Source organism: Pseudomonas sp. AM14(2022) (genome assembly GCF_036346455.1).
GTDB classification, from domain to species: Bacteria; Pseudomonadota; Gammaproteobacteria; order Pseudomonadales; family Pseudomonadaceae; genus Aquipseudomonas; species Aquipseudomonas putida_A.
Map to the genome: position 1 here is coordinate 633,815 of NZ_JAOTNY010000002.1, position 56,224 is coordinate 690,038.

Here is a 56,224-nt window from a genome sequence, read left to right on the forward strand (position 1 = left end):
TCGATTGCGCCGGGGAAGCGTTGCGTGCCGTCGGCAAGCAGATCATCGAACCGGGCTGGAAGCGCGCCTTGCCCGAAGCCCTCGCCCCGGCCAAGGGCCGTGAAGCGCCAGCCCCGCAAACCCTGCCGGCGCTGAGCCAGGGTATCGATTGCGCCGTGGCCGGCGTGAATCTCAAGGATCTGTGGACCCAGCCGCCGAAGCCCTACACCGAGGGCGACCTGATCAAGGCGATGAAGAACGTCGCCAAACTGGTGGAAGATCCGCTGCTCAAACAGAAACTCAAGGACACCACCGGCATCGGCACCGAAGCGACACGCGCCTCAATCATTCAGGGTCTGCTGGATCGAGGTTATCTGGTGAAGAACGGCAAGGCACTGGCCGCGACGCCGGCGGCCTTCAGCCTGATCGACGCCGTGCCCCGGGCGATTGCCGATCCCGGCACCACCGCCATCTGGGAACAGGCGCTGGACATGGTGCAGAGCGGCGAGATGAGCCTGGAAGAGTTCGTCACCAAACAGGCGGCGTGGATGAGCAAGCAGGTCAGCCGCTGTTCGGCGCTGAGCCTGACCATCAGCGGCCCGCCACCGGCCGGCAAGGCCGCGGCGCCGTGGAAGAAAAAGCGTAAATCGACCCGAAGCAAAACTGCCAGCGCAGCCAAACGCACAGCGAAGTAATGATCAGTCCTGTGGTGGGGGATTCTGTGGTGAGGGGATTTATCCCCGATGGGCTGCGAAGCGGCCCCAGCTTTTACTTAAACTAGAGGACTGCTGCGCAGTCCATCGGGGATAAATCCCCTCGCCACAAGGTGTGAGTTCACATTATCGGCTTCATCACCGCAGGGAGTTAACCCAATGCCCAGCATCGAACTGCACCCCGCCCACCGCGACGAACTGCAAACCATCGAAAACCTCATGCAGTTCTACATGTACGACTTCAGCCAATGGCTACCACTGAAACTCGGCGAACATGGCTTCTTCAGCATTCAGCAGAAAGACGATTACTGGCGCAATCCCGCTACCCAACCGTTCCTGATCCGCGTCGACGGTGAACTGGCCGGCTTCGTGACCGTGGATAACGACACCCACATCGACGGCGCCGAACACAACATCGGCTACTTCTTCCTCACCCGGCGTTTTCGTGGCCAAGGCGTCGGGCAGTTTGTCGTCTCTGCCCTCTTGAGCCGTCTGCCCGGTCAATGGCAGATTTTCCACATCGACGCCAACCTGCCTGCGCAGCGCTTCTGGGCCAGGTTGATCCCCGAATTGACTGGCGGCGCATTCACCCGCCAACAGCGCGCCGTGGACGGTTACCCCTGCACCTTCTACGTCCTGCGCGCCCCCGCATCCGTTGCCTGAACGGAACTTTTCTCATTCCAAAACCGCTTTGTCCGACAATATGTAGTGAACAAAAATAATCACTACAAAACCGTTGACGGCACCGTTTTGCTTTTGCATGATGAAGACGTTCCCCGATCGGGAACATCGGTAACACGCTTGAGCAAACTCGTCTGACCGCCGAGTTGTTTTTTCCGGATACACGCTGCCCACAAGGCAGATTGAAGAAGCTGACCTGGCCTGAACGTCCAGTACAAGGACGAGAAGCGCTGGCGAAAATTCTCAAGACGCTTGTGGTCGACCCTGAAAACGTCGTCAAGGAGCCTCCCGGTTTTCGCTGCTTCTCCTCGTTGTGACGCTATTGCGTAGCAGTTATTCAACACGACTACATGCAACAGACGCATGACCCCGTACTTCACACGGGCGACCGCTGACGTCCTGGTTTCGGTGCCAGGGATCAACTAACCGATGGGCTACCTGTATTAGCGAATCAACTTTGAAAGATCACCAGACTGGTCAAGGGGCAAACATCATGAATCTGAACAATCAACCTACTATCGAAGAACTGGCTCGTATGTTCGCTGCGCAAAAAGACAGCCACGACAGCCACATTCTCTGGATCAGCAAGTCGGGTCAGGTGCATATCGACTGCCTGTCACCCCACGCTGGTGAAGAAGAATTCGACCGCAGCAACCAGAACCTGCTGGCCCGCCTGAAGATGTACCGCCGCGGCCACGGTTATGTCGGCAAGAAAGCTGCGGCCGACAAGGACTTCATCAGTAATGTGCTGCAGACGCTGAAACAGGCGTGGGATTCGATGCAGAACAAGAATGAAGTTCGGGTGATTGACCGGTTCTACTGATTTACAACTTCAATAAATAAAAGGGGCCTGCTTCCAACAGAAGCAGGCCCTTTTTATATCCGCAATTCACCACACAATCCTGTGGGAGCGGGCTTGCTCGCGAATGGGCCGGGTCAGTCACCATCACTTCAACTGAGACACCGCATTCGCGAGCAAGCCCGCTCCTACAGGGGGGCTGTGTTGTTGGTCAGATTTTCGTTTGCAGGACCAGATTCACAAACGCCAGAGCCGCCGCACTGTGGTAATTATTCTGCCGCCGCAACAACGCCGCCCCACGCTGCGGCGCTTCGTTCTCGACGCTCAAGCGACGCAACGCCCGGTCTTCGCTGGCAATCGCTTCGGGCAACATCGTCGCCATCGGCGAATGCCGCACCACCTCCAGCAACGTACTTACCGAGTTCACCTCGATCCGCACCTGTGGCGTGATTCCGTGCTGACGAAAGTATTCATCGATCGATAAGCGCGTGATGAAATCCGGCGCCAGCAAGGCGAAATCCAGTTGCGCAAGGTCACTCGACGTCAGCACCGCACTGCTGTCGTACAGCGGATGCTCGCGCCCGACCATGATTCCCAGGGTTTCGGTAAACGCCGGGATGCACTCGATGTCCGGGTGGCGCACCGGGGTAAAGGCAATCGCGATATCCAGCGAATCGTCCGCCAGCCCCGCCTCGATGTCGTCCATCGACAGCTCGAAAATCTGCAGATGGATCCCCGGGTAGCGCGCCGCAAAATCACGCACCAACGGCCCGACCAGATAGGCCATGAAGGTCGGCGTCATGGCCAGCCGCAGGCTGCCACGGGACAGATCCTTCACGTCATGCAACGCCCGCTTGCCCGCCTCCAGTTCCACCAGCACGCGCCGCGCACACTCAATGTAAGCCTCACCGGCATCGGTGGGTTTAACGGTGCGTGAAGTGCGGTCGAACAGATTCACCCCGAGGCTTTCTTCCAGTTGGCGGATCTGTTGCGACAAGGTCGGCTGCGACACATGCAACGCCTCCGCCGCCCGGGTGAAGCCGCCGTGATCGGCCACGGCCAGCAGATATCGCAAATGTCGCAGCAGCATGGGATCACCATCTATAGGCAGGACTTATGCGAAGTATTGTATATCGGTCTTGGACGCTATGGATCAATCGGCAGAAGATGGCTCCCACACAGCAAGCCAACCTTGAAAGGAGTGACACCATGCAACAGTCCCACGCCTATAACGATGCCAGCCTGGCCCTGACCACGCGCATTCTCGACATCAAGGCCCGCAAGAATTTGTCATGGCAGGATCTTGCCGATGGCACCGGCCTGAGCCTGGCCTACGTCACCGCTGCCCTCCTCGGCCAGCACCCGCTGCCACAAAACGCCGCGCAAGTGGTTGGCGACAAACTCGAGCTGGACGCCGACGCCGTTGCCGCCCTGCAGATCATCCCGCTGCGTGGCAGCCTCAGCGGTGTGCCGACCGACCCGACCATCTACCGCTTCCACGAGATGATCCAGATCTACGGCACCACCCTCAAAGCCCTGGTCCACGAGCAGTTCGGCGACGGCATCATCAGCGCCATCAACTTCAAGCTCGACATCAAGAAAGTCGAAGACCCGGAAGGCGGCTCCCGCGCCGTGGTCACCCTCGACGGCAAGTTCCTGCCACTGCGTCCGTTCTGATCCACCCCGGCCCGCACCCCGTGTGCGGGCCCATCCAAACCTCAATTGCCAAGTCGTCATCACATCTGCCTGGAGGCTGCCCCATGCACAAAATTCTGTTGACCCTGACCCTGCTCGCCGGCCTTGCCGCCCAGGCCCAGGCTGATGAAGAGGCGATTGCCTACCGATACGGCATGACTCTGGATATTGCTGAAATCGTGAGCATCACCCCGGTCACCGACGTCTGCGGCGCTGTACCGGTCGAGATGACCTACCTCGACAGCCACGGCGCAAAACACATTCTTCAATACAGCGAATTCGGCACCGGCTGTTCGAACTGAGAGGACAACACCATGAAAAACCTGATCGAAGGCTTCCTGAAGTTCCAGAACGAGGCGTTTCCGCAACGCACCGAGCTGTTCAAGCACTTGGCGACCACTCAAACCCCGGGCACCTTGTTCATCACCTGTTCCGACAGCCGCGTGGTGCCGGAACTGCTGACCCAGCAAGAACCCGGCGAGCTGTTCGTGATCCGCAACGCTGGCAATATCGTGCCGTCCTACAGCCCGCATCCGGGCGGGGTTTCGGCGACGGTGGAATATGCGGTGGCGGTGCTTGGGGTGACGGACATCGTGATCTGCGGCCACTCCGATTGTGGCGCGATGACCGCGATTGCCCAATGCAAATGCATGGATCACCTGCCCGCCGTCAGCGGCTGGCTGCAACATGCCGAGTCGGCGAAAGTGGTGAACGAGGCGCGGCCGCACGCCAATGACGCGGCGAAATTGAGTTCGATGGTGCGGGAAAATGTGATCGCGCAACTGGCGAATATTCAGACCCACCCGAGCGTACGTCTGGCCCAGGAGAAGGGCCTGCTGAACCTGCATGGCTGGGTGTATGACATCGAGACCGGCTCGATCGATGCGCTGGCGGCGGATCGCCGCACGTTTGTGCCGCTGGCTGAGCAGCCGGCGACGTGCGCCGTTCAGGCAAACGCCAGCGCAGCCGCCTGATACAAGTCCGCTGAGGTGAAGAGGAACTTGTGGCGAGGGGATTTATCCCCGATGGACTGCGCAGCAGGCCCGATCTCTTGGGGCCGCTTCGCGCCCCATCGGGGATAAATCCCCTCGCCACAGGGCCGGTGTGCATCAATCGGGATAAGGCGTTTTCAGCGTTTTACGCTGAGGTCGATCTGAGTCATGCGACTACGGACCGTGAACACGCCATCGCCCGAAAGAATCGCACTGCGCGCAAACAGGCGCCCGCTCTCCCAGTTCGAAAGCCCCAGTTCCGGCTTGTTCAGCGCGTACTGGCCATCGACCCAACGGGTAATCCCGTTACCCACAAACGGTGCGTTCACCGCGTTGTAAAAACGCTCTTGCGCAGCAGCATCCTCGCTGATCAGCGACACCGTGAACTGCGGGCTGTAGCGGTTGAACAGCGCGATCGCCTGATCCAGATCGTCGACAATCATCAGGCTGACTTCCGGGGTTTCTTCCCATTCCCACTCACGGCCCAGTTCGGATTCCGCCAGCGTTTCGGCCAGGGCTTCGGTCTGATAACCTTCGGCGCGATAGACCTCGACCGTCGCGTTGTGCCACTCAGCCGGCAGGTAACTTTCGCTGCCTGTGACGATGTGCAATTTGCAGCCCTGACCGCGTGCGGTACCGGCCTGCTGCAGCGCATCGAGGAACAGCGGGATCAGCTCGACGGCACGATCACGTTGAATCAGGCAGACGTTCAGCGTGTTGCAGACTTTGCGATCCAGCGAATTACGCACCACGGCGGCGAAGCGCGTGGCGTCGGCGTCACGATCGGCAATCAGCCACGCGCCACCAGTGCCGTGCAGGCTGACCGCCGTGCCCGCCTGCTGGGCGATGCTGCCCAACTGGCTGACCGCGCGGCCCGAACCCCGGGCCACCGCCAGCGACAAACGCCGGTCGGCGAACATCGCCCACCCGGCCGCGTGATTGACACTTTCCACCAGCGACACCGCACCCGCCGGCAGACCGGCATCGGCCAGCGCCGGATTCAGCGCGTGAGTGACGATTGCTTGCGCGGTGCCCAATGCATCGCTGCCGATGCGCAGCACCGCGGTGTTGCCGGTGCGCAGTACACCGGCGGCATCGGCGAACACGTTCGGCCGTCCTTCGAACACGAAAGCCACGATGCCCAGCGGCGACACCACTTGCTCGACCTTCCAGCCGTCGTGTTCGACGCTGCTGATGACCTTGCCGCGCGTGGCCGGCGCATCCCGCCAGGCGCGCAAACCGGCGATCATGTCGCGGCGCATGCGCTCGTCGGCGAGCAGTCGGGTGGTCGAGCGACCACGGGCCTTGGCGCGTTCGATGTCGGCCAGGTTGGCGGCTTCGATCAGGTTCCAGCACTCCGCGGTTTCCAGGCGTTGCGCGAACAGATCGAAGAAGTGGCTGATGGCCTCGTCGGAGACTGCCGACAATGCAGTGAATGCCGCTTCAGCACGCTCGATTGCCACCGCAGCCGCTTGTTGATCGACCACCGGAATCAGCAACAGCTCGCCACTCACCTGCTCGACCAGCAGGTGGTCACCGGGCTGAAACCGCGCCGCCAGTTCGGGGCTGACCACGGTCACGCGGTTACCAGCGAAAGGGATCGGCGTGCCAGCGACTAGACGTTCGAGCGCAAGAGACATGAAGCGGATTCACCATATGAGGGGCGGCCGGAAAATGTATAGGAACTGCGCTCTCCGAGGCAACACAAAACCCTTGTGGGAGCGAGCCTGCTCGCGAATGCGGTGGGTCAGCGAGAGATGCATCGACAGGCACGACGCTTTCGCGAGCAGGCTCGCTCCCACAGGGTTTTGCAGTGTTTGGAAGATCAGGTCAGAACACCGACCAGCCAATCCGCGAACTGAGCATCTCCAGCGCCGCCATCCCCGCCAGCGAGTTACCGGCAGCGTTGAGTTCCGGCGACCACACGCACACCGTGAACTGCCCCGGCACCACCGCGACGATCCCGCCGCCTACCCCGCTCTTGCCCGGCAGGCCGACGCGATAAGCGAAGTTGCCGGCCTCGTCGTACAGGCCGCTGGTGGCCATGATCGAGTTGACTTGTTGGGTCTGGCGCCGGGTCAGGACCTGTTCGCCGCTGTGCTTGCAGAAACCGTCGTTGGCGAGGAAGCAGAATGCGCGGGCCAGATCGATGCAGTTCATGCGCAGTGCGCAGTGGCTGAAGTAGCTGCGCAGCACCGCTTCGACGTCGTTGTGGAAGTTGCCGAACGATTGCATCAGGTACGCCATGGCCGCGTTGCGGGCGCGATGCTGGTATTCGGACTCGGCGACCTTGCCGTCGACGATCACCTGTGGATTGCCCGACAGGCGCCGCACGAAGTCGCGCATCGACAGGGCTGGCGCGGCGAAACGCGACTGGTTGATGTCGCAGATCACCAGCGCCCCGGCGTTGATGAACGGATTGCGCGGGCGCCCGCGTTCGAACTCCAGTTGCACCAGCGAGTTGAACGGCTGGCCGGACGGCTCGTGCCCCAGGCGCTCCCAGATCGCCTCACCGGAATGCTCGATCGCCTGCACCAGGCTGAACACCTTGGAAATACTCTGCACCGAGAACGGCGTCTCGGCGTCGCCGGCGCAATACATTTCGCCGTCGTTGCCATACACGGCGATGCCCAGCTGATTGGCCGGCACGGTGCCGAGGGCGGGAATGTAATCAGCCACTTTGCCCTGCCCGATCAAGGGCCGGACAGCGTCAAGAATCTCGTTCAACAGCGCTTGCATGCCGGGTTCCGAAGTCTCGCCCCATGGGATTGCGGGGACACTGGGGCTAGACGCTGCGCAACTGCCACGAATCACACTGGCTATCACAGGGGACTGTGGTAGATGAAAGATTCAGGGCTGGCCACGATCAAGGGTGGGAGTGGGCTTGCTCACGAAGGGGTCGGCACAGTCAGCATTGATGTTGGCTGACCTGACGCTTTCGCGAGCAAGCCCGCTCCCACAGGGGCTGTGGTGGATGAAGGATTCAGGGCTGGCCGCGATCAGGGGTGGGAGTGGGCTTGCTCACGAAGGGGCCGGTACAGTCAGCATTGATGTTGACTGAACTGACGCTTTCGCGAGCAAGCCCGCTCCCACAGGGGGCTGTGGTGGATGAAGGATGGGGGCCCGGCCGCGATCAGGGGTGGGAGTGGGCTTGCTCACGAAGGGGTCGGTACAGTCAGCATTAATGGCGGCTGACCTGACGCTTTCGCGAGCAGGCTCGCTCCCACTGGGGGGATTGCTGCAAATCCGGGATTCAGTGTGCCCCGTCGAGGCCGGCGAGCAGTGCGCTGTCGCGGCTGTAGATATCCGGCGCATAACGCACCTGCCCATCCTTGCCGACCTGTGCCGTCCAGTAGGTCATGAGGATCGGCACCGGTGCCGACAGGCGGAATTCGTGGGTGCTGCCGGTAGCGAGCAAGGTGTCGGTGCGGGTGCGTTCCGCCGGGGTCAGCAACAGGTCGCGCAGTTGCATCGGGTGCTCGACCCGCACACAGCCCGAGCTGAAGGCGCGCGGGCCTTTGTCGAACAGGGCCTTGCTCGGCGTATCGTGCAGGTACACCGCGAACGGGTTGGGGAAGCGGATCACCAGTTGCCCCAGCGGATTACGCGGCCCGGCCTCCTGGCGCAGCATGATGTTGCCGGGGTTGTCCCAGTCGATATCCGCTGCGGCCAATGGCTGGCCTTGGGCGTCGAGCACTTGCAGGTTCTGCCGGCTGAGGAAGGTCTGATCCTTGCGGATCGCCGGCAGCTTGTCTTCTTTCCAGATGGTCGGCGGCACAGTCCAGGTCGGGTTCAGCGTCAGACGCGTGACCCGGGATTTGAGCAACGGGGTCTGCCGTTCGGCGCGACCGACCTGGGTACGGGTCTGCCAGACCGGCACGCCGGCCTGATACAGGGTCAGCTCGGCGGCAGCGACGTTGACCAGCAAACCGTCGGGTTCCATGTCCTGCGCCAGCCAGCGGAAACGTTCAAGGTTGACGCGCAATTGTTCGCGGCGCGTCAGCGGGCTGATGTTGAGCTCGGCAATCGTCCCCGGCCCGACTACCCCGTCGGCCTGCAACGAATGGTTGGCCTGGAAGCTCTTCACCGCTTCCACCAGCACGCCCTCATAGGCATTGCCGGGCGTGCCGATGGCGTGGGTCAGATAGCCTTCGTTGAACAAGCGTTGGGCCAGTTCCGGCACGCGTTTGTCTTCCATCGCCGGGCGTAGCAACGGGCCGTTGCCCACCGACTGCCAGTGCGGCAAGGCTTGCAGCCGCTGGCTGGCGTAGAGGTGGCGCAGGCTCTGGTATTGCGCCAGACGCGGACGCGCCAGATCGAACGCGGTCTTGATGTCCTGCAGACCGGGCACGGCGATCGCCAGCAATTCCGCCTGACGATCACGCGGGGTGTCATCGGAATGCCACAGCGGCTCGAAATGCGATTGCAGCAGACGACCGTAATGCAGGTCCTGCAGCGCTTGCAGATACGAGCGGCTGATATCGATATCGGCACACAACTCGCCGTCCTGCGGCGGATTGGCCGCCACCGGGTAGCGCTTGGGATTGAGGCCATCATCGGCCAACAGCTGCAACTGCGCGCGCAAGGCCGGCAATCGCCCGGACTCGCTGGCCCACACCCGCAGCCAGTCCTGCTGCTGATAAAACGCCTGCAATTGCGTCAGCGCCGCGCCGCTCAGGTGCGCGGCAATCGCCGGGCACGCCTGGGGCAAACCGATCAGCACCGCTTGCAGCGGACTTTGTGGCTCGACCGGCATTTCCGCCGGCAGCGTCGGCAGGGTCTGCAACGGTGGCAGCGGCTCATCGGCGCAAGCGACAAACGGCGCAGCGAGCAAACAAATGCTCAAGTAGCATGCGTACTTTTTGAACAACTGCTTTACTCCAATCCGTGGCCGTCTGAATGACGGTCAACCTTACATCAGGTGCGCTGAACAGTCAGGCTCGAAACAGGGGTCTGTCGGGTATGACTGGGAGTCAGGAGCCAAAGTGCCAAATAAGTAGCAAGTGAGGACACTTTATAAATGTTGACGTATTTGCGCCGACTTCTGCTGACCACCGCGACCCTCGTCGTCGTGAGCAGCCCAGCTTTCGCCGCCGGCAAACCATCGCCGGTTCTCTTCACCAGCCTCGCCCACGCCGCGCCGGAACTCAATCCCCAAGCGCTGAAAGGTGCCTTGAGCGCCATGCAATGCGCAGTGAACAATGGCGCGAGACCCTCACGCCACCTGGCGATCATCGATTATTCGCAGCCCTCCACCGCCCGCCGGCTGTGGATCTTCGATCTGAACAGAAAGAAACTGGTGCTGCGCGATCTGGTCGCCCACGGTTCAAATTCCGGGGAAAATTTCGCTACCCAGTTCTCCAACCGCGAAGGCAGTTACCAATCCAGCCTCGGTCTGTTCCGCACCCAGGAAAGTTACGAGGGGACCCACGGTTATTCGCTGCGCATGGACGGTCTGGAACCGGGCTTCAATGACCTGGCCCGCGACCGGGCCATCGTGATCCACGCCGCCGACTACGTGAATCCGTTGTGGAGCAAGCGTCAGGGCCGTATCGGTCGCAGCCAGGGTTGCCCGGCGGTGCGCCCGCAAGTGGCGAAGCAGGTGATCGATAAACTCAAGGACGGCCAGTTCATGTTCTCCTGGTACCCGGACCAGCGCTGGCTGAAGTCCTCGCCGTACCTCAACTGCCAGCCGCAGCAAGTGGCGAGCATCTTGAGTACCCACGCCAGCTGACGATCAGGGCGACGACCATCAGCGCCGCCGCAACCCCGAACGTGCTGTGCAAGCCACTGCCGATGACCTCGGCCGGGGCTTGCGTCGGGTCACCCGTAGCGAAGGCAAACACCGCACCCATGACCGCCGCGCCGGTGATCAGTCCGAGATTGCGTGACAGCCCGAGCAGGGCCGACACCACACCGCGCTGAGCCTGACTGACCGTCGCCATCAACCCGGTATTGTTCGCCGCCTGGAACAACGCGTAACTGCTGGCAACCACAGCCATCGGCAGCAGATACGCCGGCAGACCGAGACTCATCGGCAACAACGCCAACAAACTGCAACCACCGGCCAACCCGAACAACGCCCCCGGCACCACCCGCCGCGCACCGAAGCGATCCACCAGACGCCCCGCCGGCACCCCGCCGCACGCCGCCAGCAGCGGCCCGACCGACAATGCCAGGCCGACCACGCTGCTGCCCAATCCCAGGCCCCGACTCAGGTAAAACGGCCCGACCACCAGCGTGGTCATCATCACCGTCGTCACCAGCAACGTCAGCGCCAGGCTGCTGCTCAGACGCGCGTCGGCAAACAATGACAGGCGAATCAGTGGCGCCGTGGCTTTCATCTCGACCGCGACAAACACCCCTGCCCCGCACAGGCTGACCAGCAGCAACATCAGCGTGTAACCATCGAGCGTCATCGCCAGCGCATAAGCGGCCAGCGTCAACACCAGCACCACGGTGCCGAGGTAATCAAACGCGACTGCCGATTTCGCCGGGCGATCGGTCGGCAGATAACGATAAACCAGCCACGCATTGAGCAGGCCCAACGGCACGTTGAGGACAAAAATCGACGGCCAGCCGACATGCGCGATCAGCAGACCACCCAGCGATGGCCCGAGGCTGGTGCCGGTAGCCGACATCGTCGCCAGCAAGCCCATCGCGCTGCCCGCCCGCGCCTTGGGCACCGCATCCGCCACCAGCGCCACCGTCAAGGCGAACATGATCGCCGCGCCAAGGCCTTGCACTGCGCGTGCGCCGATCAACCAGCCCAACCCCGGAGCCAGCGCACAGCACGACGAAGCACTGGTGAAAATGCCGATGCCGATCAGCAGCAGGCGCCGCCGCCCGAACACATCGCCCAGACGCCCGACGCTGACAATCAACGTGGTGACCGCCAGCAGGTACGCCAGCACGATCCACTGCACCTGTTGAAACGTCGCATCGAACGCTGCAGCCAAGGTCGGTAATCCGGCATTGGCGATGCTGGTGTCCAGCGACGGCATCAACATCGACAGCGCCAGACTGGTCAGCGCCCAGCGGGCTTGAGGGGGCAAGGGGGATCCGGGCATCGGGCGCTCCTGGTGCAAAGGTCAGACGGCATAGCCTGCGTCTCGACAAGGCAAGGCGCAAGACGCATGCTTTGCACTTGATACCTGCATGGAACGCCATGTCATGAGCACACCGGATCTGAACCTGCTGATAACCCTCGACGTGTTGTTGCGCGAAGGCAGCGTCGCCCGCGCCGCACAAATTCTGCGCCTGAGCCCGTCGGCCATGAGCCGTGCCCTGGCGCGTCTGCGCGAAACCACCGGCGATCCGTTGCTGGTGCGCGCCGGGCGTGGCCTGGTGCCGACCCCGCGTGCGCTGGAGTTGCGCGAGCGGGTCAGTGGTCTGGTGCAGGCAGCCGAAGCCGCCTTGCGTCCCGCCGAGATCCTCGACCCCGGTCAATTGCAGCGCACCTTCACCCTGCGCAACACCGACGGCTTTGTTGAAACCTTCGCCGCCGCACTGCTCGCGCGCATCGCAGAAGAAGCGCCCGGCGTGCGCCTGCGTTTTGTGCAGAAAGCCGACAAGGACAGCACGCCGTTGCGCGAAGGCCGGGTCGATCTGGAGACCGGCGTGGTCGACGACAGCACCGACCCGACGCTGCACAGCCGCATTCTGTTTGAGGATCACTGGATCGGCGTGGTGCGCGAAGGCCATCCGTTGAGCTCGGGCAAGATCAGCAGCAAACGCTTTGCCGGCGGCCAGCACATTCTGATCTCACGGCGCGGGCGCAGCAGCGGCCCGGTCGACGAAGCGTTGCTCGCCGCAGGTCTGACGCGGGATATCGTCACCTCGTTCGGCGGCTTTTCGGCGGCGCTGACGCTGGTCCGCGAATCGGACCTGATCGCCACGGTTCCGGAGCGTCACACCAGCAAGCTGCGCATGGGCCTGCACAGCTTCGCCCTGCCCTTCAGGATGCCGCCGATCAGCGTGTCGATGCTCTGGCACCCGCGTATGGACGCCGACCCGGCGCACCGCTGGCTGCGCAACTGTGTACGGGAAGTCTGCGTCTAACGCGCATCGCCGCCGGCCGGTTTATAGAACAGGAATTTGCCGACCGCGGCGGTCTTTTTGTACTCCTTGGCCCAGCTCGGATGCACCTGGCGATCATGGAAGTACAGTGCGCCATGGGTGCGATCCGGCAACTGGCGGTTGAGGGCCTTGCCGGCGATGTCCTTGGCCAGGGTGTATTCGGCGTCTTCCTTGACCTGATCGGCCTTGCCATCGCACCACCAGGAAAACTGGCAGCTCTTGGTTTCCGAACCTTGCTTGACGACTGCACACACGGTGTCAGGGAAGCCGTCATGGCCGAGGCGGTTCATCACCACGTTGGCCACCGCCTCCATTTCCAGCGTGTCGCGGCCCTTGGCTTCCCAGTAGATACTGCGCGCCAGGCAGGTGATCGGATCGTCCAGCGGCGCGGTGCCGGCGGGGTCAACCGCCTGCACTTCAGTGGGGGTGATCGCTTCGGATTTGGGTGCTGGCGCCGCGCTGACTTTGTCGGCGGCCTTCTCTTCCAGCACCTGGGCTTTCTCTTCGGCCTTGGCCTTGATCGGCGCCTGTTCAGTGGCGCTTACAACACCGACCATCAGGGTTAATGCGAAACAGCCAGCCAACCATTTCAATCCCATGTCGGTTCTTCCGGCAACGCCCGTTCCGGGCAAGGTGTTTCGTGGGGGAGACGCCCGGTTCCCGGGGCCTTCGGAGAGTGTAGACGGCAAATACCGACGTAACGTTCCGCAGAAAAAACCGCTCGATGAAGAAAAAGACATTGCACTGACCGGGGGCCTTTCGCGCATCATGAGCGCACTCAGCTCAAGGGAGATTTCCATGCGCTTCATGCCATCCGTCTTGCGTTTTGCCGCGCTGTCCGTGGGCCTGGCCGTGGCCGCCTCGGCCATGGCTGCCGACGAGTCGCAACTGATCGAGTCGATCAATGCCTACCGCAGCCAACCGCAGCGTTGCGGCAGCCAGGCGTCCAGTGAACTGCCACCGCTGTCGGCCGATCCACGGCTGAGACTGCCGGCCGCCGGTGCGGTCGATCTGCAACAGGCCATGGCCAGCGCCAGCTACCCGATGGTCAACGTGCAGGCGATCACCCTCAACGGCCCACGGGATGCGGCGTCGGCGATGAAGGCGATTCAGGAGAGCTTCTGTCAGGTGGTGCTGGATCCGCAGTTCGTCGATGTCGGTGTCAGCCGCGCCGATCGTGACTGGCGCATTGTGCTGGCGCGACCGTTGCTCTCGGCGAAACTCGGTGATGCGCAGAGCGAAGGCCAGAAGTTGCTCGAACAACTCAACGCTGCTCGCGCCCAACCGCGTCAATGCGGCGGCCAGGCCTTTGCCGCGGCCGGGCCACTGGCCTGGAACGCGAGCCTGGGCACGATCTCCCAGGATCACAGCCGCGACATGGCCAACAACAACTATTTCGACCACAAGGACCGCGACGGCCGCACACCCGGTGACCGCGCCGAACTGGCCGGCTACAGCGGGCAACTGGTGGGCGAAAACATCGCCGCCGGGCAAGACACCGTGCGCAAGGTCGTCGACGGCTGGCTCGCCAGCCCCGGCCACTGCGCCAACCTGATGAACCCGCAATACAAAGAACTCGGCGCCGCCTACGCGACCGACCCAAAGAGCAGCGCCGGGATTTACTGGACGGCGATGTTTGGTGCGCAGTAACAGCCCTTCAGAAAACACCGAAGATCCGATGTGGGGATTGGTGGTGGATGAAGAATTCAGGGCTGGCCGCTATCAAGGGTGGGAGTGGGCTTGCTCACGAAGGGGCCGGCACATTCAACATCGGTGTCGACTGACCTGCCGCCTTCGCGAGCAAGCCCGCTCCCACTGGGGATTGTCGCTGAATGAAGATTTCGGGGCTGGCGGCGATCGAGGGTGGGAGTGGGCTTGCTCACGAAGGGGCCGGCACATTCAACATCGGTGTCGATTGAGCGGACGCCTTCGCGAGCAAGCCCGCTCCCACTGGGGATCGTGCGTGGATGGAGGATTTGCGGCTGGCCGAAATCAAGGGTGGGAGTGGCTTGCTCACGAAGGGGCCGGCACATTCAGCATCGGTGTCGACTGAGCGGACGCCTTCGCGAGCAAGCCCGCTCCCACTGGGGATTGTCGCTGAATGAAGATTTCGGGGCTGGCCGAAATCAAGGGTGGGAGTGGGCTTGCTCACGAAGAGGCCGGCACATTCAGCATCGGTGTCGACTGAGCGGACGCCTTCGCGAGCAAGCCCGCTCCCACTGGGGATCGTGCGTGGATGGAGGATTTGCGGCTGGCCGCGATCAAGGGTGGGAGTGGGCTTGCTCACGAAGGGGCCGGCACATTCAGCATCGGTGGCGACTGACCTGACGCTTTCGCGAGCAAGCACGCTCCCACAGGAATCGCATTTATTCTGATGTGAGGCGGTGAATGCGCATCCTGAGTTCAAACCCAGATCGCGTCCCATAGCGGGTAGTCACCGAGTTTTTCCACCAGTCCGGCCCGCAGTGGATTAGCCACTACATAGCGGGCCAGTTTCACCAGATCCTCCTCTCGACGTAACGCATGATCATGAAAACCTTGCTGCCAAAGGCCTCCGGATCTACCGCTTGCCGTGTTGACTGAACGAGTACTCAGGGATTTGACCTGGCACATCAATTGGCCAAGTGTTCCTTTTTGCAATTGGATCAGCCAATGAAAATGATCGGGCATAACCACCCATGCCAATGTGTCGGCAAATCCCTCTTCCTGCGCCTGCCTGAACTGATGCACAACCAACCGGCCGAGCCTGTAATCCGTGAACACCGGCTCACGCCCCAAGGTATTGGCGGTTAGTAGGTAGATCTGATTTTCTTCGCAATGACGGCCGGTTCGCAGGCGATGTGATGAATAACGTTTGGGCATTCCTTTGCCTTGTTCATGGTTGAATTCATAAAAAGGCTAGATCAGCCATCACAGTGCGCCGAACATGTTTGTTGGCAGGATGTGTCTGTGCACTAGAAAAAGGGTGGGAGTGGGCTTGCTCACGAAGAGGCCAGTACATTCAGCATCAGTGTCAGCTGACCTGACGCTTTCGCGAGCAAGCCCGCTCCCACAGGGGATTGCTGCTGGATGAAGAATTTGCGGCTGGCCGAAATCCAAGGTGGGATTGGTGGTGGATGAGGGATTGTGGGTTAGCCGAAATCCAAGGTGGGAGTGGGCTTGCTCACGAAGAGGCCGGCACATTCAGCATCGATGTCGACTGAGCGGACGCCTTCGCGAGCGAGCCCGCTCCCACAGGGGATTGCTGCTGGATGAAGAATTTGCGGCTAGCCGAAATCCAGGGTGGGATTGGTGGTGGATGAAGGATTGGGGGCTGGCCGCAATCCAGGGTGGGAGTGGGCTTGCTCACGAAGAGGCCGGCACATTCAGCATCGATGTCGACTGAGCGGACGCCTTCGCGAGCGAGCCCGCTCCCACAGGGGACATCAGTGATGTTCAGAATTGCGGGCACAAAAAAACCGGAGTCATGGCTCCGGTTTTTTTATTGTCAGTGGGTCCTCATCCCCGCTGCATACATCGCCAGTTTCAGCACACTCGCCACCACGGCGAGTGACACGATGCTGCCGAACCAGATCAGCAACAACCAGCCCAGACGCTGGTACCAGCGGCTGGTTTTGACCTCACGCGAATCAATGGTAGCCATCGCCAATCCTCACTTTGCCGCGGAATACGTAGTAGCTCCAGAAGGTGTACATCAGGATCACCGGCAGGATGAACAGTGCGCCGATCAAGGCGAACAACTGGCTCGAAGGCGGAGACGCCGCCGCCCACAGGCTCACCGATGGCGGGATGATGTTTGGCCAGATGCTCAACGCCAGGCCGATGTAACCGAGCAGCATCAACACCAGAGTGAACACGAACGGCCAGTGGGTGTGACGCTGACGCAAGGTGCGCAGCAGCCCGAACAACGCCAGCAGCGCCAGCACCACCAACCCGGCGAACACCATCAGGTGTCCGCTGGTCGACCAGCGAGTGGCCAGCTCCGGGTGCAACTTCAGTGTCCACGCACCAATCACCACCACCATCGCCGTCAGCAACCACGCCAGCGGCCGAGTGAACAGACGCATCCGCGACTCGAGCATGCCTTCGGTCTTGACCAGCAACCAGGTGCTGCCCAGCAGCGCATAAGCCACCACCAGACCGATGCCGCACACCAGCGGGAACGGCGCCAGCCAATCCAGGCCGCCACCGGCAAACTGCCGATTCACCACGGGAATGCCCGACACGTAGGCGCCGATCGCCACACCCTGGGAGAACGTCGCCAGCAGCGAACCGCCGATGAACGCCTTGTCCCACCAGTGACGCTTTTGCGCTGACGACTTGAAGCGAAACTCGAACGCCACGCCACGGAAAATCAGCCCGCAGAGCATCAGGATCAGCGGCAGGTACAGCGCCTCCAGAATCACCCCGTAGGCCAGCGGAAACGCTCCATACAACGCCGCACCACCGAGCACCAGCCAGGTTTCGTTGCCGTCCCACACCGGGGCGACGGTGTTCATCATCACGTCGCGCTCCTGCTCATCCGGGATCAGCGGAAACAGGATCCCCAGGCCCAGATCGAAGCCGTCCATGATCACGTACATCATCACCCCGAAGGCAATGATCACACCCCAGATCAACGAGAGATCGATACCTTGAATACCCATGACTCAGTGCTCCTTCATCGGGGCGGTAGCCGCCGAAATAGGCCGGCGCGGGGTTTGCAACTGATCGCCCTCCGGCGGATGTTCGTGATGGGGCTGCGGGCCCTTGCGCACCAGTTTCATCATGTAGCCGATGCCCACGGTGAACACCGAGCAGTAGATCACCACGAACAGCAACAGCGAAGTGCTCATCTGCGCCACCGAGTGGTGCGACGCGGCGTCATGGGTGCGCATCAAACCGTAAACCACCCACGGCTGACGCCCGACTTCGGTGGTGATCCAGCCGGCCAGCAACGCGATCAACCCGCTCGGCCCCATCAGCAACACCAGACGCTGGAAGCCGCGATGCTGATAGAGCTTGCCGCCACGACGCAGCGCCAGACCGAGCACACCGACGAGGATCATCAACATGCCCAGCCCGGCCATGACGCGGAAGCTCCAGAAGATGATGGTCGAGTTCGGCCGATCCTCTTTCGGGAAGCTCTTGAGCGCCGGGATCTGCTTGTCGAGGCTGTGAGTCAGGATCAGGCTGCCGAGGTACGGAATTTCCAGCGCATATTTGGTCTTCTCCGCCTGCATGTCGGGGATGCCGAACAGCACCAGCGGCGTCGGGCCATTGTCAGCGTTTTCCCAGTGGCCCTCGATGGCGGCGATTTTTGCCGGTTGATGCTCCAGGGTGTTCAAGCCATGGGCGTCACCGACCACCGCCTGAATCGGTGCCACGATCAGCGCCATCCACAACGCCATGGAAAACATCCTGCGCACCGGCGCGGTATTGTTGCCGCGCAGCAAATGCCAGGCCGCCGACGAGCCAACGAAGAAGGCCGTGGCGACGAACGCGGCGATCGCCATGTGCGCCAGACGGAACGGAAACGACGGGTTGAACACAATCGCCAGCCAGTCCAGCGGCATCACCCGCCCGTCGACGATTTCGAAGCCCTGCGGCGTCTGCATCCAGCTGTTGGAGGCGAGAATCCAGAAGGTTGAAATCAGCGTGCCGATAGCGACCATCACCGTGGCAAAGAAGTGCAAGCCACGGCCGACGCGGTTCCAGCCGAACAGCATGACCCCGAGGAAACCGGCCTCAAGGAAGAACGCCGTCAGCACCTCATAGGTCAGCAACGGCCCGGTGATGCTCCCGGCGAAGTCGGAAAAGCCGCTCCAGTTGGTGCCGAACTGGTACGCCATGACCAGCCCCGAGACCACGCCCATGCCGAAGTTGACGGCAAAGATCTTCGACCAGAAGTGGTAGAGATCGCGGTAGGTGTCGTCACGGGTTTTCAGCCACAGGCCTTCGAGTACCGCGAGGAAACTCGCCAGGCCGATGGTGATCGCCGGGAAGATAATGTGGAACGAAACCGTGAACGCGAATTGAATTCGCGCCAGGTCCAGTGCCTCCATGTTGAGCATGATGATGTCCTCATCCAGGCTGAAAAGCGGCAGCACGTCGCCGGGCCACCGCCAGACGCGAACGCCTGCAGCCAGTCAAATTGCTATGATTTTTTATAAGTAGCGGGTCAGGCCACCGAAGACGGGATCAGGTTGCTGACCTTGGCCGCTTCGAGGCGAATCGCGACGAATTTCGAGGTCGGCGTGTAGGTCCGGTCGCCGTAGCTTTCCAGCGGCACCAGCGGGTTGGTTTCCGGGTAGTACGCCGCGGCCTGACCGGGCGGAATGTCGTAGGCGATCAGGGTGAAACCGCTGACCCGACGCTCGCGCTCGTCATCCCACAGCGCCACCAGATCGACCTTCTGCCCCGGTTCGAAACCGAGACGCTGGATGTCCTGCTCGTTGGCGAAGATCACGTCGCGCATGCCGTAGACCCCGCGATAACGGTCGTCGAGGCCGTACAGCGTGGTGTTGTACTGATCGTGGGAGCGCATGGTCTGCAGGATCAGATCCGGCTTGACCGGCAGGTTGCGCACGCCTTCGCTGATCAGGTGTTCCGGCAGCACGCACGGGGTGAACTGGGCTTTGCCCGACTCAGTGTTCCAGACCCGGTCCGAGGCGTCGTTGCCGAGGTGGAAGCCGCCCGGGGTCAGCAGTTTTTCGTTGAAGTTCTCGAAGCCCGGAATCACGTCGCCGATCAGGTTGCGGATGCGTCCGTAATCGCCCACCGCCCACTCCCAGTCGATTGGATGCTTGCCCAAGGTCGCGGCGGCAATCCCGGCAATGATCGCCGGCTCGGACTTCAAGTGCGCCGACTTCGGTTTCAACTGACCGAACGACAAGTGCACCATGCTGAAGGTGTCTTCCACGGTCACGCCTTGCGGGCCTTCGGCCTGGATGTCGATGTCGGTGCGACCGAGGCACGGCAGGATCAACGCGTCGCGTCCGGTGACCAGATGGCTGCGGTTGAGCTTGGTCGAGATGTGCACGGTCAGGTCGAGTTTGCGCATCGCCTCGTGAGTGCGCGGGGTGTCCGGCGTGGCTTGGGCGAAGTTGCCGCCCAGGCCGATAAACACCTTGGCCTCGCCCCGCTCCATCGCACCGATCGCCATCACCGTGTTGTGGCCGTGCATGCGTGGCACTTTGAAATTGAAGCGTTTTTCCAGGGCGTCCATCAGCTCCTTCGGCGCCAGTTCATTGATGCCCATGGTGCGGTCGCCCTGCACGTTGCTGTGACCGCGCACCGGCGACAGGCCGGCGCCCGGACGGCCGACGTTGCCGCGCAACAGTTGCAGATTGATGACTTCCTGCAGGGTCGGCACCGAGTGCACTTGTTGGGTCAGGCCCATGGCCCAGCACATGATCACGCTCTTGGCGCGGCCATACATGCGCGCGGCCAGTTCGATGTCGTGCAACGGCACGCCGGACTGCTCGAGGATGTGCTCCCAAGTCGTGGCGTCGACTTCTGCCAGGTAGCTGTCCAGACCCGAGGTGTGCTCGGCGATAAACGCATGGTCGAACACCGGTTCGCCACCGCTGGCCTGGGCTTCACGCTCCCACTGCAGAAGGAATTTGACCATGCCGCGAATCATCGCCATGTCGCCACCCAGCGCCGGGCGGAAGTACGCGGTGTTGGTCGCTTCCCAACCGTTGCTGAGCATCTCGAGCGGGTTCTGCGGGTTCTGGAAACGTTCCAGGCCACGTTCTTTCAGCGGGTTGATGCACACCACCTGCGCGCCGCGTTTCACCGCTTCACGCAGCGGTTCGAGCATGCGTGGGTGGTTGGTGCCGGGGTTCTGGCCGATGACGAAAATCGCGTCGGCATGATGCAGATCCTCGTAGACCACGGTGCCCTTGCCCACGCCCAGCGTCTCGCCCATGCTCACCGCACTGGCTTCGTGGCACATGTTCGAGCAGTCGGGGAAATTGTTGGTGCCGAAGGCGCGGACGAACAACTGATAGAGAAACGCCGCTTCGTTGCTGGCCCGGCCCGAGGTGTAGAACTCGGCCTCGTGCGGCGATTTCAAGCCCTTGAGGTGTTCGGCGATCAGCGCGAACGCGTCTTCCCAGGTGGTTTCCACATAGCGGTCGACCCGCGCGTCGTAACGCATCGGGTGGGTCAGACGGCCCTGATATTCCAGCCAGTAGTCGCTCTGCTCGGCCAGGCTCGATACCGTGTACTTGTTGAAGAACGCCGGGTCGACCAAACGCCCGGTGGCCTCCCAGTTCACCGCTTTGGCGCCGTTCTCGCAGAACTTGAGCATGCTCGCACCGGGCGCTTCACCCCAGGCACAGCCCGGGCAGTCGAAGCCGCCGTTCTGATTGGTCTTGAGCATGGCGCGGATGTTTTTCAGGGCGTTTTCACTGCCCAGCCAGCTTTTGGTCAGGCTGATCACAGCCCCCCAACCGGCAGCGGCACCCTTGTAAGGTTTGTAACGGTCGACTTGTGACATGGGACATCTCCATGACGATGCACACAGGCATGAACCTGATCTTGGTTAAACAGCGACGGCCGACTTTGCGCAGCAATAAAGTGGTCGTTTCAGTTGCCGGAGCAAGGATATGAACCGTTACAAAACATTGTCTAATCGCTATTTATTACCACATTATCGAAACCCTCTATCACGGCGAAAAACCCTTTATTTACAGGGTTTTGCGAAACTAAAGCGGTAACTTTCCAGAGAAAATAATTGATCATCGACGCGCTCAATCAAGCAGTCATAAACAGTGATTGGACGAGATCTGAAGTTGCCCATAATCTGCGCTAACCGGTTCCGTCCATGCGGACTTCCCACTTCTGCGAGGCTGTCATGTCAGAGCGTGTCTTGATCGATGGTTACAACCGCCGCGTCGACTATCTGCGCATGTCGGTCACCGACCGCTGCGACTTCCGCTGCGTGTATTGCATGGCCGAGGACATGCAGTTTCTGCCGCGCCAGCAAGTGCTGACGCTGGAGGAGATCTATCAACTGGCGCAGAGCTTCGTGGCGCTGGGCACGCGCAAGATTCGCCTGACCGGCGGCGAGCCGCTGATTCGTCCGGGCGTGGTCAAGCTGTGCGAGCAGATCGCCGCCCTGCCCGGCCTGCGTGAACTGTGCATGACCACCAATGGCTCGCAACTGGGCAAACTCGCCGCGCCGTTGTTCGACGCCGGGGTCAAGCGACTGAACATCAGCCTCGACAGCCTCGACCCGGATCGTTTCAAGCAAATGACCCGCACCGGTGATCTGGCGCAGGTGATCAGCGGCATCGATGCGGCGCGCAAGGCCGGTTTCACCCGAACCAAACTCAACGTGGTGGTGATGCAGGGGCGCAACGATCAGGAGATCAACGATCTGGTGAGCTTTGCCATCGACCGCCAGCTCGACGTCTCCTTCATCGAGGAAATGCCGCTGGGGATCATCAGCGAACACAGCCGCGCCGAGTCGTTTTTCTCCAGCGCCCAGGTGCGCGAGAAGATCGCCGAGCGCTACACCCTGATCGATTCCGCCGAGTCGACCCAGGGCCCGTCGCGTTACTGGCGGCTGGCCGAGGCGCCGGATATTCGTCTCGGCTTTATCTCGCCGCACAGCCACAATTTCTGCGGTACTTGCAACCGGGTGCGGCTGACTGTCGAGGGGCGCCTGCTACTGTGTCTGGGTAACGAGCATTCGGTGGATCTCAAAGCCGTGCTGCGCGCTCATCCGGGGCAACCAGAGCGGCTGGAGAAGGCCATCATCGAAGCGATGAAACTCAAGCCGTATCGGCACAATTTCGAAGTGAACGACGACGTTCAGGTCGTGCGCTTCATGAACATGACCGGCGGTTGAGCCGCCCTCACCCTGCGTAACCGGGATCGCCCAGCATGATCATCAGACCCAAGGTCAACCAATTCGCCATCCTCTTCACCCTCAAGGGTTCGATCGCCAAACGTATCGCCCTGCGCACCTTGATGGTCACCCTGCTGGCTTCTGCCATCGTGCTGATTGAAATGCTCCATCCGAGCAACTTCACCAAGGTCAACGCCACGCCGTTCACCCTGCTCGGGCTGTCGCTGTCGATCTTCATGAATTTTCGCAACAACGCCTGCTACGACCGCTGGTATGAAGCGCGCAAGGCTTGGGGGGATGTGCTGGTGCACATTCGTTCAGTAATTCGCGAAACCCATGTCATCCGCGAATCGGCGCAGCGCAAGCCGTTGCTGCTCAACCTCTGCGGGTTTGCTCATGCGCTGAACGCGCGGTTGCGCCGGGAAAGCGAAGCGGCGGCCAGCAGCAAGTGGATCACCCCGCAACACGATGCGCAGGTGCCGGACTACAGTGGACGGATTCTGCAGCAGGTCGGCCAGCAGTGCTCCGACCTGCATCAAAGCGGTGAACTGAGCGAGTGGCGCTACATGCTGCTGGCGAATCATCTGACCAGCCTGACCCAGGCGCAAGCGGTGTGCGAGCGGATCAAGAACACCCCGCTGCCCTTCCCCTACACCTTGCTGCTGCACCGCACGATTTACCTGTTCTGCATCCTGCTGCCGTTCGCCATGGCCGAACCGCTGGGCTGGCTGACCCCGCTGTTCACGGCGATTGTCAGCTACACGTTCTTTGGTCTGGATGCGATTGCCGATGAACTGGAAGACCCGTTCGGCCGCGACGAAAACGATTTGGCGACTGACTCGCTGGTGCGCACCATCGAGCGTGACATTCTCAGCGAACTGGGCGAAACCGACCTGCCGCCGATGTTGCTGCCGGTGGACTATGTGCTGAGCTGAGCTCGCTCCCTCTGTAGGAGTGAGCCTGCTCGCGATAGCGGTCGCCCAGTCAGTAAAGATGTTGACTGTGCCGCCGTCATCGCGAGCAGGCTCACTCCTACAGGTTCCAGGTACACCCCGCAGAATGGCTGATCATCACACATTCAAATGTGGGAGCGAGCCTGCTCGCGAAGAGTGCCTGTCAGTCAACATTGATGTTGTATGACACGCCGCCTTCGCGAGCAGGCTCGCTCCCACAGTTTTGATTCGTGTTGGGGTCAGAACAGTTCACTGAAGGGAATGAAGCGCAGCTCATCCCCGATGTTGTGAGTACTGTTTTCCGACACCTCCACCAGCCCATCGGCCCAGGTCGCTCCGAGCAAAACGCCGGAACTCTGGTTCGGATACAACACCGCGCGCCCCGCCTCCAGCCGCACCCGCAAGTACTCTCGACGACTGCCAGCCTTGTTCCAGGCGAACCCGGCATTCACCGTGAAGCTCAACGGCATGACCTCTTCCACGCCCTGAATGCGCAGCAGATACGGTCGCGCCAGCAGGCCGAAGGTCACCAGCGCCGAGGTCGGATTGCCCGGCAGGCCAATCACCGGCACCATGCCGAAATGGCCCACGGTCAGCGGTTTGCCAGGCTTGATCGCCAACTTCCACAGCAGCGGTTTGCCGTCCTCGCGCAGCACCTGCCCAAGGCAATCGGCATCGCCGGCAGACACCCCGCCGGTGGTCAGGATCAGGTCAGCCGCCACTTGCAGTTGCTCAAGTTTGAGCCGCGTCTGCGCCGGACGATCCGGCAGGATCCCGGCGTCGATCACCTCGCAGCCCAGTTCCCTCAGCCAGTGGCCGAGCAACACGCGGTTGCTGTTGTAGATGCTGCCGGGACGCAGCGGCAGGCCCGGCTCGACCAGTTCGTCACCGGTGGACAGCAGCGCCACGCGCGGGCGACGCACCACGTGCACCTGTGCCAGCCCCTGCCCGGCGGCGACCGCCAGTTCGAACGGCCCGAGGCGTTTGCCGGCGCGCAGCAGGATGTCGCCGACGCGGTTTTCCTGACCCTGCGCGCGAATGTTCTGCCCCGCTTTCAGCGGCTGCAAAAAGCGTACGCGGCCGTCCTCCAGCACTTCGACGTTCTCCTGCATCTCGACGCAGGTAGCGCCAGGTGGCAACGGTGCGCCGGTAAAGATCCGCGCGCAGGTGCCGGGCAATAGCGCGTCGGGTGCCAGACCGGCGTAGACCTTCTGCGACACCTTCAGCGGCTGACGATGCAGATCGGCCAGGTTCAACGCATATCCGTCCATGGCACTGTTCGGCCATGGCGGCAGGTCGAGTGTCGCCACCAGATCACTGGCCAACACCCGCCCGCGCGCCTCGTCGAGCGGCAACAGTTCGCTATCGGCCAGGCGTTGCTCATTGGCCATGCCGAGCAACTGATCGAGGGCGTCCTCGACCGGCATCAACCCTGCCTTGCTCATCCGCGCGGCCCACAGGCGGCGACTGATTTGAGGTGCGGCACAAAGTTGCACGGGCGATGGCGGTTATCCAGTTGCTCGGCAAGGATGCCTTCCCACGCGGTGCGGCAGGCACCGGTCGAACCCGGCAGGCAGCACACCAGCGTGCCGTTGGACAGCCCGGCCAGCGCGCGGCTTTGCACGGTCGAGGTGCCGATGTCGAGAATCGAAATGGCGCGGAACAACTCGCCAAACCCGTCGATCTGCTTGTCGAGCAGACAGGCCACTGCTTCCGGCGTGCTGTCGCGCCCGGTGAAACCAGTGCCGCCGGTGATCAGCACCACCTGAATGCTGTCGTCGGCAATCCAGTGCGCGACCTGAGCGCGGATCTTGTACAGGTCATCCTTGAGCAGATTGCGCTCGCTCAGGGTATGACCGGCCTCCAGCAAGCGGCTGACCAGCAATTGGCCGGACGTGTCGCTCGCATAATCGCGAGTATCGCTGACGGTCAGTACGGCTATGTTCAGGGGGACAAACAGGGCATCCGCTTTCGCACTCATGGGAATCTCCGGCAGTAATCAATCAGATTGCCAAGCAGCCTAAGTGCCACTTATGAGTACTGTCTAATCACTCTGGCCAACCACATTATCGAGCTGCTCTATCGGCGCCGTTGACCTCGGCCAACGCCTTTGAAACCATGGGCGATAGAGCTGATCGATAGGCTTTTCAATTCTTCCGATTGGACGCAGATACAGGCAGGTGAGATCGTCACACCTCGCGTTTTTCGTGCGCTGCGCGCATCTGCGTCAATACTCAATCCAATTTCTCAACGAGCAGGTGCCTGCGTGGACATCAAACAACTCAAGTTCCTGATCGCACTGGACGAAACCCGACACTTCGGCCAGGCCGCCGCCCGCTGCCACATCACCCAGCCGACCCTGTCGATGCGTCTGCGCAATCTGGAAGATGAGCTGGATCTGGTGCTGGTCAATCGCGGTCAGCGCTTCGAGGGTTTCACCCAGGCCGGCGAACGGGTGCTGGCTTGGGCGCGCACGCTGCTGGCCGCGCATGACGGCCTGTTCGCCGAAGCGGCGGCGTGCCGCGGGCAACTGGTCGGTAGCTTGCGCCTGGGTCTGGTGCCGCTGAGCAATTTCAACCCGGTCAATTACATTCAGAGTTTGTCCGGGACCTATCCGGAGCTGAAATTCAGCCTGTCGTCGGGGAGTTCCGACGAGATCATCGCCGGTTTGGGCAACAACCAATTGGATCTGGGCGTGTGTTATCTGGACCACGTCAACCCGAACTACTTCGATTTTTTCGAGATCGGCGAAACCCGCGTCGGTCTGCTTTACGACAACCGTCACTACCATTTCGAAGGCTCGGAAATGAGCTGGGAAGACGCCGCCGAACTGCCGCTGGGGATGATCACCACCGGCATGCATTACCGCAAATCCATCGACCTGAGCTTCCGCAGTCGCGGGCTGAATCCGCAGCCGATCATGGAAAGTGATTCGACCTATCAGCTGCTACAGGCGATTCACCAGGGCTTCTGCTGCTCGATCATGCCGCTGGACAGCGGGCTGGAAGAGCCGATCGAACACCTGTCGTTCATGCAACTGCCGGATGCCAGCGTGCTGGCGCCACTGGGGCTGGTAATGCGCAAGACCGAGCCGCGTTCGGCGATTGCCGAGAAGTGTTTTGCCGAGGCGCGCAAGTTGTTCGGGGTTGAGGTGCCGGAGGTTTGAGTGACATCTCCAGACATTGATGCTGGCTGTCAGACCGCCTTCGCGAGCAAGCCCGCTCCCACAGGTTGAATGCATTTCAATTGTGGGAGCGGGCTTGCCCGCGAAGAGGCCCGGACAGCCACACACATTTCGGATATGACAGCGGTGATCGACCCACCCAATCACCAGATCAGAACAAGCGATTGGACGCACTTTTGACTCCCCCGTAGCCTGAACTCACTTCAGCGCTTCGGGACTTTTCAAGATGCTCTGCCACGTCGAATCCAACACCGAACCCAACGCCCCCGCCCCGCAACCGTCACAGGTGGCGTTTCGCGAATACCTGCCGCACGCCCCGACTTCGCACGTCGCCCTGGCCGCGGAGATCGCCCTGGCGATCACCTTCAACGGCCTGAGCCAGGCGGTGATGATGGTCTCGCCCGGCAACCTTGAAGATTTCATCCGGGGCTTCAGCCTGAGCAACGCGATCATCGACAGCGTTGACGAGATCTACGACATCCGCCTGAGCCATTTCGATCAGGCCTGTCAGGCCGAGGTGCAGATATCCAGTCGCGCGTTCTGGGCGCTGAAAGATCATCGTCGGCAGATGGCCGGCACCAGTGGCTGCGGCATCTGTGGCGTCGAGGCGCTGGAGCAGGCGTTGCCGCAACTGCAGATTCTGCAACCCTGCGCCCTGCCGCCGGCCGCGCATTTTGACGGTATCCGCCAACGCATCGAACAGGCTCAGCAACTGGCCCGCAGCAGCGGCGCCCTGCACGCGGCGCTGTACTTCGATGCCAGCGGTGAGGCGCTGTTGTGCCGCGAAGACATTGGCCGGCACAACGCCCTCGACAAGCTGATCGGCGCGATGCAAATCGCTGACGTCGATGCGCGCCAGGGCTTCGTGGTGGTCACCAGCCGTTGCAGCCTGGAGCTGATCCACAAAGCCGTGCGCGCCCGACTTGGCACCCTTGTCAGCCTGTCCGCCCCCACCGCGTTGACCGTGCGTTGGGCGCTCAAGCATCGGCTCAATCTGATCCACGTGCCGCACCGCAACGCCCCCCGAATCTACAGCCCGATCCAGGAGCTTTTGCCATGAGCAACACCCTCACCCACCTTGATGATCAGGGCCGCGCCAACATGGTCGACGTCAGCGACAAAGCCGCGACTCGCCGCGAAGCCACGGCGCAGGCCTGGGTGCAGATGCAACCGCAAACGCTGCAGATGATCCAGGCCAACGGTCACCCCAAGGGCGACGTTTTCGCCGTGGCGCGCATCGCCGGAATCCAGGCGGCCAAACGCACCCACGAACTGATCCCGCTGTGTCACGCGCTGCTGCTCAGCTCGATTCACGTTGAACTCAAAGCCTGCGAACCGGACCGCGTGCAGATCACCAGCACCTGCCGCCTGACCGGCCAGACCGGCGTTGAACTCGAGGCCCTGACCGCCGCCAGTGTCGCGGCGCTGACCATCTACGACATGTGCAAAGCGGTGGACCGGGCCATGGTCATCGGCGACATCCGCCTGCTCAGCAAACAGGGCGGCCGCTCCGGACACTTTCAATGGGAGGACGCGCAATGATCCTGATCAACTACTTCGCCAGCTACCGTGATCGCCTCAATCTGGGCGGGGAAAAAATCCCCCTGAGCGACGACCTGACCTGCATCGAGGACGTACGGCAGATGCTCATGGCCCGCGGTGAGGAATGGCGCGAAGTGCTTGGCGCCGGCAACCTGATGTGTGCGTTGAACCAAGAGCTGTGCCAACCGAGCGCGGCGATCGAAGACTTCGACGAGATCGCGTTTTTCCCACCGGTCACCGGGGGCTGAGCATGACGGTTCGAGTTCAGTACAAAAGCTTCGACGTCGGCCAGTTGACCGCTGACCTGCATGCGCGCAATCCACGGGTCGGCGCGGTGGTGAATTTCATTGGCTATGTGCGTGATCTGAACATCGGGCAGAGCGTGAACGAGCTGTTTCTCGAGCACTATCCGGGCATGACCGAAAAAGCCCTCGAACAGATCGCCGACGAAGCGCGCCAGCGCTGGCCGCTGCTGGGGGTTGAGATTGTGCATCGGGTCGGCGCGCTGGCGGTCAGCGAGCCGATCGTGTTTGTTGGCGTCAGCAGCAAGCACCGGCACATGGCGTTCGAAGCCTGCGCGTTCATCATGGACGTGCTCAAGACCCGCGCGCCGTTCTGGAAGCGTGAGAGCACAGCGCAGGGTTCGCATTGGGTCGAGGCGCGGGAGAGTGACCAGAATGCGGCGCTGCGCTGGAGTCTGGCGCATGCCTGATCCTGCGAGGGAGCCTGGCGAATCATCGCACCGTCCCGCTGGGGCGCTAAGCGGCCTCAAAAAAGCGGGACTGCTTCGCAGCCCGGCGGGAGCAAGCTCCCTCGCCACAGGTTCAGCTTACCGATAGCACTTTTTCATAAAAGCCTGATTAGATAGCGGCTCCGACAGCATCTACCGCAGGAGCCGCGTTTGAACCCCTCATCTGAAGACCTGCCCAAACCCGCTCCCGTCACCCTGCGCCAGGCCTGGCGCTTCTGGCTCAAGCTCGGCTGCATCGGTTTCGGTGGCCCGGCCGGACAGATCGCGATCATGCATCAGGAACTGGTCGAGCGCCGGCGCTGGATCTCCGAGCGGCGCTTTCTGCACGCGCTCAACTACTGCATGTTGCTGCCCGGCCCCGAGGCCCAGCAACTGGCGACCTATATTGGCTGGCTGTTGCATCGCACTTGGGGCGGGGTGATCGCCGGGGCGCTGTTCGTGCTGCCGTCGCTGTTCATCCTGATTGCGCTGTCGTGGCTGTACATCGCGTTCGGTGACGTGCCGGTGGTGGCCGGAATTTTCTACGGAATCAAACCGGCGGTGACCGCGATCGTCTTGCACGCGGCGCATCGCATCGGCTCGCGGGCGCTGAAAAACAGTTGGCTGTGGGCGATCGCCGGAGCGTCATTCGTGGCGATCTTTGCCTTCAATCTGCCGTTCCCGCTGATCGTCCTCGGTGCAGCGTTGCTCGGCTATTTTGGCGGACGCCTGGCGCCACAGCGCTTCAACAATGGCGGGCAGCGCAGCAGTGCCGAATCCTTCGGCCCGGCGCTGATCGATGACGACACACCGACACCTGAGCATGCGCGATTCAGCCTGCCGAAACTGTGGCGTCTGCTGCTGGTTGGCGCAGCGCTTTGGTGTTTACCGATGGGCCTGCTGACCGCGCTGTTCGGCTGGGACGGCACGTTCACGCAAATGGGCTGGTTCTTCACCAAAGCCGCATTGCTGACCTTCGGCGGCGCTTACGCGGTGTTGCCCTACGTCTATCAGGGCGCGGTCGGGCACTACGGCTGGCTGACGCCGACGCAGATGATCGACGGCCTCGCCCTCGGCGAAACCACGCCCGGGCCGCTGATCATGGTGGTAGCGTTTGTCGGTTTCATCGGCGGTTATGTGCAACCGACGTTCGGTGCGGAATATGCATTCGCCGCTGGCGCACTGGCGGCGACGCTGGTGACCTGGTTCACCTTCCTGCCCTCGTTCCTGTTCATCCTCGCTGGCGGGCCGTTGGTGGAATCAACGCACAACGAACTGAAGTTCACCGCACCGCTGACCGCCATCACTGCGGCAGTGGTCGGGGTGATTCTGAACCTGGCGTGTTTCTTCGCTTATCACGTGTTCTGGCCCAACGGATTTGCCGGGCACGCGGATCTGTTTTCGATCGGGCTGGCGCTGCTGGCCGCGTTGGCGCTGTTCATTTTCAAACGCGGGGTGATCGAAGTGTTGATCGTTTGCGCCCTTGCCGGGCTGGGCTTTCACCTGCTGCGCTGAGCGGCGGCCAAAGAAGCAGGGGCACAATCAGCGGTTTACACGCCCGCAGATTGCCCCTTACTATCCGGGCACACCGGTCGGCGGGCCTGCCCCGCCACCGACGTTTTCCGCCAACGGAAACACGCGTTATGAGCACGTCACCACAACAACCAGAAAGGTTGAACGTCTCCGCTGTGTGCACCCTCTGTCACAGGGGCCGCGCATGAATCGCATCGTCAATCTCCCCATGGCCCTGCGCCGTTCCAAGCTGCGTCACTCCGCACGCCCGCCGGATATCGCCTGCTGATTTCTGTCAGTCAGTAAAGATCCATTGTGGTGAGGGAGCTTGCTCCCGCTGGACTGCGTAGCAGTCCCCTGCCTTTGAATCAAAAAGCGAGAGCCGCTTCGCGCCTCAGCGGGAGCAAGCTCCCTCGCCACAGGTTCTGTGTCACGTCTGACTGATCTCCATTTGATATCCCTGCCGGGACGCCTTCAATGCGCCCGGCCCGATCCTGCGCGCCCATGCGGCGCCATCGTGAGTGATTGACCATGAAATTCGCAGCCATCGAAGACGCACGCCTGTTCCTTGAACAGAACCCCGATATCGACATGATCGAGCTGTTCATCCTCGACGCCAATGGCGTGCCGCGCGGCAAGCTGTTGCACCGCGAGGAACTGCTCGCCGTATACGAAAGCGGACGCCCGCTGCCCAGCACCATCCTTGGCCTGACCGTGCAGGGCGAAGACGTGGAAAACTCCGGGCTGGTGTGGGACGTCGGCGACATCGACTGCCGCGCCTACCCGCTCGAAGGCAGTCTGGTGCGCCTGCCGTGGCGGCAGATTCCGACCGCAGCGGTGCAGGTCAGCATGCACCCGAGCGAGGGAATGCCGGCGAGCATCGCCGACCCGCGTCATCTACTGATCAAGGTGATCGACGGCCTCAAGGCCGAGGGTTTTCACCCGGTGATGGCGTGCGAGCTGGAGTTCTATCTGCTCGACGCCAAACGCGATCACAACGGCCGTCCGCAACCGGCGCTGGACGCCGACGGTGGCCGACCGCGACACACCCAGGTCTACGGTTTGCGTGAACTGGAGCAGATCGAACCGTTCCTCGCCGACCTCTACGGCGCCTGCAAACTGCACGGCATTCCGGCGCGCACGGCGATCTCGGAATACGCCCCGGGACAGGTGGAAATCACCCTCGAACACGGCGACGCGTTGCTCGCAATGGATCAGGCGGTGCGCTACAAACGCCTGGTCAAAGCGGTGGCGCACAAGCACGGCATGCAGGCGACGTTCATGGCCAAGCCGTTCGATGATCTGGCCGGTACCGGCATGCACATGCACGTCAGCCTCGCCGATGCCGAAGGGCGCAATCTGTTTGCCGCCGAGGACCCGGCGGGCACCCCGCTGCTGCGTACGGCGATTGGCGGCATGCTCGCCTCGCTGCTCGATTCGCTGCTGCTGTTCTGCCCCAACGCCAACTCCTACCGCCGCTTTCAGGCCAACAGCTACGCGCCATTGGCGCCGACCTGGGGCGTCGACAACCGCACCGTCAGCCTGCGCGTACCGGGCGGCCCGGCCAATACCCGACACATCGAACACCGCATCTGCGGCGCCGACGCCAACCCGTATCTGGCGGCGGCAGCGATCCTCGCCGGGATCCATCGCGGAATTCGTGAAAATCTTGATCCGGGCGCGCCGGTCGAGGGCAACGGCTATGCGCAGGCCAAGGAATTGCTGCCGACCGACTGGCTGACATCGCTGCAGGCGCTGGAGAATTCGGTGTGGGCACGGGATGCCCTGGGCCAGGAATTTCTCGGGGTGTACCTGGCGGTGAAGCGTGCCGAGTACCGGCAGTTCATGGCCGAGGTGGGTGAGCAGGATTGGCGTTGGTATCTGACCGAAGCCTGAAGCCTCACCACTAACCCCTGTAGGAGTGAGCCTGCTCGCGATAGCGGTGTGTCATTCAGCAATAAGGTGTCTGACATGGCCTCATCGCGAGCAGGCTCACTCCTACAGGGGACCGCGTACAACCGAAGAATTTGTGTGGACACAGACATGACCCAACGCTGCAATTCCTACTACACCGCCACCCTCAACCAGGACACCGACTACCCGACCCTGCAGGGCCGGCACCAGGTCGATGTGGTGATCATCGGCGGCGGTTTCACTGGCGTCGCCACCGCTGTCGAACTCGCCGAAAAAGGCCTGAAAGTCGCCATCGTCGAAAGCCACAAGATCGGCTGGGGCGCCACGGGACGCAATGGCGGACAAGTCACCAGCAGCCTCTCCGGTGACGGCGCGATGCGCAAACAGATGCGCCCGAAGCTCGGCGATGAAGTCGACGATTTCATCTGGCACCTGCGCTGGCGCGGGCATGAAATCATCCGGCAGCGTGTGGCGAAATACGGCATCCAGTGCGACCTCAAGCACGGTCATCTGCACGCCGCCTACAAGCCGAGCCACATGGACGGTTTGCGTAACGATTACGAAGAAGCCGTGCGTCGCGGCCTGGGCGATGAAGTCAGTCTGCTCGACCGCAGCCAGGTGCGCGACCTGCTGCAAAGCGACCTCTACCACGGCGCAATCAAGAACACCCGCAACATGCACTTGCACCCGCTCAACCTGTGCATCGGCGAAGCGCGGGCGGCGGAAAGTCTAGGTGCCTTGATCTTCGAGAACAGTGAGGTGCTGGAGATCATTCACGGCAAAACCCCAGGGGTGCGCACCGCCCACGGCCAGATCGACGCCAATCAGGTGATGCTCGCCGGCGACGTTTATCACAAGCTCGAACCGGGCCAGCTAAAGGGCAAGATTTTCCCGGCCATGGGTGGCATCGTCACCACCGCGCCGCTGGGTGATCTGGCGCGGCAGATCAACCCCGAAGACCTCGCGGTGTACGACTGCCGTTTCGTCCTCGACTACTACCGCCTCACGGCCGACGGGCGCCTGCTGTTCGGCGGCGGCGCCAACTACAGCGGCAAGGATTCACGGGACATCGCCGCCGAACTGCGCCCGTGCATCGAGCAGACCTTCCCGGCGCTCAAAGGGGTGCAGATCGACTACCAGTGGAGCTGCGCGATGGGCATCGTGATCAACCGCATCCCGCAACTGGGCAAGCTCTCGGACAACGTCTGGTATTGCCAGGGCTACTCGGGACACGGCATCGCGACGACGCACATCATGGGCGAAATCATGAGCCGCGCGATCACCGGGCAGATGGAGCAGTTCGAGACCTTTGCGCAGTGCCAACACATCCGGGTACCGATGGGGGATTTGCTGGGCAATCCATTGTTGGCGGCGGGGATGTGGTATTACCAGATGCTTGAAAAGTTACGTTGATCGCACTGGCCCCTTCGCGAGCAAGCCCGCTCCCACAGGTTGATTGCATTCCAAATGTGGGAGCGAGGCTGCTCGCGAAGAGGCCAGCAGCCTCACTACAAATCTCAGTCCGGCAACTGCTCCCACATTGAAATGCATTCCAAATGTGGGAGCGGGCTTGTTCGCGAAGAGGCCAGCAGCCTCACTACAAATCTCAGTCCGGCAACTGCTCCCACATTGAAATGCATTCCAAATGTGGGAGCGGGCTTGCTCGCGAAGAGGCCAGCAGTCTCACTACAAATCTCACTCCGGCAACTGCCCCCCCATTGAAATGCATTCCAAATGTGGGAGCGGGCTTGCTCGCGAAGGCGCCAGCAGCCTCACTACAAATCTCAATCAGGTAACTGCTCCACCACAATCCCCAATCGCCGATAATCCTCGACACTCCCCGACGCCACATGCCGCTCGGTTATCAGCGTATGCAGGCGCGTGCACGACGCCACCACAAACGGCTCCACCGCGCCGAGCTTGTCCGCCGTGGTCACCGCAATCACCCGCGCCGCGCTGTCGAGCAGCGCCTGTTTCACCGGTACTTCATCGAAGTGCAGCGAGGTGATGCCCACCTCCGGGTGAATCGCACAGACGCCGGTAAACGCCAGATCCGCCTTGATCCCGGCCAGCATGCGCACCGCCTCGTGCCCGCTGGCCGACATCGTGCGCGGGTTCAGTTGCCCTCCGGCCAGAATCACCTTCACGCCCTTGTATTCGGACAAGGCAATCGCTGTCATCGGCGCGGCGGTCACCGCAGTGATCTGGATATCCGCGCGCAACGAGCGCGCCACCTGCAACGCGGTCGAACCGGAATCGAACAGCACAATCTGCCCGTCCTCGACCTTTTGCGCCGCCAACTGCGCCAGCCGCACTTTTACCTCATCGGTCTCTTCCAGCCGGGTGAAGTAATCCTTGCCGCTGTCCTTGGGCCTTGGCAGCGCCCCGCCATGCACGCGCTGCACCAGCCCGGCGTTGTCCAGTTCGGCGAGGTCGCGGCGGATAGTGTCTTCGGACACAGCGAAGTGCTGGCTCAACTCGGAGGCCATGACCTTGCCGTCGCGTTCGAGGATCAGGAGGATTTTCTGCCGGCGCAGGGATGGCAGTTCGGTGACCGAATGATCGTGCATGGTTTTGCCTGTTTATGCTTGTAGTTGCAGGTTTTGCCGAGACTAGCGAAAGCTTTGGGCAAACACAAACCGGCCGGTATCAATTGTTTCGATCATTGGAATCAACATGCCGAATTTTTTCTTTGCATTCAGTCTGTTCAGAATGGCCTCACTTTAAAAAGGCTCAGGATGAACAGCTGATGAATCTCAATTTTGCGTTTGCGTGCATGATCGTGGTGTCTTTTGCGATTGCGTTGGGCCACGCCTGATCCGTCACACCGACGCCGCCAGATGCTCACGCAACCATTTGTGTGCCGGATCGCGATGCGCGCGCTCGCCCCAGAACATCGCCATTTCGTAGCCCGGCACCGGCAACGGCGCATCGACTACCTGCAACGCCGGGTTGTCGCGAACCAAGCGTGACGGCAGCATCGCCACCAGATCGGTACTCGCCAGCACCGACATCACCATCAGAAAATGCGGCACCGACAGCACCACTTTGCGCGCCAGGCCGACCTCGGCCAGCGCCTTGTCGGTCACCCCAAAAAAGCCCCCGCCCTCGCGCGACACCATCACGTGTTCCAGCGCGCAGAACTGTTCGCGAGTCGGCTTACGCTTCAACCCCGGATGCCCGACGCGACCGGCCAACACGTAATGCTCGGTGAACAGCACCCGTTGATGCAGATCCAGCGGCGCCTCTTCGGTGATGTGCAGCGCCAGGTCAAACACGCCCTGCTCCGCCTGCCTGGCCAACTGTGCCGGCACCAGATCGAGCACCGCCAGCCGCGTGCCCGGCGCCTGAGTGCGCAAACCGCTGAGCGCTGGCAGCACCACCGTCGATTCGCCGTAATCCGTCGCCGCAACTTTCCAGATGTGGAGGGCCTGCGCCGGATCGAAGGCGCTGGCCGGCGCCACCGCGCGTTCCAGTGCTTCCAGTGCCTCGCGCAACGGCTCGCGCAGTTCATCGGCCCGCGCCGTCGGGCGCATGCCCCGTGGCCCGGGCAGCAACAGCGGGTCGCCGAAGATCTCGCGCAGCTTGGCCAGGTGCACGCTCACCGACGGCTGCGACAGGCTCAAGCGCTCTGCGGCGCGGGTTACGTTGTGTTCTGCCAACAACACGTCTAGGGTCAACAGCAAGTTGATATCCAGACGTCGTAAATTATTCATGGCTATACCTGACATATCAGACATTCATTTCCAATATACCGATCAAGGATTGATCCTGCCTGCATTCAACCAAGGAGCTGCCACATGAATGTGCTACTGGTCTACGCCCACCCCGAACCTACTTCGCTCAACGGCTCGCTCAGGGACTTCACCGTCCAGCGTCTGCAAGCCGCCGGCCACACCGTGCGGGTCTCCGACCTGTATGCGATGAACTGGAAGACCACGATCGACGCCGATGACGCGCCCGGTCGCGATGAAAGCCGGCCATTCCACGCCTCGATCGATTCGAAACTGGCTTACCAACAGGGCCGGCAGTCCGCCGACATCGCCCGCGAGCAGGAAAAACTGTTGTGGGCCGACGCGCTGATCCTGCAGTTCCCGCTGTGGTGGTTCACCATGCCGGCGATCCTCAAAGGCTGGGTCGAGCGCGTGTATGCCTACGGGTTTGCCTACGGTGTCGGCGAACACTCCGATGCGCGCTGGGGCGAGCGCTACGGCGAAGGCAAGATGAAAGGCAAACGCGCGATGCTGCTGGTCACCACCGGAGGCTGGGATTCTCACTACAGCCCGCGCGGGATCAACGGGCCGATTGATGATTTGCTGTTTCCGATTCAGCACGGCGTGCTGTTCTACCCCGGTTTCGACGTGGTGCCGCCCTTCCTGGTGTATCGCGCCAGCCGCATGGATCAAGCGCGGTTTGCCGAGACCTGCGAGGCGCTGGGTACGCGTCTGGATGAGTTGTGGAGTACGCGGCCGCTTGCCTATCGGCAGCAGAATGCCGGGGATTATGAGATTCCAGCGTTGACGCTCAAGGATGATATCGCACCGGGTGAGGAAGGCTTCGCCGCGCATTTGCGTTGATGCCCGGAAAAGATCGCAGCCTTCGGCAGCTCCTACAAAGGAATCAGGTTTTCCCTGTAGGAGCTGCCGAAGGCTGCGATCTTTTGCTTTAGACAGACACCACCCGCGCCGTGCGCACGAACAGCGCATGCGCCTTGTCCCAGAAGTTGCCGCCGAGCACAAAGAAACTGCCGATGAACATCAGGTCGCCAAGCAGTTGCAGCTGCCAAAGATTGGGGCGCAATCCCGGCCAGAAGTTATCGAAATACGGTTCCAGAAACGCCGTCACCAGCGGCAGCCAGAACATCACCACACCGATCCGGTGCCGCATCGGCCCGACCTGATCGACCGGGGTCGGAATGATCCCCGACACGTAGCTGCCGATCTTGCGCTTGAGTTCGGCAAACCCGGCCTTGCCCATCACCGCGATCACCAACAGCAACAGCACCTTGTTGCTGATAAACAGCACCCCGGTCAGCGCCGCGACTTTCGAGCCGGGGACATCAAGGCTGGCCGCCAGTGGCACCATCAGCCACGAGCCGAGCATCACGCAAATGATTGCTACACCGGCCTTGAAGCGCCAGGTGGCAGGGGTGCTCGGTACAACCGAATCCTGTGAGGTGTCCATGGTTTCGTACCTTTTGATCGAGGGCGCGGGGGGTTGAGGAGCGCTTGAAAAGCGTAGCAGCAGAAACGCCCGATCAACCTGCCATCTGCCGTCTATGCTCCAGTGATATTTGCGACCCGGGACACGCGCAATGCCTGCAACCACCGCCCTGCTGACGCGGCCCGGCCACTGGTTGTTGCTCGGCGCCTTGAGTTTGAGCGGTTGCGTACGTCTGGGGCCGGATTTCCAGCCGCCGGGCGAGGCCTGGAGCAAGCAATGGAACAGCGCCGCGCTGGAGCAGGCCAGTGAACGCGCCGAGCAACCAGACCTGCGCCAGTGGTGGCAAGTGTTCGCCGACCCGGTGCTCGACCGCCTGATCGCCGAAGCCGATGCGCACAACAGCAGCCTGAAAATCGCCGGGCTGCGGGTGCTCGAAGCCCGTGCACAACTGGGTATTGCCGAAAGCGCCCGCTATCCGCAACTGCAGCAGTTTGGCGTCGACAGCCTTTACGTCGACCGTCATCAGTCCGGCGGCAACAACCCGCAGAACCGCCAATTCTGGCAACACAGCGCAGCGTTCGATGTCGGCTGGGAGCTGGATTTCTGGGGCCGTTTCAGCCGCGCCATCGAGTCGTCCGACGCCAGTTACTTCGCTGCCCAGGCCAACTACGAAGACGCTCTGGTGTTGCTGCGCGCGCAAGTCGCCGACACCTATTTTCTGTTGCGCACCACCGAAGCGCGGCTGCGGGTCGCCCGGGAAAACGCCGCCCAGCAGAAACGCAATTTCGAGATCACCGAAAAACTGTTCAACAGCGGCCAGACCGCCGAACTCGATCTGCAACAGGCGAAAACCCAGTACCTGGGCACGTTGAGCAGCATTCCGGTGTTCGAAGATCAGTTGCTGCGCACGCGCAACGCGCTGGCGGTGCTGGTCGGTCAGCCGCCGGGGGGCGCGGCGTTGCTGGCTGAACAAACGGGGCTGATTCCGCTGGTCGATCGCGCGGTGTTGCAAGACGTCCCGGCCAACCTGTTGCTGCGCCGCCCCGATGTGCGGGCGGCAGAACTGAACGTGGCTGCACAATCAGCGCTGGTCGGGGTCGCCGAAACCGATCTGTACCCGTCGCTGACCTTGCTCGGCAGCATCGTCTGGTCCACCGACACCCTCAGCGCCACCCCGCGCAGCCTCGACCTGATCGGCGGCCCGAGCTTGCGCTGGAACCTCTTCGATTACGGGCGGATCCGTAACAACATCCGCGTGCAGGACGCGCGTCTGCAGCAACTGATCGAAGCCTACCGGGACAAGGTGCGCCAAGCCGCGCGCGAGGCCGACGATGCCGCCAGCGGGCTGAGCAAAGCGCTGCAGCGCGAACGCATTCTGCGTGAGGCGGAAGGCGCGGCGTTCGCTGGTGCTGGCCAACACGCAATACCGCGAAGGCTATTCGGAATTTCAACGGGTGCTGGACGCTCAGCGTGCGCTGCTGGAGTTGCAGGACAACTATCTGGTCAGCCGCAGCGACGCGGTGAGCAATCTGATCGCTTTGTACAAGGCCCTCGGTGGCGGCTGGCAAAGCAATGAACCACAAGTCGATGAGCCCACCCGACACCAGATGCAGCAGCGCACCCACTGGGGCGACTTGCTCACCGCACCGCCCGCCCCACCGGCGTATCCCCTTCCACCGCAGGTAAGCCCTCATGACTGACGCCACGCCTCCCGCGCCCGCCCCCGCTTCGGTTCAACCTGACCCGGCGAAAAAAGGCATCCGCTGGGTGCTGCTGTTGATCGTGCTGAGCCTGGCGTGGTACCTGCTGGCCGACCGCTACACGCCCTACACCCAGCAGGCGCGGGTCGGCGCATTCGTGATTCCGGTGGCGGCGGAAGTCGCGGGGCGGGTGATCAAGGTCAACGTGCGCAACAATCAGGACGTGAAGGCCGGCGACATCCTCTTCGAACTCGATCCGCAGCCGCTGCAGATTGCCGTCGACCGCGCCCGGGCGGATCTGGAAAACACCCGTCGCACTGTTGGCGCCAGCACCGCAGGCATCGCTTCGGCCCAGGCGTCGCTGCGTGCAGCCCAAGCCGATGAACTCAAGGCGCGCCAGGACAATCGCCGGCTTGAAGGCTTGTACAAAGAAGATCCGGGCACGGTGTCCGTACGACTTCTTGAAGTGTCCCGGGCCAACCATACAGCGGCGGTCAGCAAGGTCGCCGCCGCCCGGGCCGAAGTGCTGCGTGCCCAGGAACAGGAAGGCGGCAACACCGACACCAACGCCAAACTGCTCAGCGCCGCCGCCACGCTGGCCAAGGCTGAACTCGATCTGGCCAACACCCGCATCGGCGCGCGTTCGGCGGGACTGATCACCGACCTGCGCACCGACGTCGGCCAGTTCGCGGCTGCCGGCAGTCCGGTGATGACACTGATCACGATCCAGGACGTGTGGGTCAGCGCCGACCTCACCGAGAACAACCTCGGCCGCGTGCAACCCGGCACCCCGGTGGCGATCATCCTCGACGCGCTGCCCGGCGAAGTCCTCGCCGGTCGGGTGCGCAGCGTCGGCTATGGCGTGAGCGTCGGCCAGACGCCTGCGCCCGGCACCTTGCCAAGCATTCAGAACAGCCGCGACTGGCTGCGCCCGGCGCAACGTTTTCCGGTGATCATCGAGTTCAGCGACGAGGCGAAAAAGCGTCTGATCGACAGTCGCGCGATCCGCGCCGGTGGGCAGGCGGAAGTCATGGCCTTCCCCACCGAGGGCAATCTGCTCAACCCACTCGGGCGGGTGTTTGTCTGGTTAATGAGCTGGCTGTCGTATGCCTACTGAGCGCAGCGTGCCGGCGCAACGGGCCTTGCGTCTGGCGTTCGGCACGGCGCTGTGCACCGCTGCCAGTTACGGTTTCGCCTTGCCACTATCGTTTCTGTCGCCGGTGCTCGCGGTGTTGCTGCTCGCCAACATGCCCCGGCCGTTGCCAGTCAAAATGGCGCTGGTACTGACTTTGGTCGCCGCGTTTACCACCAGTCTCGGACTGTTGCTGGTGCCGTTGCTGCGGTATTACCCGGTGTGCGGCGTGCTGCTGATCGGTGTTGGGCTGTTTCTGGTGTTCACCTACGGTTTGCGCGGCGGCAACGTGCTGATCATGACGTTCCTGGTGATCGGCATGACCATGATCTCTGCCGCCGGCTTCGCCTCATTCGAGCTGGCGATGGCGGTGATCGGCGCACTGGTCAAGGGCCTGTTACTGGCCGTCGTCATCGTCGGCCTGAGCCACATCCTGTTCCCGGAACCGGCCAACAGCCCCGCGCCACCACCCGCACCCGCCCTGCCCGCCGAAGACGTGCCCCGCGTAGCGTTGCGCGCAACATTGATCGTGCTGCCGACCTTCCTGCTGGTGCTGATCGACCCCGCCAGCTACCTGCCGATCATCCTCAAAGCCGTCAGCCTCGGCCAGCAAAGCACCACCACCCGTACCCACCATGCCGGGCGCGAATTGCTCGGCTCGACCTTGCTCGGCGGACTGCTGGCGGTGCTGTTCTGGTGTGCGTTGAGCCTGTTTGTGCACCTGTGGATGTTCTTTCTGTGGACGCTGCTGTTCGGGCTGTTGGTGGCGCGCAAACTCTATCGGTTGCACCCGACGCAACTGACGCCGGGGTTCTGGCTCAACACCCTGATCACCATGATCATCCTGCTCGGCCAATCGGTGGAAGACAGCGCAGCGGGCAAGGACGTCTACAGCGCATTTGCGGTGCGCATGGGGTTGTTCATTCTGGTGACGCTGTACGGCACGTTGATGATGCATGTGCTGGTCGCGCACCGGTCCGGCGTCAACGCGTAATCAGCTTTGTTCCCGTACTCGCCGCACCTGCACCAACAACGCCGGCGCAAAGTGCAGCAGCACCATCCGCGCCAAGTGGTGAGTGAGGATGAACACCACATTCAGCCCGCCGGCAAACGCGACAATCGCAATCGTCTCGATCGCCCCCGGCATGTACGCCAGCCACAGCGACAGCGGATCACTGCCCAGCCACCGCGCCGCCACTTTGGCAAATGCCGCCGCCACCACGATCATCAGCCCCACCGACACCAACGCCGTCCGCCCGTGCCGCCCCAGCTCCGCAAGGCCGAGTCCCTGAAAGCGCGAGCCAATCCGCACGCCGAGAATCAGCGCCGCCAGGTTCAGGCTCCAGTCCGGCATGTGGAAGCCGTGCAGCCATCCTGATTTCACAAACACCGCAGTGAGCAGAATTGCCGTCAACATGAACGGCGCAGGCACGCCGATCACCAGCAGCAAGCGCCCGAGCACCACGCTCAGGCCAATCAGAACGAATACGGTCAACGCCATACCCGTGCTCAACGGAGCGCTTTCAACCACTGTCAACGAGGCTTGCCCGGGAATCAAAAAGCTCACCAGCACCGTGATCAGCAACAAGCGCATCAGGTGCACGATGATGACCTTGCTCGAGGCCTTTTCCGACTCCAGCAAATCGAACACTGCCGCCAGTGCGCCGGGGTACACCGCGAGTAGCGCATCGGTGCGATTCCAGCCTGCGCCGCGAGTCAGCCACCATCCGGCGAGGGCGATCTGTACCGTCAGGCATAGAAGCAGGACGCCGAGGCTTGGCAACATCGCCGAAGCCGTCGCACTGTCCCACGCTTCGAACATCAGCCCGGTGGCAATGCCCAGCGTGACCTGGATGTAGCCCAGACCATAAGGGGTGGCGGGGGCAAACCCGAACTTGGTGGCGACCAATGCGGTGACAAGAATCGCCCCCAGCAACAGGCCATGAGGAACACCGCTGACCTGCAACGCAGCGCCGACAGCGGCAGCGATCAACAAACACAGAATCGATTTCATATTCTTCGCCTTCCTGGCTATTCAACTGACCCGACATCAATCCCCTGTAGGAGCTGCCGAAGGCTCCTACAGGGGGTGTTCGTTTTTACGTGCGCAACCGCCCGATCGCCCGCCGATACTTCTCGACCCGTTCCAGATCTTCCCAACTTGGCGAGGCAATCCGCGACAGGTCGCTGTTCTCTTCCAGATCCGCCAGCTTGACCACCCGACCGATCGGGTTCTGCGCCGCACGCTCGACGAAATCCTCGTAAGACTCGCCCGGCACTTTGGTCACTGATTCAATCGCCGTCAGCACCTCTTCGCTGAAACCTTCCTTGCGCAAGTCATCGAGGCTGACGCCGCAATCCTCAACCACATCGTGCAGCACGGCGACGATGCGTTCTTCCAGCGTGGTCATGCGCAACATGACTTTCAGCGGATGCAGAATGTACGGCGCACCGCCCTTGTCGACCTGCCCGGCATGGGCGGTGGCAGCGATGGCGATGGCGCGTTCGAGGGTCTGGGTCATGGAAGTCTCCGTGGTTTAAACGCCATAGCGGCCGCCAACGTGGATGTTGCGTTTGAGCCAATTGCGGATCGCTTCAAGCCGTCCGGTTGGCTTCGCTGGCCCGGAATGACGTTGAAGAATCAGCGAGACCACGGTGGACTGATCGGCTTTTGGATGGGCATCGATCAACTCGGCAACCCACGCACAATCAGCTTTTCTCAGGTGTTCACGCCACTCGCCCGGCCAAGCGTCCAGCTCATCCAGCGCCAACCACCGCGCACCGCCGTGTTCCATGTGCCCGCCGGACATCGACTGCTCGAAACAGAACGGCGAGTCTGGCTTTGCAGGGTCAATGTGAAACAGATAGATGTCGTGAAATGGATGCTGCGAGGGGAGCGCGTTATTGCGGCTGCCGATTTCGGTCATGGGCAATGTTCCAATCCTTGGGCGCTGAATGTTTCCGATTGTTTCGCAGTGTGTGCCACGGGAGCAAATCAAAAACCCGATGGAACCTCCCTTCTCCACGTCGCCTCGAAACTTTAAAGCGCCAAAAAGCTTCGATCAGACCCGGCGCCCCTGAAGAGGAAACCCCGATGAACATTCGCCTCCTGCTTCTGATCGCCACCTTCGCCGTCATCCCCACCTGCGTCATGGCCGAAGGCTGCGACGTTCAGACCCAATCCTCCAGCGCTTCGGTGCCAGCGGTGGAAACCCACAGCTGCTACGAATACGAAGGCATGCCCGTCAGCTCCATCGACTGGTCGTGCAGCAACGAAAGCAAAGACATGCTCAGCAGTACGAAAACCAAGGTCGAGCACTGTGCCGACCACTATCAGGCTACGTGTATCGCCACGATCACCCAAGAATCCCTGGCCAACCCTCACTCCACCAGCAAAGACAAAAACGCCAAGGCGCTGAACATCCCCGATAACGCCCAAGTGACCACGTATTATTACGACGTGGAGCATTTGGCTCAGGCGCGAATTGATTGTGAGAATGGTGGGGGCCAATGGAAGGCAAAGTAAGCGTTTGATATCTGTGTTTGCGACAGGCAAAGAAAAGCCCGGCTCTAAAGACCGGGCTTTTTAGTGCGCGACATCCGTTAACCACCGCCGTTACCCCCACTGCTGCTACCGGACGGTTGACCCGCAGGGCTGGGCTTGGAGGCAGAAGGCACCGGCCCATTGTCGGTCTTGCCACCATCACCACCTTTAGGCAGCGAATTGGCATCCGGATCGGCGTTGGTGGCAGGAGACGCCGGGTCGCGAGTCTGGCTGTTGCCGTCGTTGGCCGTTGGGGTGGGCGTATCGCTGGCCGCGATCGCATACAGCGAGCTGCCGGACAGCAACGCCGCGAGGGTTAACACCGCAATTTTATGGTTCAGCATAGTGGCTCTTCCTTTGCTGGGTGAGTTACAGCATTGGAAGAAGGTCTGTGGCGAAGGTGCGGTGTGTCGGACGAATGGTTATTCCCTGAAAGACTCGCGCAATTTCGATATCTGAAAACTTCGTAGGAAAACACTTCATGTGGCGAGGGAGCTTGCTCCCGCTGGGCTGCCAAGCGGCCCCAAAACCGGATAGTCCGTTTCTTCCAGACATACCGCACGCCGCGAATTACGCCGACTGCGTCGCCGAGCGGGAGCAAGCTCCCTCGCCACAGGGTCGGATTCATTTACAACGTACACCTAATCCAAACAGCGATCAGAAGTTCGCCGGCGTATTCGCACTGATAATCTCCGCCTCATCCGCCCCGATATTCCGGAATTTATGCGGCAACGTCGTCGGAAAGTAATACCCATCCCCCGCACTCAACACACTCACCTGCCCGTCCACGGTCAACTCCACCGTGCCCCGCGTCACCAGTCCACACTCCTCGCCCTCAGCATGCACAATCGGCTCTTCCCCGGAGCTCGCGCCCGGGGCGTATTGCTCGCGCAGCAAGCGCATCTGGCGGCTGGGGACGGAGGCGCCGATCAGCAGCAGGCGCAGGCCGTGGCGGCCAAGGTCGGGTTGTTCGTTGGCGCGGAAGACGTATTGGTGTTCGCGCGGGGGCTGGTCGAAGGTGAAGAAGTCGGCCAGGGACATCGGGATGCCTTCGAGCAGCTTTTTCAGGGAGCTGACGGAGGGACTGACGCGATTCTGTTCGATCAGGGAGATGGTGGCATTGGTCACGCCGCTACGCCGGGCCAGCTCGCGCTGGGAGAGTTTGTAGCTTTCGCGTACTAGTTTGAGTCGAGAACCCGTATCCATGACAGCCTTATGTGAGTAGTACTTAAGGGTAATGGGGGTGGGTGGCGGGTGCCGCGCAAGGCGCGCGGATCACGTTGCTCCCGTGTCCCGGAACCGTGAAAGGCGGCTATTAAATCACGTTTGCCGGTGTTGCTCAGCAGGTTCGATGGACGGTGCGGTAAAAGTCCTTCTGGCCTTGGTAATACGGCAACTGTGGGAGCGGGCTTGCTCGCGAAAGCGCTGTGTCAGACAACATGTGCGTTGGCTGAACTGGCCCCTTCGCGAGCAAGCCCGCTCCCACAGTTGGATCTGTTTTGTGTCATTTAGCTTGGTAGCGGTTGTCAGGCCGCCATCGGCGGTGTTGCTACAGTATTAAAAACCGGCGGGGTCTTGGGGACCGCCGCCGGGGAGGTAACTAGATGCCGAAACGGTCGCGCAGCGAGTAGTAGACGGCGCCGAGGGCGGTCAATGGGGCGGAGAAGGTGCGGCCGCCGATCATGGGCATGTGTGGCAGGGAGGCGAAGGCGTCGAAGCGTTCGGCGTCGCCACGGATCATTTCCGAGATCAGTTTGCCGGCCAGGTGCGAGCAGGTGACGCCGTGGCCGCTGTAGCCTTGCATGTAATAGGCGTTTTTCTCGATGCGGCCGAATTGCGGCATGCGTGACATGGTCAGCAGGAAGTTGCCGGTCCAGCGGTAGTCGATTTTCACGTCCTTGAGCTGCGGGAAGGTCTTGAGGATCTTCGGCCGGATCAGTTGTTCGATGTCGTCCGGTTCCCGCGCGCCGTAGACCACACCGCCGCCGTACAGCAGACGGTTGTCGGCCGTGAGACGGTAGTAATCCAGCAGGTAGTTGCAGTCTTCGACGCAATAGTTGTTGGTAATCAGGCTGCGCGCCTGCTTCTCGGTCAGAGGTTCGGTGACGACAATCTGCGAGCCGCACGGCATGCTTTTCGCGGTCACGCGGTTGTCCAGACCTTGCGGCAGGTAGGCGTTGCCGGCGATCAGCAGGTACTTGGCGCGCACCTGGCCTTTGGCGGTGCGCACCACGTTCGGCTCGCCGTATTTGATTTCCACGGCAGCCGATTGCTCGTAGATCTTGCCGCCCAGGCGCACGATGGCCGCTGCTTCACCTAGGGCCAGGTTCAGCGGATGAACGTGACCGCCCTGCAGGTCCAGCAGGCCGCCAACGTAGGCGTCGGAGCCGATTTCGCGACGGATGTCAGCGGCATCGAGCATCTTCAGGTTTTTGTTGCCGTAACGTTCCCAGCTGCGCTTCTGCTCGGCCAGGCCGTTGAGTTGTTTCTTGTTCATCGCTGCGAAAATGCCGCCCGGGCGGTAGTCGCATTGGATGTCGTAGTCCTTGATCCGCGAACGGATGATGTCGGCGCCCTCGAAGATCATGCTGCCGAGGATTTCCGCCGTCTTGTCGCCGTAGCGTTCTTCGATCACATCGACGTCGCGGCTGTAGGAGTTGACCAGTTGCCCGCCATTGCGCCCACTGGCGCCGTAGCCGACTTTCGCCGCTTCCAGCACCGTGACTTTATAACCGGCCTCGCTCAGAAACAGCGCCGAGGACAGGCCGGTGTAGCCGGCGCCAATGATGCAGACATCGCACTCGACCGACTCTTCAAGGGTCGGGAAGTCGATCACTTCGTTGCGGGTGGCGGCGTAGTAGCTGTTGACGTGTTGTTGCTTCATTTTATTGTTCTCCGAGGGTCGCTCATCAGAAGCGACCACCGCTGTAGAAAATCAGAGCTTGATCCAGGTCGCTTTCAGCTCGGTGTACTTGTCGAACGCGTGCAGCGATTTGTCGCGACCGTTGCCCGACTGTTTGAAGCCACCGAACGGTGCGGTCATGTCGCCGCCGTCGTACTGGTTGACCCAGACGCTGCCGGCACGCAGGCCACGGGCGAAGGTGTGCGCCTTGCTCAGGTTGCTGGTCCAGACACCGGCGGCGAGACCGAAGATGCTGTCGTTGGCGATCTGCAGCGCTTCTTCAACGGTGTCGAAGGTGATCAGCGACAGCACCGGGCCGAAGATTTCTTCGCGGGCGATAGTCATCGCATTGGTCACGCCGTCGAAGATCGCCGGTTGCACATAGAGGCCACCGGTTTCTTCGAGGGTGCGCTGGCCGCCGGCAATCAGCTCGGCGCCCTGCTCGCGACCGATGCTGATGTAGCGCAGCACGTTTTCCAGTTGACGCTGATCCACAACGGCACCGACGGTGGTCGCCGGGTCGAGGGCGTGCCCCGGTTTCCACGCTTGCAGCGCTTCCACCAGCAGCGGGATGAATTGCTCGCGGATCGAACGCTCGACCAACAGGCGCGAACCGGCAGTGCACACTTCGCCCTGGTTGAAGGCGATCGCACCGGCCGCAGCCTGGGCGGCCGCGCGCAAGTCCGGAGCGTCGGCAAACACCACGTTCGGGCTCTTGCCCCCGGCTTCGAGCCAGACGCGTTTCATGTTGCTCTGGCCGGCATAAATCATCAGTTGTTTGGCAATCGTCGTGGAGCCGGTGAAGGCCAGCACGTCGACGTCCATGTGCAGCGCCAGCGCCTTGCCCACGGTGTGGCCGAAGCCCGGCAGGACGTTGAACACGCCTTTCGGAATGCCCGCGTCCAGCGCGAGCTGGGCGATGCGGATCGCGGTCAGTGGCGACTTTTCCGAAGGCTTGAGAATGAACGAGTTACCCGCCGCCAGCGCCGGGGCGAACTTCCAGCTGGCCATGATCAGCGGGAAGTTCCACGGCACGATCGCGGCGACTACGCCGGATGGCTCGCGGGTCACCAGGCCGAGTTGATCGTGCGGGGTGGCGGCAACTTCGTCGTAGATCTTGTCGATGGCCTCGGCGCTCCAGCGGATCGCGTTGGCGGTCGCCGGAATGTCGATGCTCATCGAGTCGCTGATCGGTTTGCCCATGTCGAGGGTTTCCAGCAGCGCCAGTTCTTCCTGGTGTTGCAGGATCAGATCGGCGAAGCGAATCAGGATGCGTTTGCGCTCGGCCGGGGCTTTGTTGGCCCACACGCCGGAGTTGAACGATTGGCGCGCGACTTCGACGGCGAGGTTGGCGTCGGCTTCATCGGTGCTGGCCACGGAGGCGAGAAAACGGCCGTCGACGGGGCTCAGGCATTCGAAGGTGGCGCCGCTGATCGCCGGGCGATATTCACCGTTGATGAACGCGCGGGATTCGATGGTCAGGGACTGGAAGCGTTGTTCCCAGTCGTTGCGTGTGGTGGTCATGGTTGTGGCTCGACAAGGGGGTGGATGACGGGCAAACACCCGTCAATCGAATTGGGTAACCGAATCCCCTGTGGGAGCGGGCTTGCTCGCGAAGGCGTCGGGACATCCAACATCTTCATTGCGAGACACACCGCATTCGCGAGCAAGCCCGCTCCCACATTGGGTCGGTGTTGGTCTGCAAATCACACCGTATGCAGATACCAGTTGTACTCAAGGTCGGAAATCGAGTTCTCGAACTCGGCCAGCTCGCTTTCCTTGCACGCGACGAACACGTCGATGTACATCGGGTCGATGTACCTGGCCATGACTTCGCTGTCGTCCAGCTCGCGCAGTGCGTCGCGCAGGTTGTTCGGCAGGCTTTGTTCGTTCTGCTCGTAGCTGTTGCCTTCAACCGGCGCGCCTGGCTCGATCTGGTTGGTCAGGCCGTGGTGAATGCCGGCCAGTACCGAAGCCATCAGCAGGTACGGGTTGGCGTCGGCACCGGCCACGCGGTGCTCGATGCGCACGGCGTCAGCCGAACCGGTCGGTACACGGACTGCAACGGTGCGGTTGTCGATGCCCCAGCTCGGCGAGTTCGGCACGTAGAACTGCGCGCCGAAGCGGCGGTACGAGTTGACGTTCGGGCAGAGGAACGCCATTTGCGCCGGCAGGGTCTCCAGCACACCGCCGATCGCGTGTCGCAGCGCGGCGTTCTGCTCGGGATCCTCGCTGGCGAAGATGTTGTTGCCTTCTTTGTCCAGGATCGAAATGTGCACGTGCAGACCGTTGCCCGCCTGGCCCGGATACGGCTTGGCCATGAAGGTGGTGTCCATCTCGTGGTCATAGGCGATGTTCTTCACCAGACGCTTGAGCAACACCGCGTAGTCGCAGGCCTTGATCGGGTCGGAGACGTGATGCAGGTTGACTTCGAACTGCGCCGGGGCGCTTTCCTTGACGATGGCGTCAGCCGGAATGCCCTGCTCTTTCGCGCCTTCCAGAATGTCTTGCAGGCAGTCGACGTATTCGTCGAGATCGTCGATCAGATACACCTGAGTCGACACCGGGCGCTTGCCGGACACCGGCGAACGTGGCGACTGCGGACGGCCGTTCACGTTGTCCTGGTCGATAAGGTAGAACTCCAGTTCGAACGCGGCGCAGATGGTCAGGCCCAGTTCATCGAACTTGCGCACCACGTTGGCCAGCACTTCACGCGGGTCGGCGAAGAACGGCTCGCCCTCGATCTCGTGCATGGTCATCAGCAGTTGTGCGGTAGGGCGCTTCTGCCACGGCTCGATGCTCAGGGTGCCAGGGATCGGGTAGCAGATGCGGTCGGCGTCGCCGATGTCCAGGCCCAGACCGGTGCTTTCCACCGTGGAGCCATTGATGTCGAGGGCGAAGAGCGAGGCCGGCAGGTTGATGCCTTTCTCGTAAACCTTGTGAAGACTGGTGCGCTCGATGCGCTTGCCGCGCACCACACCGTTCATGTCTGCAATCAGAAGGTCGACGTACAAAACCTCAGGATGTTTCTTAAGGAATGCGTTTGCTTCGTTGAGTTGAACGGCACGCAGAGGGACCGACATGATGCACCTATTTAGCTGTTAATTATTATGTTCACCGCTGTTTCGCCGAGCCAGTCAATCCGAAAGGCAAAGTGAAGTCAATAGCGAACACCTGGCCGCTCAGCGTTTATTTTTCGGGCTTTTTTTAACACTCACGTGCCAATGCAGGCGCCGCAAGGCCTGGAATCATGAAGATTGGATGAACGGCGTTTAGAATTTTTTACATGGCAGTTGTTAATTAAAATCAACGAGGCTAAGCTCCGGAAAAGCTCGTTCAAGTGTCAAACTTCGAGGTGAATAAAAATGGCATTCAAGCCATTGATCGGCGTTACTGCGTGCGTCAAACAGATTGGCCTGCACCCCTATCACATCAGCGGCGACAAGTACGTACGTGCTGTCAGCGTTGGCGCTCGGGGTCTTCCAGTGGTCATTCCTTCCCTTGGCAAACTGACTGAGATCGAAGACCTGCTCGGTCAACTCGACGGTCTGTTGCTGACCGGCTCCCCCTCGAATGTGGAGCCCTTCCACTATCAAGGCCCGGCCAGCGAACCCGGCACGGATCACGATCCGGCGCGGGACGCCACTACCCTTCCTTTATTGCGTGCAGCCATTGTGGCGGGCGTTCCGGTGCTCGGCATTTGCCGTGGCTTCCAGGAAATGAACGTGGCCTTCGGCGGCAGCCTGCACCAGAAAGTGCACGAGCTGCCGGGCATGCTCGATCACCGTGAAGCCGACAGCCCGGACGTGGCCGTGCAGTACGCACCGGCGCATGCCGTGAGCGTGCTCGCTGGCGGTGTGTTCGAGGCGCTGGAGTTGCCCCGCGAGTTCCAGGTCAACTCGATTCACAGCCAGGGCATCGACCGCCTCGCGCCCGGCCTGCGTGCCGAAGCGGTGGCGCCGGATGGCCTGATCGAGGCGATCTCGGTCGAGCACAGCCCGACCTTCGCCCTCGGCGTGCAATGGCACCCGGAATGGCAGGTGCTGGACAACCCGAACTACCTGAAGATTTTCCAGGCATTCGGCGAGGCCTGCCGGCAACGGGCAGCGCGACGCAACCAGCGCTGACTCAACCCAGGATTTCAAAACTGTTTACTGCCCCCACGGGGTCGGCGGTTGCGCGTGTGCGCATCCGTCATCCGTGAAAACAACAAACCGTAATAACAACAAGTACGACCCAGGCAGCCAGGACGGCGGCGCCGACCAAGCCCTCGGCAGCGCAAGGTCAGTCAGGCATGCGCAATTCCCCTGTAGGAGTGAGCCTGCTCGCGATAGCAGTAGACCAGTCAACAGAGATGTCGACTGAGATGGCCTCATCGCGAGCAGGCTCACTCCTACAGGGGGATATGTAATGACTGAAATTGCGCTTACAGGCTTGCAATCCACTTAAGCCCGGCCACGTTGGCCGAGCGAACGAAACCTGTTGGGAGTTTCACATGGCAAACGCCTCCAGCACTTACCGGAAGGCACTTGAAGGCCACCAGCAACCGAAAAAGGTTCTGGTGAAAGTCGATCGTGTCACCAAGAAGTTCGACGAAACCACGGCCGTGGACGATGTGTCCCTGGAGATCCATCAGGGCGAAATCTTTGCCCTGCTCGGTGGCTCCGGCTCGGGCAAATCGACCCTGCTGCGCATGCTCGCCGGTTTCGAGCGGCCGACTGAAGGGCGGATTCTGCTCGACGGCGTGGACATCACCGACATGCCGCCCTACGAGCGGCCGATCAACATGATGTTCCAGTCCTACGCGCTGTTCCCGCACATGACTGTGGCGCAGAACATCGCCTTCGGCCTCAAGCAGGACCGTTTGCCGGCCAGCGAAATCGATGCCCGTGTCGAAGAGATGCTGCGCCTGGTGCACATGACCCAATACGCCAAACGCAAACCCCATCAGTTGTCCGGCGGTCAGCGCCAGCGCGTCGCCCTCGCCCGCTCCCTGGCGAAACGTCCGAAGCTGTTGCTGCTCGACGAACCGATGGGCGCCCTGGATAAAAAACTGCGTTCGCAGATGCAACTGGAACTGGTCGAGATCATCGAGCGCGTCGGCGTGACCTGCGTGATGGTGACTCACGATCAGGAAGAAGCCATGACCATGGCTGAGCGCATCGCGATCATGCATCTGGGCTGGATCGCCCAGATCGGCAGCCCGGTCGACATCTATGAAGCGCCGGTCAGCCGCATGGTCTGCGAATTCATCGGTAACGTGAACGCCTTCGACGGCACCGTGGTGGAAGACCTTGAAGGTCACGCGATCATCCACAGCCCGGACCTGCAGCAGAAGATCTACGTCGGCCACGGCGTCAGCACGTCGGTGCAGGACAAGTCGATCACCTACGCGATCCGCCCGGAAAAAATGCTCGTCAGCACCATCAAACCCGAAGTCCGCTACAACTGGTCCGAAGGCAAGGTGCATGACATCGCCTACCTCGGCGGCCACTCGGTGTTCTACGTCGAGCTGCCGGGCGGCAAAATCGTCCAGTCGTTCATGGCCAACGCCGAACGCCGTGGCGCGCGGCCGACCTGGGACGACAAGGTCTACGTCTGGTGGGAAGACGACAGCGGCGTGGTACTGCGCTCATGAGAACCTTCAATCAGCAATTCCTGCGCCTGGTGCCCAGCGGGCGAAAGTTCGTCATCGGCATCCCGTTCATCTGGCTGTTCCTGTTCTTCATGCTGCCGTTCTTCCTGGTGATGAAGATCAGCTTCTCGGAAGCCGCGCTGTCGATCCCGCCGTACTCGGAGATCTACACCTACGCCGAACAGAAATTCCAGCTGATGCTCAACATCGGCAACTACACCATGCTCGGCGAAGACGAGCTGTACCTGTCGGCCTACCTCGGTTCGCTGAAAGTCGCGGCGCTGAGCACGATGATGTGCCTGGTGATCGGTTTCCCGATGGCCTACGCAATCACCAAAGCGAGCAAGGAAGCGCAAAACGTCCTGCTGCTGTTGATCATGATGCCGACCTGGACCGCGATCCTGATCCGTGTTTACGCGTGGATGGGCATCCTCAGCAACAACGGTCTGCTCAACGCGTTTCTGATGTGGACCGGGCTGACCGATCACCCGATCGAGATCCTCAACACCAACACCGCGGTGTATATCGGCGTGGTGTATGCGTACCTGCCATTCATGGTGCTGCCGCTGTACGCCAACCTGGTGAAACACGATGGCAGCCTGTTGGAAGCCGCGTCAGATCTGGGTTCGAGCAACTTCAACAACTTCTGGAAAATCACCGTGCCGCTGGCCAAGAACGGCATCATTGCCGGCTGCATGCTGGTGTTCATTCCAGTGGTCGGCGAGTTCGTGATTCCGGAACTGTTGGGTGGCCCGGAGACGCTGATGATCGGTCGCGTGCTGTGGCAAGAGTTCTTCAATAACCGCGACTGGCCGGTGGCGTCTGCGCTGGCGGTGGTGATGCTGTTGATCCTGATTGTGCCGATTCTGCTGTTCAACCGCAGCCAGGCCAAAGAGATGGAGGCACGGGGATGAAACGCTTCGGTTTTTCCAAGTTCATGTTGATCTTCGGCCTGATGTTCATCTATCTACCGATGCTGATTCTGGTGATCTACTCGTTCAACGCCTCGAAACTGGTGACGGTATGGGGCGGCTGGTCAGTGAAGTGGTACGTCGGCCTGCTCGACAACACGCAACTGATGGGCTCGGTGGTGCGCTCGCTGGAAATCGCCTGCTACACCGCGATTGCCGCCGTCGCACTGGGCACCCTCGCCGCCTTCGTCCTGACGCGAGTGACGCGCTTCAAGGGTCGCACGCTGTTTGGCGGTCTGGTGACGGCGCCACTGGTGATGCCTGAGGTGATCACCGGTCTGTCGCTGTTGCTGCTGTTCGTGGCAATGGCGCAGTTGATCGGCTGGCCGCAGGAGCGTGGCATCGTCACGATCTGGATCGCCCACACCACGTTTTGTGCCGCCTATGTGGCGGTGGTAGTCTCCGCCCGCCTGCGGGAGCTGGATCTGTCGATCGAAGAAGCCGCGATGGATCTGGGGGCCAAGCCGTTCAAGGTGTTTTTCCTGATCACCATTCCAATGATCGCGCCGTCACTGGCAGCGGGCGGAATGATGTCGTTCGCCCTGTCGCTGGATGACCTGGTGCTGGCGAGCTTCGTCTCCGGCCCGGGTTCGACCACGCTGCCGATGGAAGTGTTCTCGGCGGTGCGTCTGGGCGTGAAGCCTGAGATCAACGCCGTGGCCAGCCTGATTCTGCTGGCGGTGTCGCTGGTGACCTTCCTCGTCTGGTACTTCGGCCGCAAGGCAGAGGCCAGCCGCAAGAAAGCGATTCAGGAAGCGATGGATCAGACGGCGAATGAGGCGTGGCAGCCTCAGCGCGCAGCCACCGCCTAAGCAACACCGATGAACAACTGTGGCGAGGGAGCTTGCTCCCGCTGGGCTGCGCAGCAGACCCAAAAGCTTATGAGCGCTGCGCACTCAAGCGGGAGCAAGCTCCCTCGCCACAGGTTTTATGTGCACCGATTTTTTATGTTGGGTTTTTGAATAAAAAGAATGGAGTTTCACCGATGAAAATGTTTGGCAGGACTCTGCTGACACTGTCCTTAATGGGCGCAATCGCCACGGGCGTCCAGGCCAACGACAAGGTGCTGCGTGTTTACAACTGGTCCGATTACATCGCGCCGGACACCGTCAAGAAGTTCGAAGACGAGACCGGCATCCAGGTGACCTACGACGTGTTCGACAGCAACGAGACCCTCGAGGCGCGTTTGCTGGCGGGCAAATCCGGCTACGACATCGTCGTGCCGTCCAACAGTTTCCTGGCCAAGCAGATCAAGGCCGGGGTCTATCAGCCGCTGGACAAATCGAAGCTGTCGAACTGGAAGAACCTCAACCCGGTGCTGCTGAAAAACGCCTCTGCCAGTGATCCGGACAACGCTCACGCGTTCCCGTACATGTGGGGCTCGATCGGCATCGGTTTCAACCCGGACAAGGTCAAGGAAGTGCTCGGCGCCAAGGCCCCGACCAACTCCTGGGACTTGCTGTTCAAGCCGGAAAACGCCGAGAAGCTGAAAGCCTGTGGCATCAGTTTCCTCGACTCGCCGACCGAAATGATCCCGGCCGCCCTGCACTATCTGGGCTACCCGGTGAACGACAAGGACAAGGCGCACATCCTCGAAGCCGAAGCACTGTTCATGAAGATCCGCCCGTACGTGGCGTACTTCCATTCTTCGAAGTACATCTCGGACCTGGCCAACGGCAATATTTGCGTGGCGGTCGGTTACTCCGGTGACGTGCTGCAGGCCAAGGCCCGCGCGGTGGAAGCCGGCAACAAAGTGCAGATCGACTACAGCATTCCAAAGGAAGGCGCCGGCAGCTTCTACGACATGGTCGCGATCCCGCGCGATGCAGCGAACGTCGACAATGCCTACCTGTTCATGAACTTCCTGATGCGCCCGGACATCATCGCCGAGATCACCAACAGCAACGGCTACAGCAACGCCAACTCGGCGGCGACGCCACTGGTGGACGAAGCGATCCGCAACGATCCGGGTTCGTATCCGTCGCAGGCGGTAATGGCGACGTTGTATGCGGTGCCGGATCAGCCGATTGCCACGCAGCGGATCATGACCCGCGGCTGGACCCGGGTGAAGCTCGGTAAGTAACCAAATACCCCTGTGGGAGCGGGCTTGCTCGCGAAAGCGCAGTGTCAGGCACAGATGAATTGACTGACCTGACGCCTTCGTGAGCAAGCCCACTCCCACAGGAGATAGGTGTCAGCTTGAAAGTTTACGGTTTCCCGTTCACGCAGCGCCTTACCACCGCTGCACCCTGCAATGAACGGCCTCACCTGGCTCCCTCGGCTCAGGTGAATTTCAGGCGCCCTCGGGCGCCTTTTTTTCTGCGCTCAATTCAGTGGCCAATCCTGAAGAATCCGGTAGCGACCCTTGTGCGATTCGAACAAGGCAAAGCGCTCTGCGCGCAGGAAGAATTCCGGCGGCGTGGTGGATTCCGGCGCTTCTGCCCGGTAGTCCCGAGCCAGGGTTAGGTGCGGGCGAAACTCGCGCGGTGATTCTTCGAAGCCGAACGGCAGCATCGCCTGCTCCAACGCATACACCAGACGCAACAACCCCGGCGGTGCCTGC

At 61.6% G+C, this 56,224-nt stretch carries 53 protein-coding genes and 1 pseudogene (2 of these 54 cut by a window edge); 29 read left to right on the plus strand and 25 right to left on the minus strand.

All coding sequences use genetic code 11. The annotated features are described in order from the left end of the window. From V3W27_RS06460 to V3W27_RS06470, 3 genes are all read left to right on the plus strand, one after another. A protein-coding gene (locus V3W27_RS06460; protein WP_330206220.1) for a DNA topoisomerase III crosses the window boundary here: on the plus strand, positions 1–674 show its end. 1,258 nt of this gene lie to the left of the window's left edge; 674 of the gene's 1,932 nt are visible here — the last part of the coding sequence; its start codon lies beyond the left edge, outside the window; the stop codon is at positions 672–674. 177 nt (positions 675–851) lie between these two features. Next, a complete protein-coding gene (locus tag V3W27_RS06465) occupies positions 852–1,355 on the plus strand; it encodes a GNAT family N-acetyltransferase (protein WP_330206221.1) in 504 nt (167 codons plus the stop codon). Between the two features lie 511 nt (positions 1,356–1,866). Further along, positions 1,867–2,196, plus strand: a complete 330-nt coding sequence (locus tag V3W27_RS06470) for a hypothetical protein (protein WP_027611729.1) — start codon at positions 1,867–1,869, stop codon at positions 2,194–2,196. 187 nt (positions 2,197–2,383) lie between these two features. Here V3W27_RS06470 and cynR read toward each other — a convergent pair whose 3' ends face one another. After that, a complete protein-coding gene (cynR, locus tag V3W27_RS06475) occupies positions 2,384–3,262 on the minus strand; it encodes a transcriptional regulator CynR (protein WP_115989485.1) in 879 nt (292 codons plus the stop codon). A gap of 119 nt (positions 3,263–3,381) precedes the next feature. Here cynR and cynS point away from each other — a divergent pair, with 119 nt between their 5' ends. The 3 genes from cynS to V3W27_RS06490 all read left to right on the plus strand — a co-directional run bounded on the left by cynS (position 3,382) and on the right by V3W27_RS06490 (position 4,841). Further along, complete coding sequence (gene cynS, locus V3W27_RS06480) at positions 3,382–3,849, plus strand: cyanase (protein WP_047597616.1); 468 nt, start codon at positions 3,382–3,384, stop codon at positions 3,847–3,849. Between the two features lie 83 nt (positions 3,850–3,932). After that, positions 3,933–4,169, plus strand: a complete 237-nt coding sequence (locus V3W27_RS06485; RefSeq protein ID WP_096796353.1) for a DUF2790 domain-containing protein — start codon at positions 3,933–3,935, stop codon at positions 4,167–4,169. 12 nt (positions 4,170–4,181) lie between these two features. After that, positions 4,182–4,841, plus strand: coding sequence for a carbonic anhydrase (locus tag V3W27_RS06490; protein WP_096796352.1), 660 nt, complete (start codon positions 4,182–4,184; stop codon positions 4,839–4,841). Positions 4,842–4,996: 155 nt separating this feature from the next. Here V3W27_RS06490 and V3W27_RS06495 read toward each other — a convergent pair whose 3' ends face one another. The 3 genes from V3W27_RS06495 to V3W27_RS06505 all read right to left on the minus strand — a co-directional run bounded on the left by V3W27_RS06495 (position 4,997) and on the right by V3W27_RS06505 (position 9,729). Next, positions 4,997–6,499, minus strand: coding sequence for an aldehyde dehydrogenase family protein (locus V3W27_RS06495; RefSeq protein ID WP_330206222.1), 1,503 nt, complete (start codon positions 6,497–6,499; stop codon positions 4,997–4,999). A 190-nt stretch (positions 6,500–6,689) separates the two neighbouring features. Further along, positions 6,690–7,598, minus strand: a complete 909-nt coding sequence (gene glsB / locus V3W27_RS06500) for a glutaminase B (protein ID WP_183780625.1) — start codon at positions 7,596–7,598, stop codon at positions 6,690–6,692. Positions 7,599–8,112: 514 nt separating this feature from the next. Continuing rightward, positions 8,113–9,729: a L,D-transpeptidase family protein gene (locus tag V3W27_RS06505; RefSeq protein WP_330206223.1), complete on the minus strand. Its 1,617-nt coding sequence runs from the start codon at positions 9,727–9,729 to the stop codon at positions 8,113–8,115. A 150-nt stretch (positions 9,730–9,879) separates the two neighbouring features. Between V3W27_RS06505 and V3W27_RS06510 the strand changes: the two genes are divergently transcribed. Beyond that, a complete protein-coding gene (locus tag V3W27_RS06510) occupies positions 9,880–10,593 on the plus strand; it encodes a murein L,D-transpeptidase catalytic domain family protein (protein ID WP_027611721.1) in 714 nt (237 codons plus the stop codon). On the opposite strand, the gene V3W27_RS06515 is transcribed toward V3W27_RS06510, so the two are convergent. Continuing rightward, positions 10,541–11,929 (minus strand): MFS transporter, encoded by a 1,389-nt coding sequence (locus V3W27_RS06515; RefSeq protein ID WP_330206224.1) that lies wholly within the window; start codon positions 11,927–11,929, stop codon positions 10,541–10,543. The two genes, V3W27_RS06510 and V3W27_RS06515, sit on opposite strands and share 53 nt — an antisense overlap. Before the next feature lie 103 nt (positions 11,930–12,032). Here V3W27_RS06515 and V3W27_RS06520 point away from each other — a divergent pair, with 103 nt between their 5' ends. After that, positions 12,033–12,920, plus strand: coding sequence for a LysR family transcriptional regulator (locus V3W27_RS06520; RefSeq protein WP_330206225.1), 888 nt, complete (start codon positions 12,033–12,035; stop codon positions 12,918–12,920). On the opposite strand, the gene V3W27_RS06525 is transcribed toward V3W27_RS06520, so the two are convergent. Next, positions 12,917–13,537 (minus strand): cell wall hydrolase, encoded by a 621-nt coding sequence (locus tag V3W27_RS06525; RefSeq protein WP_115989479.1) that lies wholly within the window; start codon positions 13,535–13,537, stop codon positions 12,917–12,919. The genes V3W27_RS06520 and V3W27_RS06525 overlap by 4 nt on opposite strands. Positions 13,538–13,736: 199 nt before the next feature. Here V3W27_RS06525 and V3W27_RS06530 point away from each other — a divergent pair, with 199 nt between their 5' ends. Then, positions 13,737–14,588 carry a CAP domain-containing protein gene (locus V3W27_RS06530; RefSeq protein WP_027611717.1) on the plus strand — a complete coding sequence of 284 codons (852 nt, stop codon included), beginning with the start codon at positions 13,737–13,739 and terminating at the stop codon, positions 14,586–14,588. Between the two features lie 753 nt (positions 14,589–15,341). Here V3W27_RS06530 and V3W27_RS06535 read toward each other — a convergent pair. The 5 genes from V3W27_RS06535 to V3W27_RS06555 all read right to left on the minus strand — a co-directional run bounded on the left by V3W27_RS06535 (position 15,342) and on the right by V3W27_RS06555 (position 21,423). Beyond that, positions 15,342–15,800: an REP-associated tyrosine transposase gene (locus tag V3W27_RS06535; protein WP_330206226.1), complete on the minus strand. Its 459-nt coding sequence runs from the start codon at positions 15,798–15,800 to the stop codon at positions 15,342–15,344. 625 nt (positions 15,801–16,425) lie between these two features. Continuing rightward, positions 16,426–16,581, minus strand: a complete 156-nt coding sequence (locus tag V3W27_RS06540) for a DUF2474 domain-containing protein (protein WP_330206227.1) — start codon at positions 16,579–16,581, stop codon at positions 16,426–16,428. After that, the gene (gene cydB / locus V3W27_RS06545; RefSeq protein WP_330206228.1) at positions 16,568–17,584 is read right to left on the minus strand and encodes a cytochrome d ubiquinol oxidase subunit II; all 1,017 of its coding nucleotides are present in this window, start codon (positions 17,582–17,584) and stop codon (positions 16,568–16,570) included. The genes V3W27_RS06540 and cydB overlap by 14 nt, the downstream gene beginning before the upstream one ends. Positions 17,585–17,587: 3 nt before the next feature. Next, positions 17,588–18,991: a cytochrome ubiquinol oxidase subunit I gene (locus tag V3W27_RS06550; protein WP_095136770.1), complete on the minus strand. Its 1,404-nt coding sequence runs from the start codon at positions 18,989–18,991 to the stop codon at positions 17,588–17,590. 107 nt (positions 18,992–19,098) lie between these two features. Continuing rightward, positions 19,099–21,423 (minus strand): FdhF/YdeP family oxidoreductase, encoded by a 2,325-nt coding sequence (locus V3W27_RS06555; RefSeq protein WP_330206229.1) that lies wholly within the window; start codon positions 21,421–21,423, stop codon positions 19,099–19,101. A gap of 357 nt (positions 21,424–21,780) precedes the next feature. Here V3W27_RS06555 and moaA point away from each other — a divergent pair, with 357 nt between their 5' ends. Together moaA and V3W27_RS06565 are read left to right on the plus strand one after the other, a co-directional pair. Continuing rightward, positions 21,781–22,779 (plus strand): GTP 3',8-cyclase MoaA, encoded by a 999-nt coding sequence (gene moaA / locus V3W27_RS06560; protein WP_096796449.1) that lies wholly within the window; start codon positions 21,781–21,783, stop codon positions 22,777–22,779. 35 nt (positions 22,780–22,814) lie between these two features. Next, positions 22,815–23,714 carry a bestrophin family protein gene (locus V3W27_RS06565; protein ID WP_103368906.1) on the plus strand — a complete coding sequence of 300 codons (900 nt, stop codon included), beginning with the start codon at positions 22,815–22,817 and terminating at the stop codon, positions 23,712–23,714. Positions 23,715–23,971: 257 nt separating this feature from the next. On the opposite strand, the gene V3W27_RS06570 is transcribed toward V3W27_RS06565, so the two are convergent. Both V3W27_RS06570 and moaB read right to left on the minus strand, forming a co-directional pair. Then, positions 23,972–25,177 (minus strand): molybdopterin molybdotransferase MoeA, encoded by a 1,206-nt coding sequence (locus V3W27_RS06570; RefSeq protein ID WP_330206230.1) that lies wholly within the window; start codon positions 25,175–25,177, stop codon positions 23,972–23,974. Further along, positions 25,174–25,713 carry a molybdenum cofactor biosynthesis protein B gene (moaB, locus tag V3W27_RS06575; protein WP_027611709.1) on the minus strand — a complete coding sequence of 180 codons (540 nt, stop codon included), beginning with the start codon at positions 25,711–25,713 and terminating at the stop codon, positions 25,174–25,176. The genes V3W27_RS06570 and moaB overlap by 4 nt, the downstream gene beginning before the upstream one ends. Before the next feature lie 285 nt (positions 25,714–25,998). Between moaB and V3W27_RS06580 the strand changes: the two genes are divergently transcribed. The 8 genes from V3W27_RS06580 to V3W27_RS06615 all read left to right on the plus strand — a co-directional run bounded on the left by V3W27_RS06580 (position 25,999) and on the right by V3W27_RS06615 (position 34,027). Beyond that, on the plus strand, positions 25,999–26,898 hold the full coding sequence (locus V3W27_RS06580) for a LysR family transcriptional regulator (RefSeq protein ID WP_096796451.1): 900 nt from the start codon (positions 25,999–26,001) through the stop codon (positions 26,896–26,898). 244 nt (positions 26,899–27,142) lie between these two features. Beyond that, positions 27,143–27,976, plus strand: a complete 834-nt coding sequence (gene fdhD, locus V3W27_RS06585) for a formate dehydrogenase accessory sulfurtransferase FdhD (RefSeq protein WP_330206231.1) — start codon at positions 27,143–27,145, stop codon at positions 27,974–27,976. Next, positions 27,973–28,458 (plus strand): cyclic pyranopterin monophosphate synthase MoaC, encoded by a 486-nt coding sequence (moaC, locus tag V3W27_RS06590; protein ID WP_330206232.1) that lies wholly within the window; start codon positions 27,973–27,975, stop codon positions 28,456–28,458. The genes fdhD and moaC overlap by 4 nt, the downstream gene beginning before the upstream one ends. Continuing rightward, positions 28,455–28,706 (plus strand): MoaD/ThiS family protein, encoded by a 252-nt coding sequence (locus V3W27_RS06595; protein ID WP_095136553.1) that lies wholly within the window; start codon positions 28,455–28,457, stop codon positions 28,704–28,706. The genes moaC and V3W27_RS06595 overlap by 4 nt, the downstream gene beginning before the upstream one ends. A gap of 2 nt (positions 28,707–28,708) precedes the next feature. Continuing rightward, entirely contained in the window at positions 28,709–29,170 is a 462-nt protein-coding gene (gene moaE / locus V3W27_RS06600) for a molybdopterin synthase catalytic subunit MoaE (protein ID WP_115989473.1), read from the plus strand. Positions 29,171–29,359: 189 nt separating this feature from the next. Continuing rightward, a complete protein-coding gene (chrA, locus tag V3W27_RS06605; protein ID WP_330206233.1) occupies positions 29,360–30,703 on the plus strand; it encodes a chromate efflux transporter in 1,344 nt (447 codons plus the stop codon). Between the two features lie 528 nt (positions 30,704–31,231). Continuing rightward, a complete protein-coding gene (locus V3W27_RS06610) occupies positions 31,232–32,596 on the plus strand; it encodes a glutamine synthetase family protein (protein ID WP_330206234.1) in 1,365 nt (454 codons plus the stop codon). 147 nt (positions 32,597–32,743) lie between these two features. Further along, positions 32,744–34,027, plus strand: coding sequence for an NAD(P)/FAD-dependent oxidoreductase (locus tag V3W27_RS06615; RefSeq protein WP_330206235.1), 1,284 nt, complete (start codon positions 32,744–32,746; stop codon positions 34,025–34,027). A gap of 371 nt (positions 34,028–34,398) precedes the next feature. Here the strand turns inward: V3W27_RS06615 and V3W27_RS06620 are convergent, their stop codons facing one another. Together V3W27_RS06620 and V3W27_RS06625 are read right to left on the minus strand one after the other, a co-directional pair. Further along, a complete protein-coding gene (locus tag V3W27_RS06620) occupies positions 34,399–35,184 on the minus strand; it encodes a DeoR/GlpR family DNA-binding transcription regulator (protein ID WP_330206236.1) in 786 nt (261 codons plus the stop codon). Positions 35,185–35,436: 252 nt separating this feature from the next. After that, positions 35,437–36,330 carry a LysR family transcriptional regulator gene (locus V3W27_RS06625; RefSeq protein ID WP_330206237.1) on the minus strand — a complete coding sequence of 298 codons (894 nt, stop codon included), beginning with the start codon at positions 36,328–36,330 and terminating at the stop codon, positions 35,437–35,439. 84 nt (positions 36,331–36,414) lie between these two features. Here V3W27_RS06625 and V3W27_RS06630 point away from each other — a divergent pair, with 84 nt between their 5' ends. Beyond that, positions 36,415–37,191, plus strand: coding sequence for an NAD(P)H-dependent oxidoreductase (locus tag V3W27_RS06630; RefSeq protein WP_330206238.1), 777 nt, complete (start codon positions 36,415–36,417; stop codon positions 37,189–37,191). An 88-nt stretch (positions 37,192–37,279) separates the two neighbouring features. Here the strand turns inward: V3W27_RS06630 and V3W27_RS06635 are convergent, their stop codons facing one another. Beyond that, complete coding sequence (locus tag V3W27_RS06635) at positions 37,280–37,798, minus strand: transporter suffix domain-containing protein (protein WP_095136561.1); 519 nt, start codon at positions 37,796–37,798, stop codon at positions 37,280–37,282. A gap of 130 nt (positions 37,799–37,928) precedes the next feature. Here V3W27_RS06635 and V3W27_RS06640 point away from each other — a divergent pair. From V3W27_RS06640 to V3W27_RS06650, 3 genes and pseudogenes are all read left to right on the plus strand, one after another. After that, positions 37,929–39,477: pseudogene (locus tag V3W27_RS06640) on the plus strand (efflux transporter outer membrane subunit). Beyond that, positions 39,470–40,594: an HlyD family secretion protein gene (locus tag V3W27_RS06645; RefSeq protein WP_330206239.1), complete on the plus strand. Its 1,125-nt coding sequence runs from the start codon at positions 39,470–39,472 to the stop codon at positions 40,592–40,594. Before V3W27_RS06640 ends, V3W27_RS06645 begins: the two are co-directional and overlap by 8 nt. Continuing rightward, positions 40,584–41,603: a DUF2955 domain-containing protein gene (locus V3W27_RS06650; protein ID WP_330206240.1), complete on the plus strand. Its 1,020-nt coding sequence runs from the start codon at positions 40,584–40,586 to the stop codon at positions 41,601–41,603. The genes V3W27_RS06645 and V3W27_RS06650 overlap by 11 nt, the downstream gene beginning before the upstream one ends. On the opposite strand, the gene V3W27_RS06655 is transcribed toward V3W27_RS06650, so the two are convergent. The 3 genes from V3W27_RS06655 to V3W27_RS06665 form a co-directional block, all read right to left on the minus strand. After that, positions 41,604–42,623, minus strand: coding sequence for an AbrB family transcriptional regulator (locus V3W27_RS06655; protein ID WP_330206241.1), 1,020 nt, complete (start codon positions 42,621–42,623; stop codon positions 41,604–41,606). It abuts the gene before it with no gap. 85 nt (positions 42,624–42,708) lie between these two features. Then, on the minus strand, positions 42,709–43,131 hold the full coding sequence (locus V3W27_RS06660; RefSeq protein WP_330206242.1) for an HD domain-containing protein: 423 nt from the start codon (positions 43,129–43,131) through the stop codon (positions 42,709–42,711). A gap of 15 nt (positions 43,132–43,146) precedes the next feature. After that, positions 43,147–43,536 (minus strand): hypothetical protein, encoded by a 390-nt coding sequence (locus V3W27_RS06665; RefSeq protein ID WP_330206243.1) that lies wholly within the window; start codon positions 43,534–43,536, stop codon positions 43,147–43,149. A gap of 167 nt (positions 43,537–43,703) precedes the next feature. Between V3W27_RS06665 and V3W27_RS06670 the strand changes: the two genes are divergently transcribed. After that, the gene (locus tag V3W27_RS06670) at positions 43,704–44,135 is read left to right on the plus strand and encodes a hypothetical protein (RefSeq protein ID WP_247268812.1); all 432 of its coding nucleotides are present in this window, start codon (positions 43,704–43,706) and stop codon (positions 44,133–44,135) included. A 77-nt stretch (positions 44,136–44,212) separates the two neighbouring features. On the opposite strand, the gene V3W27_RS06675 is transcribed toward V3W27_RS06670, so the two are convergent. From V3W27_RS06675 to V3W27_RS06700, 5 genes are all read right to left on the minus strand, one after another. Continuing rightward, positions 44,213–44,497 (minus strand): hypothetical protein, encoded by a 285-nt coding sequence (locus V3W27_RS06675; RefSeq protein WP_247268813.1) that lies wholly within the window; start codon positions 44,495–44,497, stop codon positions 44,213–44,215. Positions 44,498–44,810: 313 nt separating this feature from the next. Continuing rightward, on the minus strand, positions 44,811–45,359 hold the full coding sequence (locus V3W27_RS06680; protein ID WP_011333561.1) for a cupin domain-containing protein: 549 nt from the start codon (positions 45,357–45,359) through the stop codon (positions 44,811–44,813). 394 nt (positions 45,360–45,753) lie between these two features. After that, positions 45,754–47,037, minus strand: coding sequence for an NAD(P)/FAD-dependent oxidoreductase (locus V3W27_RS06685; RefSeq protein WP_096796464.1), 1,284 nt, complete (start codon positions 47,035–47,037; stop codon positions 45,754–45,756). A 51-nt stretch (positions 47,038–47,088) separates the two neighbouring features. Then, positions 47,089–48,579: an aldehyde dehydrogenase gene (locus V3W27_RS06690; RefSeq protein ID WP_330206244.1), complete on the minus strand. Its 1,491-nt coding sequence runs from the start codon at positions 48,577–48,579 to the stop codon at positions 47,089–47,091. Positions 48,580–48,761: 182 nt separating this feature from the next. Continuing rightward, positions 48,762–50,138 (minus strand): glutamine synthetase family protein, encoded by a 1,377-nt coding sequence (locus V3W27_RS06700; protein WP_025111315.1) that lies wholly within the window; start codon positions 50,136–50,138, stop codon positions 48,762–48,764. 282 nt (positions 50,139–50,420) lie between these two features. On the opposite strand from V3W27_RS06700, the gene V3W27_RS06705 reads away from it, so the two are divergent. From V3W27_RS06705 to V3W27_RS06725, 5 genes are all read left to right on the plus strand, one after another. Then, entirely contained in the window at positions 50,421–51,182 is a 762-nt protein-coding gene (locus tag V3W27_RS06705) for a gamma-glutamyl-gamma-aminobutyrate hydrolase family protein (protein WP_330206245.1), read from the plus strand. A gap of 368 nt (positions 51,183–51,550) precedes the next feature. Further along, on the plus strand, positions 51,551–52,693 hold the full coding sequence (gene potA, locus V3W27_RS06710) for a polyamine ABC transporter ATP-binding protein (RefSeq protein WP_007962457.1): 1,143 nt from the start codon (positions 51,551–51,553) through the stop codon (positions 52,691–52,693). A gap of 29 nt (positions 52,694–52,722) precedes the next feature. After that, a complete protein-coding gene (locus tag V3W27_RS06715) occupies positions 52,723–53,604 on the plus strand; it encodes an ABC transporter permease subunit (RefSeq protein ID WP_371260449.1) in 882 nt (293 codons plus the stop codon). After that, complete coding sequence (locus V3W27_RS06720) at positions 53,601–54,473, plus strand: ABC transporter permease subunit (protein WP_123588330.1); 873 nt, start codon at positions 53,601–53,603, stop codon at positions 54,471–54,473. Before V3W27_RS06715 ends, V3W27_RS06720 begins: the two co-directional genes overlap by 4 nt. A 173-nt stretch (positions 54,474–54,646) precedes the next feature. Continuing rightward, a complete protein-coding gene (locus V3W27_RS06725; protein WP_330206246.1) occupies positions 54,647–55,744 on the plus strand; it encodes a polyamine ABC transporter substrate-binding protein in 1,098 nt (365 codons plus the stop codon). 242 nt (positions 55,745–55,986) lie between these two features. On the opposite strand, the gene thpR is transcribed toward V3W27_RS06725, so the two are convergent. Continuing rightward, positions 55,987–56,224, minus strand: the final stretch of a protein-coding gene (gene thpR / locus V3W27_RS06730; protein WP_330206247.1) for an RNA 2',3'-cyclic phosphodiesterase. The gene runs 302 nt beyond the window's last position; the window shows 238 of its 540 coding nt (coding positions 303–540); its start codon lies off the right edge, out of view — the gene reads right to left on this strand; the stop codon is at positions 55,987–55,989.

Excerpts from the sequence above, each read along its gene's own strand:
- V3W27_RS06470 (WP_027611729.1), top strand. The coding sequence starts at position 1,867 with ATGAATCTGAACAATCAACCTACTATCGAAGAACTGGCTCGTATGTTC.
- V3W27_RS06610 (WP_330206234.1), top strand. The coding sequence starts at position 31,232 with ATGAAATTCGCAGCCATCGAAGACGCACGCCTGTTCCTTGAACAGAAC.
- moaC (WP_330206232.1), top strand. The coding sequence starts at position 27,973 with ATGAGCAACACCCTCACCCACCTTGATGATCAGGGCCGCGCCAACATG.
- cynR (WP_115989485.1), bottom strand. The coding sequence starts at position 3,262 with ATGCTGCTGCGACATTTGCGATATCTGCTGGCCGTGGCCGATCACGGC.
- V3W27_RS06510 (WP_027611721.1), top strand. The coding sequence starts at position 9,880 with ATGTTGACGTATTTGCGCCGACTTCTGCTGACCACCGCGACCCTCGTC.
- potA (WP_007962457.1), top strand. The coding sequence starts at position 51,551 with ATGGCAAACGCCTCCAGCACTTACCGGAAGGCACTTGAAGGCCACCAG.
- V3W27_RS06495 (WP_330206222.1), bottom strand. The coding sequence starts at position 6,499 with ATGTCTCTTGCGCTCGAACGTCTAGTCGCTGGCACGCCGATCCCTTTC.
- moaE (WP_115989473.1), top strand. The coding sequence starts at position 28,709 with ATGACGGTTCGAGTTCAGTACAAAAGCTTCGACGTCGGCCAGTTGACC.
- V3W27_RS06485 (WP_096796353.1), top strand. The coding sequence starts at position 3,933 with ATGCACAAAATTCTGTTGACCCTGACCCTGCTCGCCGGCCTTGCCGCC.
- V3W27_RS06665 (WP_330206243.1), bottom strand. The coding sequence starts at position 43,536 with ATGACCGAAATCGGCAGCCGCAATAACGCGCTCCCCTCGCAGCATCCA.
- moaA (WP_096796449.1), top strand. The coding sequence starts at position 21,781 with ATGTCAGAGCGTGTCTTGATCGATGGTTACAACCGCCGCGTCGACTAT.
- V3W27_RS06675 (WP_247268813.1), bottom strand. The coding sequence starts at position 44,497 with ATGCTGAACCATAAAATTGCGGTGTTAACCCTCGCGGCGTTGCTGTCC.
- V3W27_RS06705 (WP_330206245.1), top strand. The coding sequence starts at position 50,421 with ATGGCATTCAAGCCATTGATCGGCGTTACTGCGTGCGTCAAACAGATT.
- glsB (WP_183780625.1), bottom strand. The coding sequence starts at position 7,598 with ATGCAAGCGCTGTTGAACGAGATTCTTGACGCTGTCCGGCCCTTGATC.
- V3W27_RS06655 (WP_330206241.1), bottom strand. The coding sequence starts at position 42,623 with ATGAAATCGATTCTGTGTTTGTTGATCGCTGCCGCTGTCGGCGCTGCG.
- V3W27_RS06635 (WP_095136561.1), bottom strand. The coding sequence starts at position 37,798 with ATGGACACCTCACAGGATTCGGTTGTACCGAGCACCCCTGCCACCTGG.
- V3W27_RS06660 (WP_330206242.1), bottom strand. The coding sequence starts at position 43,131 with ATGACCCAGACCCTCGAACGCGCCATCGCCATCGCTGCCACCGCCCAT.
- V3W27_RS06700 (WP_025111315.1), bottom strand. The coding sequence starts at position 50,138 with ATGTCGGTCCCTCTGCGTGCCGTTCAACTCAACGAAGCAAACGCATTC.
- V3W27_RS06680 (WP_011333561.1), bottom strand. The coding sequence starts at position 45,359 with ATGGATACGGGTTCTCGACTCAAACTAGTACGCGAAAGCTACAAACTC.
- cydB (WP_330206228.1), bottom strand. The coding sequence starts at position 17,584 with ATGGGTATTCAAGGTATCGATCTCTCGTTGATCTGGGGTGTGATCATT.
- V3W27_RS06720 (WP_123588330.1), top strand. The coding sequence starts at position 53,601 with ATGAAACGCTTCGGTTTTTCCAAGTTCATGTTGATCTTCGGCCTGATG.
- V3W27_RS06490 (WP_096796352.1), top strand. The coding sequence starts at position 4,182 with ATGAAAAACCTGATCGAAGGCTTCCTGAAGTTCCAGAACGAGGCGTTT.
- V3W27_RS06550 (WP_095136770.1), bottom strand. The coding sequence starts at position 18,991 with ATGCTCAACATGGAGGCACTGGACCTGGCGCGAATTCAATTCGCGTTC.
- V3W27_RS06630 (WP_330206238.1), top strand. The coding sequence starts at position 36,415 with ATGAATGTGCTACTGGTCTACGCCCACCCCGAACCTACTTCGCTCAAC.
- V3W27_RS06645 (WP_330206239.1), top strand. The coding sequence starts at position 39,470 with ATGACTGACGCCACGCCTCCCGCGCCCGCCCCCGCTTCGGTTCAACCT.
- moaB (WP_027611709.1), bottom strand. The coding sequence starts at position 25,713 with ATGAGTGCGAAAGCGGATGCCCTGTTTGTCCCCCTGAACATAGCCGTA.
- V3W27_RS06685 (WP_096796464.1), bottom strand. The coding sequence starts at position 47,037 with ATGAAGCAACAACACGTCAACAGCTACTACGCCGCCACCCGCAACGAA.
- V3W27_RS06520 (WP_330206225.1), top strand. The coding sequence starts at position 12,033 with ATGAGCACACCGGATCTGAACCTGCTGATAACCCTCGACGTGTTGTTG.
- V3W27_RS06525 (WP_115989479.1), bottom strand. The coding sequence starts at position 13,537 with ATGGGATTGAAATGGTTGGCTGGCTGTTTCGCATTAACCCTGATGGTC.
- V3W27_RS06595 (WP_095136553.1), top strand. The coding sequence starts at position 28,455 with ATGATCCTGATCAACTACTTCGCCAGCTACCGTGATCGCCTCAATCTG.
- V3W27_RS06515 (WP_330206224.1), bottom strand. The coding sequence starts at position 11,929 with ATGCCCGGATCCCCCTTGCCCCCTCAAGCCCGCTGGGCGCTGACCAGT.
- V3W27_RS06570 (WP_330206230.1), bottom strand. The coding sequence starts at position 25,177 with ATGAGCAAGGCAGGGTTGATGCCGGTCGAGGACGCCCTCGATCAGTTG.
- V3W27_RS06535 (WP_330206226.1), bottom strand. The coding sequence starts at position 15,800 with ATGCCCAAACGTTATTCATCACATCGCCTGCGAACCGGCCGTCATTGC.
- V3W27_RS06555 (WP_330206229.1), bottom strand. The coding sequence starts at position 21,423 with ATGTCACAAGTCGACCGTTACAAACCTTACAAGGGTGCCGCTGCCGGT.
- V3W27_RS06670 (WP_247268812.1), top strand. The coding sequence starts at position 43,704 with ATGAACATTCGCCTCCTGCTTCTGATCGCCACCTTCGCCGTCATCCCC.
- V3W27_RS06650 (WP_330206240.1), top strand. The coding sequence starts at position 40,584 with ATGCCTACTGAGCGCAGCGTGCCGGCGCAACGGGCCTTGCGTCTGGCG.
- V3W27_RS06615 (WP_330206235.1), top strand. The coding sequence starts at position 32,744 with ATGACCCAACGCTGCAATTCCTACTACACCGCCACCCTCAACCAGGAC.
- V3W27_RS06465 (WP_330206221.1), top strand. The coding sequence starts at position 852 with ATGCCCAGCATCGAACTGCACCCCGCCCACCGCGACGAACTGCAAACC.
- fdhD (WP_330206231.1), top strand. The coding sequence starts at position 27,143 with ATGCTCTGCCACGTCGAATCCAACACCGAACCCAACGCCCCCGCCCCG.
- V3W27_RS06530 (WP_027611717.1), top strand. The coding sequence starts at position 13,737 with ATGCGCTTCATGCCATCCGTCTTGCGTTTTGCCGCGCTGTCCGTGGGC.
- V3W27_RS06625 (WP_330206237.1), bottom strand. The coding sequence starts at position 36,330 with ATGAATAATTTACGACGTCTGGATATCAACTTGCTGTTGACCCTAGAC.
- cynS (WP_047597616.1), top strand. The coding sequence starts at position 3,382 with ATGCAACAGTCCCACGCCTATAACGATGCCAGCCTGGCCCTGACCACG.
- V3W27_RS06565 (WP_103368906.1), top strand. The coding sequence starts at position 22,815 with ATGATCATCAGACCCAAGGTCAACCAATTCGCCATCCTCTTCACCCTC.
- V3W27_RS06540 (WP_330206227.1), bottom strand. The coding sequence starts at position 16,581 with ATGGCTACCATTGATTCGCGTGAGGTCAAAACCAGCCGCTGGTACCAG.
- V3W27_RS06690 (WP_330206244.1), bottom strand. The coding sequence starts at position 48,579 with ATGACCACCACACGCAACGACTGGGAACAACGCTTCCAGTCCCTGACC.
- V3W27_RS06620 (WP_330206236.1), bottom strand. The coding sequence starts at position 35,184 with ATGCACGATCATTCGGTCACCGAACTGCCATCCCTGCGCCGGCAGAAA.
- V3W27_RS06725 (WP_330206246.1), top strand. The coding sequence starts at position 54,647 with ATGAAAATGTTTGGCAGGACTCTGCTGACACTGTCCTTAATGGGCGCA.